This window comes from Methylobacterium oryzihabitans (assembly GCF_004004555.2).
In the GTDB taxonomy this organism is placed as follows: domain Bacteria; phylum Pseudomonadota; class Alphaproteobacteria; order Rhizobiales; family Beijerinckiaceae; genus Methylobacterium; species Methylobacterium oryzihabitans.
Map to the genome: position 1 here is coordinate 110,180 of NZ_SACP01000012.1, position 55,050 is coordinate 165,229.

General features: G+C 70.7%; 53 protein-coding genes (2 of these 53 only partly in view). 37 read left to right on the forward strand and 16 right to left on the reverse strand.

The window, feature by feature from the left end:
* The 17 genes from EOE48_RS13935 to EOE48_RS30250 form a co-directional block, all read left to right on the forward strand.
* A protein-coding gene (locus EOE48_RS13935; RefSeq protein WP_127730070.1) for a phage terminase small subunit P27 family crosses the window boundary here: on the forward strand, positions 1-410 show its 3' portion. The gene continues 49 nt to the left of window position 1, outside the view; only the last 410 of its 459 coding nucleotides appear in the window; its start codon lies beyond the left edge, outside the window; it ends in the stop codon at positions 408-410.
* Positions 394-2,283 carry a terminase large subunit gene (locus EOE48_RS13940; protein WP_127730072.1) on the forward strand — a complete coding sequence of 630 codons (1,890 nt, stop codon included), beginning with the start codon at positions 394-396 and terminating at the stop codon, positions 2,281-2,283. Before EOE48_RS13935 ends, EOE48_RS13940 begins: the two co-directional genes overlap by 17 nt.
* Complete coding sequence (locus EOE48_RS13945) at positions 2,280-3,578, forward strand: phage portal protein (protein ID WP_127730074.1); 1,299 nt, start codon at positions 2,280-2,282, stop codon at positions 3,576-3,578. The genes EOE48_RS13940 and EOE48_RS13945 overlap by 4 nt, the downstream gene beginning before the upstream one ends.
* Positions 3,550-4,269, forward strand: a complete 720-nt coding sequence (locus tag EOE48_RS13950; protein ID WP_127730076.1) for a head maturation protease, ClpP-related — start codon at positions 3,550-3,552, stop codon at positions 4,267-4,269. Before EOE48_RS13945 ends, EOE48_RS13950 begins: the two co-directional genes overlap by 29 nt.
* A gap of 67 nt (positions 4,270-4,336) precedes the next feature.
* A complete protein-coding gene (locus EOE48_RS13955) occupies positions 4,337-5,590 on the forward strand; it encodes a phage major capsid protein (RefSeq protein WP_127730078.1) in 1,254 nt (417 codons plus the stop codon).
* Positions 5,591-5,653: 63 nt separating this feature from the next.
* Positions 5,654-5,926, forward strand: coding sequence for a hypothetical protein (locus EOE48_RS13960; protein ID WP_127730080.1), 273 nt, complete (start codon positions 5,654-5,656; stop codon positions 5,924-5,926).
* Positions 5,926-6,522, forward strand: coding sequence for a head-tail connector protein (locus EOE48_RS13965; RefSeq protein WP_127730082.1), 597 nt, complete (start codon positions 5,926-5,928; stop codon positions 6,520-6,522). Before EOE48_RS13960 ends, EOE48_RS13965 begins: the two co-directional genes overlap by 1 nt.
* A gap of 33 nt (positions 6,523-6,555) precedes the next feature.
* Positions 6,556-6,936 (forward strand): hypothetical protein, encoded by a 381-nt coding sequence (locus EOE48_RS13970; protein WP_127730084.1) that lies wholly within the window; start codon positions 6,556-6,558, stop codon positions 6,934-6,936.
* On the forward strand, positions 6,936-7,283 hold the full coding sequence (locus EOE48_RS13975) for a hypothetical protein (protein ID WP_127730086.1): 348 nt from the start codon (positions 6,936-6,938) through the stop codon (positions 7,281-7,283). The genes EOE48_RS13970 and EOE48_RS13975 overlap by 1 nt, the downstream gene beginning before the upstream one ends.
* A gap of 19 nt (positions 7,284-7,302) precedes the next feature.
* Positions 7,303-8,091, forward strand: a complete 789-nt coding sequence (locus EOE48_RS13980) for a hypothetical protein (protein ID WP_127730088.1) — start codon at positions 7,303-7,305, stop codon at positions 8,089-8,091.
* Between the two features lie 39 nt (positions 8,092-8,130).
* Positions 8,131-9,630 carry an SGNH/GDSL hydrolase family protein gene (locus tag EOE48_RS13985; RefSeq protein ID WP_127730090.1) on the forward strand — a complete coding sequence of 500 codons (1,500 nt, stop codon included), beginning with the start codon at positions 8,131-8,133 and terminating at the stop codon, positions 9,628-9,630.
* A 52-nt stretch (positions 9,631-9,682) separates the two neighbouring features.
* Positions 9,683-10,006 carry a head-tail adaptor protein gene (locus EOE48_RS13990; RefSeq protein ID WP_127730092.1) on the forward strand — a complete coding sequence of 108 codons (324 nt, stop codon included), beginning with the start codon at positions 9,683-9,685 and terminating at the stop codon, positions 10,004-10,006.
* Positions 10,006-10,569, forward strand: a complete 564-nt coding sequence (locus EOE48_RS13995) for an HK97 gp10 family phage protein (RefSeq protein WP_127730094.1) — start codon at positions 10,006-10,008, stop codon at positions 10,567-10,569. Before EOE48_RS13990 ends, EOE48_RS13995 begins: the two co-directional genes overlap by 1 nt.
* Positions 10,566-11,006, forward strand: coding sequence for a DUF3168 domain-containing protein (locus EOE48_RS14000; RefSeq protein ID WP_127730096.1), 441 nt, complete (start codon positions 10,566-10,568; stop codon positions 11,004-11,006). Before EOE48_RS13995 ends, EOE48_RS14000 begins: the two co-directional genes overlap by 4 nt.
* Positions 11,003-11,452: a phage tail protein gene (locus EOE48_RS14005; protein ID WP_127730098.1), complete on the forward strand. Its 450-nt coding sequence runs from the start codon at positions 11,003-11,005 to the stop codon at positions 11,450-11,452. Before EOE48_RS14000 ends, EOE48_RS14005 begins: the two co-directional genes overlap by 4 nt.
* On the forward strand, positions 11,449-11,850 hold the full coding sequence (locus EOE48_RS14010) for a gene transfer agent family protein (RefSeq protein ID WP_127730100.1): 402 nt from the start codon (positions 11,449-11,451) through the stop codon (positions 11,848-11,850). Before EOE48_RS14005 ends, EOE48_RS14010 begins: the two co-directional genes overlap by 4 nt.
* A 29-nt stretch (positions 11,851-11,879) precedes the next feature.
* The gene (locus EOE48_RS30250) at positions 11,880-12,008 is read left to right on the forward strand and encodes a hypothetical protein (protein ID WP_281292767.1); all 129 of its coding nucleotides are present in this window, start codon (positions 11,880-11,882) and stop codon (positions 12,006-12,008) included.
* A gap of 17 nt (positions 12,009-12,025) precedes the next feature.
* Here EOE48_RS30250 and EOE48_RS14015 read toward each other — a convergent pair whose 3' ends face one another.
* Together EOE48_RS14015 and EOE48_RS14020 are read right to left on the reverse strand one after the other, a co-directional pair.
* A complete protein-coding gene (locus EOE48_RS14015; protein WP_127730102.1) occupies positions 12,026-12,346 on the reverse strand; it encodes a BrnA antitoxin family protein in 321 nt (106 codons plus the stop codon).
* Positions 12,333-12,608, reverse strand: coding sequence for a BrnT family toxin (locus EOE48_RS14020; protein ID WP_127730104.1), 276 nt, complete (start codon positions 12,606-12,608; stop codon positions 12,333-12,335). The genes EOE48_RS14015 and EOE48_RS14020 overlap by 14 nt, the downstream gene beginning before the upstream one ends.
* A gap of 96 nt (positions 12,609-12,704) precedes the next feature.
* On the opposite strand from EOE48_RS14020, the gene EOE48_RS14025 reads away from it, so the two are divergent.
* Both EOE48_RS14025 and EOE48_RS14030 read left to right on the forward strand, forming a co-directional pair.
* Positions 12,705-14,882: a hypothetical protein gene (locus EOE48_RS14025; RefSeq protein WP_127730106.1), complete on the forward strand. Its 2,178-nt coding sequence runs from the start codon at positions 12,705-12,707 to the stop codon at positions 14,880-14,882.
* Between the two features lie 2 nt (positions 14,883-14,884).
* Complete coding sequence (locus EOE48_RS14030) at positions 14,885-15,517, forward strand: DUF2460 domain-containing protein (RefSeq protein ID WP_187371417.1); 633 nt, start codon at positions 14,885-14,887, stop codon at positions 15,515-15,517.
* Positions 15,518-15,761: 244 nt separating this feature from the next.
* Here EOE48_RS14030 and EOE48_RS14035 read toward each other — a convergent pair whose 3' ends face one another.
* Entirely contained in the window at positions 15,762-17,309 is a 1,548-nt protein-coding gene (locus EOE48_RS14035) for a YecA family protein (protein ID WP_127730110.1), read from the reverse strand.
* Positions 17,310-17,822: 513 nt separating this feature from the next.
* On the opposite strand from EOE48_RS14035, the gene EOE48_RS14040 reads away from it, so the two are divergent.
* The 7 genes from EOE48_RS14040 to EOE48_RS14070 all read left to right on the forward strand — a co-directional run bounded on the left by EOE48_RS14040 (position 17,823) and on the right by EOE48_RS14070 (position 25,111).
* Complete coding sequence (locus EOE48_RS14040) at positions 17,823-18,707, forward strand: DUF2163 domain-containing protein (RefSeq protein WP_127730112.1); 885 nt, start codon at positions 17,823-17,825, stop codon at positions 18,705-18,707.
* Positions 18,688-19,152 (forward strand): DUF6950 family protein, encoded by a 465-nt coding sequence (locus EOE48_RS14045; protein ID WP_127730114.1) that lies wholly within the window; start codon positions 18,688-18,690, stop codon positions 19,150-19,152. The genes EOE48_RS14040 and EOE48_RS14045 overlap by 20 nt, the downstream gene beginning before the upstream one ends.
* On the forward strand, positions 19,149-23,063 hold the full coding sequence (locus tag EOE48_RS14050) for a baseplate multidomain protein megatron (RefSeq protein WP_127730116.1): 3,915 nt from the start codon (positions 19,149-19,151) through the stop codon (positions 23,061-23,063). Before EOE48_RS14045 ends, EOE48_RS14050 begins: the two co-directional genes overlap by 4 nt.
* 9 nt (positions 23,064-23,072) lie before the next feature.
* On the forward strand, positions 23,073-23,828 hold the full coding sequence (locus EOE48_RS14055) for a DUF2793 domain-containing protein (RefSeq protein ID WP_127730118.1): 756 nt from the start codon (positions 23,073-23,075) through the stop codon (positions 23,826-23,828).
* Positions 23,829-23,901: 73 nt separating this feature from the next.
* On the forward strand, positions 23,902-24,432 hold the full coding sequence (locus tag EOE48_RS14060; RefSeq protein ID WP_127730120.1) for a glycoside hydrolase family 108 protein: 531 nt from the start codon (positions 23,902-23,904) through the stop codon (positions 24,430-24,432).
* Positions 24,433-24,482: 50 nt separating this feature from the next.
* Positions 24,483-24,674, forward strand: coding sequence for a hypothetical protein (locus EOE48_RS14065; protein ID WP_127730122.1), 192 nt, complete (start codon positions 24,483-24,485; stop codon positions 24,672-24,674).
* A gap of 56 nt (positions 24,675-24,730) precedes the next feature.
* Complete coding sequence (locus EOE48_RS14070; RefSeq protein ID WP_127730124.1) at positions 24,731-25,111, forward strand: hypothetical protein; 381 nt, start codon at positions 24,731-24,733, stop codon at positions 25,109-25,111.
* Between the two features lie 483 nt (positions 25,112-25,594).
* Here EOE48_RS14070 and EOE48_RS14075 read toward each other — a convergent pair whose 3' ends face one another.
* The 5 genes from EOE48_RS14075 to EOE48_RS14095 all read right to left on the reverse strand — a co-directional run bounded on the left by EOE48_RS14075 (position 25,595) and on the right by EOE48_RS14095 (position 29,656).
* On the reverse strand, positions 25,595-25,780 hold the full coding sequence (locus EOE48_RS14075) for a DUF3606 domain-containing protein (protein ID WP_127730126.1): 186 nt from the start codon (positions 25,778-25,780) through the stop codon (positions 25,595-25,597).
* Positions 25,781-25,847: 67 nt separating this feature from the next.
* Complete coding sequence (locus EOE48_RS14080) at positions 25,848-26,486, reverse strand: class I SAM-dependent DNA methyltransferase (RefSeq protein WP_127730128.1); 639 nt, start codon at positions 26,484-26,486, stop codon at positions 25,848-25,850.
* Positions 26,483-27,256 (reverse strand): PIG-L deacetylase family protein, encoded by a 774-nt coding sequence (locus EOE48_RS14085; RefSeq protein WP_127730130.1) that lies wholly within the window; start codon positions 27,254-27,256, stop codon positions 26,483-26,485. The genes EOE48_RS14080 and EOE48_RS14085 overlap by 4 nt, the downstream gene beginning before the upstream one ends.
* Positions 27,253-28,410 (reverse strand): acyl-CoA dehydrogenase family protein, encoded by a 1,158-nt coding sequence (locus EOE48_RS14090; protein WP_127730132.1) that lies wholly within the window; start codon positions 28,408-28,410, stop codon positions 27,253-27,255. The genes EOE48_RS14085 and EOE48_RS14090 overlap by 4 nt, the downstream gene beginning before the upstream one ends.
* Positions 28,403-29,656: a glycosyltransferase family 2 protein gene (locus EOE48_RS14095; RefSeq protein ID WP_246154367.1), complete on the reverse strand. Its 1,254-nt coding sequence runs from the start codon at positions 29,654-29,656 to the stop codon at positions 28,403-28,405. The genes EOE48_RS14090 and EOE48_RS14095 overlap by 8 nt, the downstream gene beginning before the upstream one ends.
* A gap of 238 nt (positions 29,657-29,894) precedes the next feature.
* Here EOE48_RS14095 and EOE48_RS14100 point away from each other — a divergent pair, with 238 nt between their 5' ends.
* The 3 genes from EOE48_RS14100 to EOE48_RS14110 all read left to right on the forward strand — a co-directional run bounded on the left by EOE48_RS14100 (position 29,895) and on the right by EOE48_RS14110 (position 35,609).
* Positions 29,895-30,995 carry a spore photoproduct lyase family protein gene (locus EOE48_RS14100; protein ID WP_127730134.1) on the forward strand — a complete coding sequence of 367 codons (1,101 nt, stop codon included), beginning with the start codon at positions 29,895-29,897 and terminating at the stop codon, positions 30,993-30,995.
* A 220-nt stretch (positions 30,996-31,215) separates the two neighbouring features.
* Positions 31,216-32,199: a phosphoribosylaminoimidazolesuccinocarboxamide synthase gene (locus tag EOE48_RS14105; RefSeq protein WP_127730136.1), complete on the forward strand. Its 984-nt coding sequence runs from the start codon at positions 31,216-31,218 to the stop codon at positions 32,197-32,199.
* Positions 32,200-32,969: 770 nt separating this feature from the next.
* Positions 32,970-35,609, forward strand: coding sequence for a family 16 glycosylhydrolase (locus EOE48_RS14110; RefSeq protein WP_127730138.1), 2,640 nt, complete (start codon positions 32,970-32,972; stop codon positions 35,607-35,609).
* 129 nt (positions 35,610-35,738) lie between these two features.
* Here the strand turns inward: EOE48_RS14110 and EOE48_RS14115 are convergent, their stop codons facing one another.
* From EOE48_RS14115 to EOE48_RS14125, 3 genes are all read right to left on the reverse strand, one after another.
* Positions 35,739-37,535, reverse strand: a complete 1,797-nt coding sequence (locus tag EOE48_RS14115; RefSeq protein WP_127730140.1) for a hypothetical protein — start codon at positions 37,533-37,535, stop codon at positions 35,739-35,741.
* A gap of 17 nt (positions 37,536-37,552) precedes the next feature.
* A complete protein-coding gene (flgK, locus tag EOE48_RS14120) occupies positions 37,553-39,418 on the reverse strand; it encodes a flagellar hook-associated protein FlgK (RefSeq protein WP_127730142.1) in 1,866 nt (621 codons plus the stop codon).
* A gap of 70 nt (positions 39,419-39,488) precedes the next feature.
* Complete coding sequence (locus EOE48_RS14125; RefSeq protein WP_127730144.1) at positions 39,489-40,877, reverse strand: flagellar hook protein FlgE; 1,389 nt, start codon at positions 40,875-40,877, stop codon at positions 39,489-39,491.
* Between the two features lie 227 nt (positions 40,878-41,104).
* On the opposite strand from EOE48_RS14125, the gene EOE48_RS14130 reads away from it, so the two are divergent.
* The gene (locus tag EOE48_RS14130; RefSeq protein WP_127730146.1) at positions 41,105-41,572 is read left to right on the forward strand and encodes a BLUF domain-containing protein; all 468 of its coding nucleotides are present in this window, start codon (positions 41,105-41,107) and stop codon (positions 41,570-41,572) included.
* A 192-nt stretch (positions 41,573-41,764) separates the two neighbouring features.
* Positions 41,765-42,217 (forward strand): response regulator, encoded by a 453-nt coding sequence (locus tag EOE48_RS14135; protein WP_127730148.1) that lies wholly within the window; start codon positions 41,765-41,767, stop codon positions 42,215-42,217.
* A gap of 563 nt (positions 42,218-42,780) precedes the next feature.
* Here EOE48_RS14135 and EOE48_RS14140 read toward each other — a convergent pair.
* On the reverse strand, positions 42,781-45,099 hold the full coding sequence (locus EOE48_RS14140; RefSeq protein ID WP_127730150.1) for a transglycosylase SLT domain-containing protein: 2,319 nt from the start codon (positions 45,097-45,099) through the stop codon (positions 42,781-42,783).
* Positions 45,100-45,313: 214 nt separating this feature from the next.
* On the opposite strand from EOE48_RS14140, the gene dapA reads away from it, so the two are divergent.
* Together dapA and smpB are read left to right on the forward strand one after the other, a co-directional pair.
* Positions 45,314-46,216 carry a 4-hydroxy-tetrahydrodipicolinate synthase gene (dapA, locus tag EOE48_RS14145; protein WP_127730152.1) on the forward strand — a complete coding sequence of 301 codons (903 nt, stop codon included), beginning with the start codon at positions 45,314-45,316 and terminating at the stop codon, positions 46,214-46,216.
* 58 nt (positions 46,217-46,274) lie between these two features.
* Positions 46,275-46,748, forward strand: a complete 474-nt coding sequence (gene smpB / locus EOE48_RS14150) for an SsrA-binding protein SmpB (RefSeq protein WP_127730154.1) — start codon at positions 46,275-46,277, stop codon at positions 46,746-46,748.
* 61 nt (positions 46,749-46,809) lie between these two features.
* On the opposite strand, the gene EOE48_RS14155 is transcribed toward smpB, so the two are convergent.
* The 3 genes from EOE48_RS14155 to EOE48_RS14165 all read right to left on the reverse strand — a co-directional run bounded on the left by EOE48_RS14155 (position 46,810) and on the right by EOE48_RS14165 (position 50,297).
* Positions 46,810-47,346, reverse strand: coding sequence for a methyltransferase domain-containing protein (locus tag EOE48_RS14155; RefSeq protein ID WP_127730156.1), 537 nt, complete (start codon positions 47,344-47,346; stop codon positions 46,810-46,812).
* Between the two features lie 307 nt (positions 47,347-47,653).
* Positions 47,654-48,949 carry a protoporphyrinogen/coproporphyrinogen oxidase gene (locus EOE48_RS14160; protein WP_127730158.1) on the reverse strand — a complete coding sequence of 432 codons (1,296 nt, stop codon included), beginning with the start codon at positions 48,947-48,949 and terminating at the stop codon, positions 47,654-47,656.
* A 253-nt stretch (positions 48,950-49,202) separates the two neighbouring features.
* Positions 49,203-50,297: a DUF707 domain-containing protein gene (locus EOE48_RS14165; RefSeq protein ID WP_127730160.1), complete on the reverse strand. Its 1,095-nt coding sequence runs from the start codon at positions 50,295-50,297 to the stop codon at positions 49,203-49,205.
* Positions 50,298-50,588: 291 nt separating this feature from the next.
* Between EOE48_RS14165 and EOE48_RS14170 the strand changes: the two genes are divergently transcribed.
* The 4 genes from EOE48_RS14170 to EOE48_RS14185 are packed head-to-tail and all read left to right on the forward strand — an operon-like array spanning position 50,589 to position 54,575.
* On the forward strand, positions 50,589-51,272 hold the full coding sequence (locus EOE48_RS14170) for a D-sedoheptulose-7-phosphate isomerase (RefSeq protein ID WP_210249571.1): 684 nt from the start codon (positions 50,589-50,591) through the stop codon (positions 51,270-51,272).
* 12 nt (positions 51,273-51,284) lie between these two features.
* On the forward strand, positions 51,285-52,268 hold the full coding sequence (locus EOE48_RS14175; protein WP_127730162.1) for an NAD-dependent epimerase/dehydratase family protein: 984 nt from the start codon (positions 51,285-51,287) through the stop codon (positions 52,266-52,268).
* Positions 52,268-53,578, forward strand: a complete 1,311-nt coding sequence (locus EOE48_RS14180; RefSeq protein WP_127730164.1) for an HAD-IIIA family hydrolase — start codon at positions 52,268-52,270, stop codon at positions 53,576-53,578. The genes EOE48_RS14175 and EOE48_RS14180 overlap by 1 nt, the downstream gene beginning before the upstream one ends.
* A 10-nt stretch (positions 53,579-53,588) precedes the next feature.
* On the forward strand, positions 53,589-54,575 hold the full coding sequence (locus EOE48_RS14185; protein WP_127730166.1) for a GHMP family kinase ATP-binding protein: 987 nt from the start codon (positions 53,589-53,591) through the stop codon (positions 54,573-54,575).
* A gap of 47 nt (positions 54,576-54,622) precedes the next feature.
* Here EOE48_RS14185 and EOE48_RS14190 read toward each other — a convergent pair whose 3' ends face one another.
* Positions 54,623-55,050, reverse strand: partial view of an SDR family oxidoreductase gene (locus EOE48_RS14190; protein ID WP_127730168.1) — the 3' portion only. It continues 355 nt past the right edge of the window; only the last 428 of its 783 coding nucleotides appear in the window; the start codon falls outside the window, past its right edge; the stop codon is at positions 54,623-54,625.

Below are 55,050 nucleotides of genomic sequence, written 5' to 3' on the forward strand. Positions count from 1 at the left end.
ATCCCGGGCGCCGGCCGCTGCCGGCGATCGAGGAGCTGGCCAAGGTCGCCGGCGAGCCGGAGATGCCGCCGGGCTTCGACGCCGAGCACGCCGCCGAGTGGACCGTGCTCGCCGACGACCTGCGGGCGGCCTCCACCCTGTCGCGCGAGATCGGCGCGGTGATGGAGATCTACGTCCGCAACCTCGTGCGCATGCGCAAGGCCGAGCGGCTGGTGGTGGAGCGCGGGCCGATCGTCGAGGCGCCGCGCACCGGCGCCCTGATGCAGAACCCCGCCCTCGCCGTCGCCAACCGGGCCGCCGAGGCGGTGGCGAAGATGGCGGCCGAGATGGGCCTGTCGCCCTCGTCCCGCGGCCGGGTGAGCAAGGTCGATCCCGGCGAGGTCGATCCGGCCGATGCGTTCTTCAACTGAGGCGCGCTGGCTGCGCGCCCGCGTCCCGGCCGAGGCCGACCCGGTCACCGCCTGGGCGCAGGCGGTGGTCGCCGGCGAGGTGGTGGCCGGGCCGCATGTCCGCAACGCCTGCCGGCGCCACCTCCACGACCTGGAGGACGGACCGGGCCGCGGCCTGACCTGGGATCTCGCCGCGGCCCGGCGCGCGATCGAGTTCTGCCCCGTCGTCTGCCGGCTCAACGGCGGCCAGTTCGAGGGCCGGCCCTTCACGCTCCAGCCGAGCCAGGCGTTCAAGACCGGCTCGCTGTTCGGCTGGAAGCGGGCCGACGGCACCCGCCGGTTCCGCCGCGCCTACATCGAGGAGGGCAAGGGCAACGGCAAGTCGCCGTGGGCCGCCGCCACCGGGCTCTACGGCATGGTCGCGGATGGCGAGGCCCGGGCCGAGATCTACGCCGCCGCCTCGAAGAAGGATCAGGCCTTCGTCCTGTTCCGCGACGCGGTCGCGATGGTCGACCTGTCGCCCGCCCTCGCCCGCCGGCTGGTGAAGTCCGGCAAGCAGCCGGTCTGGAACCTCGCCGACCCGCGCAGCCACTCGTTCTTCCGGCCGATCAGCTCGGAGGACGGCCAGTCCGGCCCGCGCCCGAGCTTCGCGCTCTGCGACGAGGTGCACGAGCACCGCGACGGCCGGGTGCTGGAGATGCTGGAGCGCGGCTTCAAGTTCCGGCGCCAGCCGCTGCTGGTGATGATCACCAACGCCGGCACCGACCGTAACTCGGTGTGCTGGGGCGAGCACCAGCACGCCGTGCGCGTCGCTGCCGGCACCCGCGACCCGGACCACGCCTTCACCTATGTCGGCGAGGTCCTCGACGACACCACGTTCTCGTTCGTCTGCGCCCTCGATCCCGACGACGATCCGCTGACCGATCCGGGCTGCTGGGCGAAGGCCAACCCGCTGCTCGGGGTGACCATCACGCGCGACTACCTCGCCGGCGTGGTCGACCAGGCCCGGCAGATCCCGGGCAAGCTCAACGGCATCCTGCGACTGCATTTCTGCGTCTGGACCGACGCCGAGACGGCGTGGATGGGCCGGCAGGCGCTGGAGGCGGTGCTCGCCGAGTTCGACCCGGTCGCGGAGCATGGCGGCAAGGACGCCCATGGCGGGCTCGATCTCGCGGCGGTCCAGGACCTGACCGCCGCGGCCTTCGTGGTCGAGACCGGCCGCGTCGCGGTCGCGCGCGAGGACGGTTCCGTTGCGCTCATGCCGACTTTCGATGCGTGGGTCGAGGCGTGGACGCCCGGCGACACCCTGAGCGCCCGGGCGCTGCGCGACAAGGCACCGTACGAGACCTGGGTGCGGGACGGCTGGCTGCAGGCGCCGCCGGGCAAGCTGATCCGCAACGACTTCGTGGTGGCCCGGCTCGCCGCGCTCAACGCGACGTTCCGGCTCCGGCAGATCGCCTATGACCGGCACACCTTCCGCCGCTTCGAGGAGGATTGCGCCTCGTTCGGCCTGGACCTCGCCTTCGTCGAGCATCCGCAGGGCGGCAAGCGGCGGGCGCGGCCGACCGAGGAGCAGGTCGAGGCGGCGCGGCGCGCGGGGGTCGAGGCGCCGCAGGGCCTGTGGATGCCGGGATCGATCCGGGCGCTGGAGACGCTGATCCTGGAGCGGCGGATCCGGATCCGGCGCTCGCCGGTGCTGATCTCGGCCGCGATGAGCGCGGTGCTGTCGCACGACCCCTTCGACAACGCCTGGTTCGAGAAGCGCAAGGCGACCAACCGCATCGACGCGATCGTCGCCCTGGCGATGGCGGTGGGCGCCGCGGTCGATGCGCCGCCCCCGGTCGAGACCAGCATCAGCGTCGGCTTCGTCGACCTGTGGGAGGAGGACGCGTGAGGTTCTGGCGCCGCTCGGCGAGGGCGGCCGACAGGCCGCGCGTCGAACCCACGGTCGAGGCCTCGACCACCTTCCTGTCCTCCGACGCCGAGGCGTGGAACGACGCCCTGCCGGGTGGCCTCGGCGCCAGCGTGTCGCCGGCCACCGCCATGCGCCACGCCGCGGTCTATCGCTGCGTCAGCATCCTGGCCTTCGCCTCGGCGATGCTGCCGCTCAAGACCTACCGCGAGCTGCCGGGCGGCGACCGCGAGCCGAGTTCCGACCATCCGGCGGCCGACCTGCTGCGGGTGCGGCCCAATCCGCGCCTGAGCCGCACGATGTGGCTGCGCACCACGGTCGCCCAGATGCTGCTGCAGGGCAACGCGGTGAGCTGGATCGAGCGCAAGGGCTCGGGCGACCCGGTGGCCCTGTGGCCAATCCCGTTCGAGCGCGTGGCCATCGACCTCGCCGGTGAGCGCCTGCGCTACCGCCTCGGCCTCGACGACGGCACCGGCATCGTGGTCGACCAGGACGACGTGCTGCACATCCCCGGCTCGCCGCAATGGACGGGCGTGAAGGCGCTGTCGCCGATCCAGGCGATGGCGGCGGCGGTCGGGCTCGGCATCGAGGCGGATCGCTTCGCGCAATCCTACTTCGAGAACGACGCCGCGCCGACCGGGTACATCACCTATCCGGACAAGTATTCCGGCGACAAGGACGAGCTGCGCAAGTTCTGGGTCCGCACCTTCGGCAAGGGCAACCGCGGCAAGGGCCCGGCGGTGCTCGACCAGAGCGGCAAGTACGAGCGCATCCCGATCTCGGCGCAGGACGCGCAACTGCTCGACACCCGTCGGTTCCAGATCGAGGACATCGCCCGGATCTTCGGCGTGCCGCGGTTCCTGATGGGCATGGACGAGACCAGCTGGGGCTCGGGCATCGAGGCGCTCGGCATCGGCTTCGTCACCTACACCCTGGATCCGCACCTGTGCGCGATCGAGGACGAGGTCAACCACAAGCTCTACGGCCGCGGCCGACCCTCGCGGCCGGGCCCGAACCCCACCCGCTACCTCGGCGAGTTCGACCGCGACGTGCTGGTGCGCGGCAACATCGAGAGCCGGTTCAAGGCCTACGGCACGGCGCTCGGCGGCTCGGCCGGCCCGGGCTTCATGACGCCCAACGAGGTGCGCCGGCGCCAGAACCTCCCGGCCCGGCCGGACGGCGACGGCCTGTCGGGCTGGGTCGCCAAGGCCGCCGGCCCGACCGATCCGCAACAGGACCCGACCCGCGATGCGCCACCTGCTGACCCTGCTCAATAGCAACCGCGGCCGGGGCACCGGCACCCGCATCGTCCGGGCCGAGGACGGGTCGGAGACGGCGACCGTCTACGTCTACGGCGCGATCGGCGAGCATTACGGGGTCGATCCGCAGCAATTCGTGCGCGATCTCCAGGGCGTCACCGCCGCGACCCTGCACCTGCGCATCAACTCGCCCGGCGGCGACGTCTTCGGTGCCCGCGCGATGAAGACCGCCCTGGAGCAGCACGGGGCCACGGTGGTGGCGCACATCGATGGGCTCGCCGCCTCGGCCGCGTCGTTCCTGATGCTGGCGGCCTCCGAGATCGAGATCGCCGCCGGCGCCTTCGTGATGATCCACGAGCCGTGGAGCTTCGCGCTCGGCACCGCCGACGACCTGCGCGCCTCGGCCGATCTCCTCGACAAGGTCGGGCTGGCGATCGCCGCCGACTACGTCCGCCGCACCGGCGAGGGCGAGGCCGAGATCCTGGCGCTGATGAAGGCCGAGACCTGGTTCGATGCCGACGAGGCGGTGGCGATCGGCCTCGCCACCCGCAAGGCCGAGGCGCCGGCGGTCGAGAACGCCTTCGACCTCGGGGCGTTCCGGAACCCGCCCCGGGCCCTGACCAACCCGCCGCCCAAGCCGTTCGAGGCCGCGGCGGCCGACCATTCCCGCTACGCCGCGCGCCTGCGCCTCTACGAGCGCGCCGCCTGATCCCGCCACCCTCGTTCGTCCCCCATCCGCCGCCCGCCGAGGCGGCTTTTTCGTTGGAGCACCCACGATGACCGCGTCCGTCCAGGCCCTTCGCGAGGAGCGCGCCGCCAAGGCCCGCGAGGCCCGCAACCTCCTCGACACCAAGACCGGCAAGGACTGGACCGACGACGTCCGCAACCAGGTCGACGCCATCTACGCCGAGATCGACCGCCTCGACGAGCAGCTCGCCCGGTTCGACCGGGTGCTCAAGATCGAGGATTCCCTGGAGCAGCGCGGGCGTGGGCTCCACGCCCAGAACGGCCTGTCGATCGACGAGAACGCCGCCACGATCCAGGCCGAGAAGGCGATCTTCTCCGCCTGGGCCCGCGGCGGCGTCGAGGCGCTGACCGACGACCAGCGCGCCCATGTCCGCGCCCGCCGCCAGGAGGCCGAGCGCATCTATGGCCAGCAGTCGGTCGGCACCGGCTCGCAGGGCGGCTTCCTCGTGCCGCGGGACTTCTCCGCGACCCTGCTGGAGCGCGTGGCGGCCTTCGGCGGCATGCGCGCCGTCGCCAGCGTGATCCAGACCGACGGCGGCGCCTCGATCGACTATCCCACCGTCGACGAGACCGCGTCGGAGGGCGAGCTGGTCGGCGAGAGCGTCCAGGCGAGCGGCGGCGACATCGCCTTCGGCACCACCAGCATCGACGCCTACAAGTACAGCTCCAAGATCGTCGTCATCCCGATCGAGCTGCTCCAGGACTCGCGCATCGACATCGAGCCCTACGTCACGGCGGCGCTCGCCAACCGCATCGCCCGCGTCACCAACCGCCACTTCACGGTCGGGTCCGGCGTGAGCCAGCCGCGCGGCATCGTGGTCGCGGCCGGCGCCGGCAAGGTCGCGCCCGCCGGCCAGACGACGTCGATCGGCTACGACGACTTCGTCGACATGGAGCACGCGATCGACCCGGCCTACCGCAGCAACGGCGGCTGGATGTTCCACGACCAGACCCTCAAGGCGGTCAAGAAGCTCAAGGATAGCCAGGGCCGGCCGCTGTGGCGCCCGGGCGTCACCGGCGGCGACCCGGCCGACATCCTGAACTACGGCTTCACGATCAACCAGCACATGCCGGTGCTGGCGGCCGGCGCCAAGGCGGTGCTGTTCGGCGACTTCAAGAAGTACCTCATCCGCGACGCCATGGCGGTGACGCTCTTCCGCTTCGCCGACAGCCGCTACATGGAGAAGGGTCAGGTCGGCTTCCTGGCGTGGTCGCGCCACGACGGCGACCTCATCGACGCCTCGAACGAAGCGGTGAAGTCCTTCCAGACCGCCGCGGCGTGATGGAGCGGCCGGGCGCCCGACCGGCGTCCGGCCCCCGCAATCCGGCAACCGGGGCCGACCACCATGTTCATCCGCATGCTCACCAGCCTCGCCGGTGATGCGTTCTCCTACGATCACGGCGAGACGGTCGCGGTCGACAACGCGATCGGCCGGGCCTGGATCGCGGCCGGGATCGCCGAGGCGGCGCCGGCGACGGCGGCGGCCGAGAAGGCGGCCAGGGATCTGCGCGGCCAGGTCGAGGACCTGACGGCGCGGCTGGCCGACGCCGAGGCCGACCGCGACGCCCTGCGCGAGCAGGTCGCCGCGCTCGCCGCCCAGCTCGCCCCGGCGGCGTGATGCTGTCCTACCGCCGGGTGACGGCGCCGGCCGGCTCCGTGCTGTCGGCCGCCGAGCTGCGCCGGCATCTGCGCCTCGACGAGGCCGACGCGGATCCGGCCGAACTCGCGGCGGCGATCGCCGGCGCCGAGGAGCACCTCGACGGCTACGACGGCGAGCTGCGCCACGCGCTCCTCGAGCAGGACTGGGAGGCGGTCGCCCCTGGGCCCGGGCCGTGCGGCCTCGGCGAGGCCCGCGGCTTCCTGATCGACCTCGCGCCGATCGCCGACGTCGTGTCGGTCGAGTTCCTGTCGGGCGGCGCCTACCAGCCGCTCGGCGCCTGGCGCGAGCTGTACCCGTTCCGCCGACGCTGCGTCGCCCTGCTGCCGGCCGCCGGCGGCGCCTGGCCCGTGGCGGATCCGGACCCGGCCGCGTGGCGCATCCGGTTCCGCGCCGGCTACCCCGACGCCGCCGCCGTGCCCGGGCCGATCCGCGCGGCGCTGCTGCTCGTCGCCGGCGACCTGTTCGACAACCGCGGCGCCCGGCAGCCCGCGAGCCTCGCCGACAACCCCACCCTCGAGCGCCTGCTCGCCCGCTTCCGCCCCTCCGAGGCGTGAGGCCATCCCGGAGCCTGCCATGAGGAGCCAGCCATGAGCGGTCCGATCACCACCGCCCCGCGCGTGAGCGACAACGGGGACGGCACCCACACGCCGCTCACGGCGCGCGACCTCGCGGTCTACACCCTGCTGGCCGCCGCCAGCGCCACCGGCTCCGGCGTCGCCGGCATCCGCGGCGGCCAGTACGTCTACGCGATCGACGGCACCTTCGGCGGCCGCACCGCGACGCTCCAGACCCGCGCCCTCGACGGCGTCGCCTGGAAGGACGTCAGGAACCCCGACGGCACCAGCCTCGCCGCCACCGCCGAGACGATGCTGACGCTGCTGGTCGGCCAGAACGCCGAGCTGCGGGTGGCGATCACCGGCTCGGGCGCGGCGGCGTCGCTCAACGCCACCCTGGCCGGGGTCGCGTGATGGCGGACCTGCCCCTCGTCCCCGGACAGCGGGTCACCCGCACGGCCCTCGGGCCGGGCGTCGCCGCGATCCCCGCCGGCAGCACCGCGCCGATCGCGATCACCGGGCTCGGCGACGGCGAGACGGTGGCCGGCGTGACGCCCGCGGCCCGGTTCGCGGAGGCCGGCAGCAGCATCGTGCCGCGCTGGGGTGTCCCGGCCGGCACCTACCCGATCACCGTCACCACCAGCCTCGGGCGCCCGCTCGCCCTGGTGGTGACCGTGGTCGGGGCTCCCGCGGGAGGCGCCGGCGGCGGCGCCCTCGACTTCTCCGACCCCGCCAACAGCGGACACATCCCCGGCCTCTGAGCCTCCGGAGCACCCCGACATGCTGACCCGCGTTTCCGTGGCCCTGGCCGCCGCGCTCTCCCTGCTCGCCCTCTCGCCGGCGAGCGCGGCCGACAACTACCAGGTCAAGGACGGCAACGGCACCGTCATGACCATCAAGTCGAAGGACGTCGGCAGCGGCGTGCAGTCGCCGCAATTCGTGCCCTCGGACGCGAGCGGCAACGTCCTCACCGGGACCGCCGGCGCGCCCTCGACCGGCGCCCTGACCGTCCAGGGTCTCGCCGGCGGCACGCCGCAGCCGGCCGACACGGTGGTGCGCGCCACCGCCACCTCGCGCTCAACCGTCATCCCGGTCGCCGGCGTCTCGGCCGCGGTCTCGGCCGGCGGCACCGGCCACGCGGTCGGCGACGTGCTCACCCAGACCGGCGGCACCTGCACGGTGCAGCCGCGCTGGACGGTCGCCACCGTGGCGAGCGGCGCCGTCGCCACCGTCACCCTCAATGCCGCCGGCTCCTGCACCGTGCTCGCCACCGCGCCGGTCGCCACCACGTCGAGCGGGTCGGGCACCGGCGCGACGCTGACCCCGGCCTACGCCTCGATCCCGACCCAGGTCATGGCGGCCAATCCCGGCCGGCGCGGGTTCCAGATCCAGCCGCAGGGGTTGCCGGCCTACCTGTCGGGCCTCGCCACCGCGAGCGCCGACCAGGCCAGCCTCAAGCTGCCGGCCGACGCGCTCTACGAGAGCCTACCCCAGCACGTCGGCACCGGCGCGATCAGCGTCGTGGGCACCGCCGGCCTGCCGCTGCCGGTCTACGCCCGGGAATACTGACCCGGCCCGCTCCCCCGTTCCTCGCGCTCCGGGCCTCCCATGACGATCCTTCGCCGCGCGCTCGCCCTGTGGCTGGCGCTCACCCTCGCGCTCGCCTCCGGCGGCCCGGCCGCCGCCCGGATGCTGTTCGAGCCCAACGGCACCGGCCAGCTCCTCGCCCTGCCGATCGCCACCACCCTCGGCGCCCCGATCCCCGCCCCCAACGGCCTCGGCGTCGGGATGGGGCATTCGCAGATCGCCAACCAGTCGGCCGTCACCGGCACCGACGCCAACACCGCCCCGACCAAACCCTTCAACGGCGGCACCACCGCCCGCTCGGTCATGGAGCAGCTCGCCCGGGTCTCGGGCCAGCGCCTGTTCACCAGCGTGCGGCTGAACTACGGGCTCGGCAACGACACCAGCGCGGCCAGCAATTCCGGCCCGGGCCTGCTCGCCCGCCTGCCCGGCGCGCTCGCCGCCGCCCGCACCCTCGGCGCCGGCTTCTGCTACGTCGACATCGTCGGCAACAACCTCAACCGCACCCGCCAGGCCCCGGGCGTCGACGGCACCACGCGCTTCTCGGCCGCCAACACCCGCGCCGACCTCCAGCAGGTCGGCGCGGCCTGCCGGGCGCAGGGGATGATCGTCATCCTGCTCAACCTGCACCCGGTCGGCGGCGCGACCGTGCCGGGCAGCGGGTTCACCGGGGCGACGCTCCAGCTCGCCCGCGAGACCCGGGCCGCGGTGGCGAGCCTGCACAACCCGGGCCGGGGTTGGTACGTCGTCGATCCCTACGCCGTGCCGGGCCTGCTCGGCGACGAGGCCGCCGGCACGATCGCGGCCGGGATGTCGCCCGACGACCTGCACTACAACGGCCGCGCCGCCGCGATGGTGGCGGCGAGCGCCTGGGCGCAGCTGTCGGCGCAGGGCGCCGCGCCGCCGCGCGCCGCCGTGGTGCTGCCGGGCGCCACCGCCCTGCCGGGGGCGCTCAACACCCCCGACATGGCCGACGCCAACGCGGACGGCTACGCCGACGGCTGGCTGGCGCCGACGGTCCCGTCCGGCATGACGCTCGTCCCGTCGATCCACACCGACCCGGAGACCGGGCTGCGCTCCCAGCAGATGACGCTCTCGGGCACGCCGGGCGCGGACGCGGCGATGCTGTTGCGGCGCAACCTCGCCCCGCCGGGCGTCGTGGCGGGCGGGCGTCTGTCGGGGCTGTGCGAGGTCCAGGTGACGGCAGGCTCCACCGGGCTCGGCGGCGTCGCCTACACCCTGCGCCAGGCCTACGCCTACGGCGCGGGCAACACGGCCGGCAGCTTCCTGCCGGTCGCCGGCCAGTCGACGACCGCGGGAGACCGCGACCTCGGCGACGGCGTCCGGCGGGTGCTGATGTCCGAGGCGTTCGTGGTGCCGCCGGTCGAGAACGACGCCGACGCGCTCACCGCAGTCACGTCGCTGAGCGAGCAGGTGATCCTCTCCCTCAAGGCCGGGGTGCCGGTGAGCGCCACCGTGCGGGTCGGGCGCTGCGACGCCCGCTGGAACCGCGCCCTGCCATGAGCCCGCGGGCCGGCCCCGGCCCGCCCCGTCCTGCCCCGCGAAAGGCTGCCCCATGGATCCCGGCCAGTTCGACCGGCGCGTCACCGTGCGCCAGCGCCCCGGCGAGGGCCGCAGCCGCGGCGCCTATGCCGACGCCTTCACGGTCTGGGCCTGCTACCGCCCCGAGAGCGCCCGCGAGGCGGTCCAGGGCGGCCGGGCCCAGACCGTCGAGAGCGGCACGCTGGTCGTGCGCGACAGCGCCCGGATGCGCACCGTGTCGAGCGCCGACCGCGTCGTCCTCGGCGGCCGCGACTTCGCCATCGAGGGCGTCGGCCTGCCCGACCGCCGCACCGGCCTCGTCACCCTGAAGATCGCCACCACCCTCGGAGGGCAGTGATGATCGACCTCTCGCCGGGGCTCGGCGCCTACGACCAGGGCTCGGCCGCCCTCGACCTCGCCGGCCATGCCCGCGCCTTCGCCACCGGCCCGGGCGTCCTCTCGGGCCTGCGCCTGATCGACACCGTCACCGCGATGGTCGGGATCGAGCGCGTCACCGGCCAGCTCGCCGGCGCGGCGTTCAAGCTCGCGCTCAAGGGCGACCGGGCGAGCGAGGACGCCGCCGGCACCATGGTCGAGGCGATGCGCGCCCGGGTGCCGGTCGACTCGGGCCGGCTGCTCAACGGCATCGGCTGGCGCAAGGAGGGCAGCACCGTCATCGTCGAGGCGAGCGCGGTGCGCGGCGACGTGAACTATCCGCGCTACGTCGAGTTCGGCCACCATGCCGGCTCGGGCCATGCCGACGCGGCCTTCTTCGCCGGCCAGGACCACGCCGCCCTGCGCGGCCCGGCGGGCGCCGGCGCGAGCGAGGTGCGGCCAGCGCCGTTCTTCTGGGGCTCGGTGCGCGAGGGGCTGGCGCAGCTGCGCGGCGAGGCCGGCACCCTGCTCGGGGAGGACGCATGACCCCCGAGACTGCGCTCCTGCGCGTCGTCACCGACGCGCTGGTGGCCGATCCCGCCGTCGCGGCGCTCGTCGGCGACAAGGTGTTCGACGAGATCCCCAACGACCGTCGCGGCGGGGCCCCGCCCTACGTCTATGTCGGGCCGATCAACCGCCAGCGGCTCTACCTCGAGTGCGGCACCGCCTGGACGGTCCGGGTGCGGATCTACGCCGTCACCACCGCCTTCGGCCGCGAGCAGGGCTGGGAGGTGATCGAGGCCGTGGTCCAGGCCCTCGACGGCCGCGACGACCTCACGCTTCCGGCACCGTTCAGCCTGCAGAACCGCCTCGACGTCACCCAGGCCGGCGACGTCGTCGATCCCCTCGCCCCCAAGGCGATGTTCCTCGACCTCACCACCATTGTCGCCCGCGACACCCCGATGGAGGAGCCCCTCGGATGACCACCCCGACCCTGTTGCCCGGCAACCGCTTCCGGGCCTATCGCGGCGATGGCGCCACGCCGACCAACTGGGCGTTCCTCTGCCTGGGGACGTCGGTCACGCTGACGCTGACCAACGCGTTCGAGGACGCGACCGTCCCGGATTGCGACGAGCCGCTGAAGATCCCGGTGCGCAAGAGCGTGCTGTCCTCGACCTCGTGGGGCGGGCGCATCGCCGGGCAGGTCGACGCCACGCGGCTGGCCAAGCTGCGCGCCGACGCCGAGAGCCAGACGCCGGTCCTGTACCAGTTCCGGGTCGACCAGAGCGCCGCCAACGGCGGCGGCGCCTGGACCGGCACCGTGTTCGTCGAGAACCTGGAGATCGCCAAGACCAACAACGGCATCGTGGGCTTCACCTGCCAGTTCCGCGGCGACGGCGCGCTGGCCTGGGCGGACGCGGCGGCATGATCGCGGCGGACACCTCGCGCACGCGGGTGCGGGCGCCGTTCGGCGGGCGGGAGCGGTCGTTCCAGCTCCGGCTCGGCGAGATGGCCGAGCTGGAGCGGCTGTGCGGGGCCGGCATCGGCGAGATCATGGCGCGGCTCGCCACCCACCGGTTCACGGTCAACGACGTGTGGGAGACGATCCGGCTCGGGCTGGAAGGGGCGGGCACGACGCCGATCGAGGCGCAGGCGCTGGTGATGCGCTACCACCCGCCGGCCTGGCCGCTGGGCGAGTTCCTGGCGCTGGCGGCCGAGATCGTGACCGCCTCGGTGAGCGGGGTGCCGGCGGGAAAAGCCGGGACGGAGGGGAGCGACGCGCCCGCCCCGGCGACCTCTCCGTCTACGTCGCCGCCGGGGCGGTGATCGGGTTCACGCCGGGGGAGGTGCGGGGGATGACGCTGGCCGAGTGGCACGCCGCGGTCGAAGGGTTCGCCGAGGCCCACGCGCCGGCGCAGCCGGAGGCGAGCGAGGACGAGTTCCTGCGGGTGCTGTCGGAAGAGATCGCGGCGGGGCGGGCGTAGGGCGAGGATGACGGCCGTCAGGCCGCCCTGATCTTCCGCGCGGCCTCGGCGAGCGCGTCGTTCATCCGGGTCTGCCAGCCCGGCCCTGCGGACTTGAACGCCTCCAGGACCTCCGGATCGACCCGCAGGGAGATCGGCACCCGCTTCGCGTCGGCTTTCGGCCGGCCGCCGCGGCTGCGGAAGGCGGCGGCCAGTTCGGGCGGCAGGCCGTCCGGGCCGAGCCGGAGGCGCGACAGCTCCTCGTCGGTCAGCGGCGGGTTGTCGGAGACCTCGTCCCAGTCCTCCTGGGTGTAGGCCGGGTTCGGCACGTAGCCGGGGGCGTGTTCAGAGCGCGTCATAGGTGGCCCTTTCCTGGGGGTCGGCCCGGCGGACGCTGACGATGTCGGTCGCCTCCGAGCCGAGCGGAGAGACGATCACCACCACCACGGTCTCGCCGTACCACGTGCCGACGAGCTTGAACCGGGTCCGGCCGGTGCGGCTGGGCCGGGCCGGCAGGGCGGCGTAGCGGTCGAAATCGAACGCGTCCTCTAACTCGGCGAAGTCGAAGCCGTGCTTCGCCAGGTTCGCCCGCCGCTTGGGCTCGCCGTAGGTGAACTTCATGGTTTCGGTATATACGAAAACCGGGAAGCCGCCAACGGTTCCCGCGCGGTTTCCCGGCCTGTACCACGCTCCCGCCCATCCGGACCCGATCCCGCCATGGCCGACCCGCTGACCATCTCGTTCGCGGCCGACACCTCGCGGGCGCAGAGCGCGATCACCAATCTCGCCGCCTCGATCGTCGGCAACATGAGTTCGGCCGCCGTCTCGATGACCGGCATGGCCGCCAACATGAACTCGACCGGCGGCACCATGGCAGGGCTCGCCCAGACCGCCTCGCGCGCCGCCGCCGCCGTCGCCGGCGACGCCCGCAAGATCGCCGGCGCCACCGTCGCGGCCGCCGCCAAGGAGGGCGCCACCCTCCAGGGCATCGCCACCGCCTTCACCCTCACCGCCGCCACCTCGCAGACCGCCCAGGCCACGCTCCAGACCGGGCTGTCCACCACCACCGGCCTGGTGAACGGCCTGGCCAACCAGATCCCGGTGCTCAAGGCCGCCCTCGGCGGACTGATCGCCTTCACGGCGCTCACCACCGTGCTCCACCTCACCGCCGAGGCCGCCCGCTCGGCCGAGGAACGCCTGCAATCGATCCTCAAGCTCGCCGAACGCTCGCAGGCGGCGGGGGTCGGCACCACGGTGTTCCAGAGCCTGCTCGGCCAGGCCAAGGCCCTGCGCACCGAGGCCGCGACCCTGGAGGGCTACCTCACCAAGGCCCGCGCCGCCGCCACCGTGCGCCAGGGCGAGAACGGCGAGGACCACACCAGTTCCGGCCGCGGCAAGCTGGAGGCCCAGGTCAAGGCCGGCAACCTCGTCCAGGCCGACCTCGACGCCTTCACCGGCGCCGGCGACCAGGAGGCCCGCATCCGGGTCGTGCTCGACCTCATCGAGCGGTTGCAGGCCAGCCAGCGCAACCTCGCCGCCTACTCGATCGCCGACGGCTTCTTCGGCGAGGATTTCGAGAGCAAGCTGCGCAACGGCATCCAGATCGTCGGGGCGATGCGCCAGGCCCTCGACGGGCTCAAGAGCGGCGACGACGGCCGCATCATCAGCCCGGAGGAGTTCGCCCTCGCCCGGCAGATCAACGCCGAGCTGGAGAAATCCCGTCGCGTGCTCGCCGACGCGCTGGTGCCGCTGCAGAAGGACTTCGCCGACTACCAGAACCAGCAACTGCGCGCGATGACGGAGTTCGCCGCCAAGATCAACTATGCGGCGGCGGCCTTCGCCGGGCTGTACAAGTATGTCCAGGCGGTCGGCGACGCGATCACGGCGCTCGGCAACGCCGAGGTGTTCCAGCGGATCTACGACGTCGCCAAGGCGATGGGGCTCGGGGGCATGAACGGCGTGGTCGAGATCACGCCCGAGGACCGCGAGCGCGACCGGCGCGCCGCCGCCGGCGCCGACGTGCCGCTGCCGCAGATCGACGTGCCCAGGGACCGCTCGAAACCGCTGCCTGCCAAGCCGGAGACGGCGAAGTCAGGCGGCGCCGAGGCGGGCGGGTCCGACCCGGTGCAGACCTTCATCAACCAGTTGCAGAAGGCGGCGGCGGCGCTGAAGGCCGAGGCCGAGGCGTTCAAGGCCAGCAACGCCGAGAAGCTGATCGCGATCAACCTCGCCAAGGCGCAGGAGGTGGCGAGCCAGAACGGCGCCACGCTGACCGACGCGCAGACCGAGGCGATCCGCCAGGCGTCGCAGGCGGCGTCCGAGTACAAGGACAAGCTGCTCAACCTGGAGCAGGCCGAGCGGCAGGCGGCGGAGGCGGCGCGATACTTCGGCGACGCCGCCGCCACCGCGCTCGGCGACGCGATCCTCGACGGCAAGTCTTTGTCGGACATCCTGTCGGGCCTGAGCCGGCAGCTCTCGCGCTCGGCGTTGCAGGCGCTGGCCACCGGCCAGGGGCCGCTCGCCGGGCTGCTCGGCACCGCGCCGGCGGCGAGCGAGGGCGCCAACGCGGTCGGGGGCGGGGCGAGCGTGCTCAACGACCTGTTCAAGAGCGCCTTCGGCGGGTTCCGGGCCGGGGGCGGCCCGGTGCAAGCGGGCCGGGCCTACACGGTCGGCGAGATCGGCCGCGAGCTGTTCGTGCCCGATCGCGACGGCAGCATCGTGCCGGTGCGCCCGGCCGCTTCGGGCGGTGGTTCCGCGGGAGCCTCGGCCGCGCCGGCGCCGGTGGTGGTGCAGATGCGGGTCGAGAGCCCGGATGTGGGCGGCTTCCTGCGCTCGGAAGCCCAGGTCACCGCCGCCCTCGCCCGCGCCGTGCAGCGCGGCACCAGGAGCCTGTGAGCATGCCGGCCTTCCACGAGGTGCGCTTCCCCCTGCGTCTGTCCTACGGCTCGCGCGGCGGGCCCGAGCGGCGCACCGAGATCGTCACGCTCGGCTCGGGCGACGAGGAGCGCAACAGCCTGTGGCGCCACTCGCGCCGGTCGTACAATGTCGGGCCGGCTTTGCGATCGGCCGCGGACGTGGCGGCGCTGATCGCGTTCTTCGAGGAGCGGCGCGGGCCGCTGCACGGGTTTCGCTGGTGCGACACCTTCGATCACGCCTCCGCCGCGGCGGGGGCGGAGATCGGCCCGGGCGACCAGTTGATCGGCACCGGCGACGGCGGCACGGTCGCGTTCCCGCTCGCCAAGACCTACGGCGCGGCCTTCGCGCCGTACCGGCGGCCGATCGTGAAGCCGGTGGCCGGGACGGTGCGGGTGGCGGTGGCGGGGGTGGAACTGGCCGCCTCGGCCTTCGCGGTCGATGCGGCGACCGGGCTGGTGACCTTGCAGGCGCCGCCGGCCGCGGGGGCCGCGGTGACGGCCGGGTTCCGGTTCGACGTGCCGGTGCGGTTCGCGACCGACCGGATCGAGGTGGATCATCAGGCGGTGCAGGCCGGGATGGTAGCGGACATCCCGGTCATCGAGTTGCGCCGGTAGGCTTTGGATTTAATGACTGGGCAGGGCGAGAATTAGAGCCCTTAACATAACCAGCTCTCGCCCGCGCTAACTGGTTGATTTTGCAGGGGCATAGGCGGCTTAGATAGGTGCACTTAGTCTCGGCCTGCCACCCAGAGGCGAATTTTACGGCCCCTACACAACTTGGCCGACCGAGGTGCCAATTTCGCTCCAATAAAGTAGTCGTTCCCTATTCAATAACTTCGGCTTGGGATTATAAAAAACGTTAATCCGAGTGGATGCCATGACATTTTTTGAATTTTATACCTGATCCGCATGGACAAGGATCGTTTCGGCCGACCTTGGAAATTCTATGTGTCCTCGCGCGACGACGTGATGGTTTGACAAATTCGGTGGTCTTCCCTTCATGACGTCGTAAAGTGTGCGTAGAAAAAAAATTAAATCCTTTATTTTTCTCCCTAAATTCCATTTCTCGTTCTCTTGACCAATCAGTACAATCAAGAAGAATAAAATCTTCGCCGATCGCAGTACTAATCTTAGGAGGCTCTATTCCAATGCCAATTATAGTATGTAAATCAGGCATGTGATTTTTTGCAGCTCCGCATGCTATTAATAAAATTTCCTGTCGTACAGTTCGCTCATCGATGCCATAATTATTATTTCTGAAGCCGGGTGGGACAAATATTTGCAGAAAAACATACCCTTTTCCTTTTTCATGGGATGGTATAAACCTCATATGTCGCATCAATTCTGTTGGATTATTAGGGAAATTAAGAATAGCTCCAAACATCAATTCTACTATTGACCTTCTTATAAAACGTGGCTCCTTTGCCATTTCGCGAATAGCAGACCGGCCTTCCAGTAAATCACTATTACCTAGCAAAACGCCCTTTAAAAAATTCTCGCATGTACGATTTATGAGATCGTCCCAAAAATATGATTGCTGATTAGCTTCTTTAGTTGCTTTATACTCAGGGCGTTTTTTTAGTGATTCCCAGGCGCCTTCGGCAACCATGAAGCTATTGATTTTTTCATCATAGGTCCCGATAAAATGTTTGTTTTGATCGTCGATATTAAGCCAATAATTTGCAAGCAAATCCTCCTCGCCGCAATATAGCAAATCTTCGTACTTGTTTATTGCCATAATCTTAGCATCTAAATAATTCGCAAAATCCTTTACTGTATCCAGCTCTCCCAGGATAATTGGCAACGTGTTGCTGTCCAAAATATGAACAGGTCTAGATTTTTCGAGATTGATTGTGAATGGGAATGGCACATCTATGTTTTTGTCACTGTAGCTAATTGCAAGACTACCGGAGATATTATTTTCTGAAAATTTCCTGCAGGCCTCTGCAGCACCGTGCGCCACAACTATTTTATGTATTATTGCATCTGAAATATCGAAAGTTACAGGAAAAAGTTTCTCTTTTTTTGCGTCTAGGAATAATTTTCGACCGCTGAGGAGATAGCGCTCTGCTCCATGAGCAGTTTTGATTTGACTTTCGATCGCTCTACGCTTCCACCTATCCCAACTAACGCGCGGATTATCGACCTCAGTCAGATCAGGGAGATATTTATATCTGTCAAAAAATATAAATACATGACGATCAAATACGGCGATTACGTCACAGAACTCATTACCATCATCCTTAAATGGATTTGCATAACTCCATAATCTCAAAAAAGATTTCAAGCATAGATTATAAAGCAAATGCTCAGTTGCAGTTACCCCTTTATTTTCTTGCTCGCTTGCCATCAATGAACCCACCAGTCTGTCAATTTTAAGATGTTTGCCACGGCTGCGAATTGCCACTCACAATCATTCAGAGTCAGCGCTGCAACATTATTTAGCTTTGCCGCAATCTTCGCAAGGTGCTACCGGCAATCGGGGGCAATTTTCACGGGCAATATCTATATAATAAATTTGCTTTATCAATTAATATAATCTGCCAGTATCCGACATATTTATAGCACTATCAAACAAAATAATTCTAACTAAATTAGTTTTGGATCGCATTAAAATATTTTTTTGTGAAAATAAATTGAATTTGCGCTTGGACATGGCTGCCAATGCTTGAAAGAAGCTGGAAGTACCGTGTCAGACGGCAAAGGTAAGGGCTCTGTAAGGGGAGCCGTACTGATCGCTCACGCCCATGGTTGCTTCGGTGCATCCGCCGTCTGGCCGCAGATGGATAGGGAACCCATTAATCCAGTCATAAGCCTCGGCCTAGTCTATAGCTGGAAGTGGACCTTCCCAGGGACCGCGATGGGTCGGCCGTAGACACTGGACCTCCGCTCCGCTGGCCCACTCTCACCCCGGCCCCCTATGAAAACCCTGCCCCCCGGCCTCGCCGCGAGCCTCGCGAGCGGGGTCACGACGCTGTGCCAGTGCTGGATCATCACCCGCACGGACGGCCTGCGCCTCGGCTTCACCGACCATGACGAAGACCTCACCCTTGAGGGCGTCGTGTGCTCGGCCGGAACCGGCGCCACCGGCAGCGCCGTCGAGCAGGCCGCCGGCCTTTCGCCCGACAGCGCCGAGATCATGGGCGCCCTCACGGACGGGCGCCTCGCCGACAGCGAACTCGCCCGCGGCCTGTTCGACGGCGCCGCCGTCGCGGTCTGGCGCGTCGACTGGCAATCCCCCGAGAACCGCGTCCTGATCCTGTCGGGCCATCTCGGCGAGGTCGGCCGCGGGCGAACCGCCTTCACGGCGGAAGTCCGCGGCCTCGCCGACCGCCTCAACCAGCCCCGCGGCCGGCTCTATCAACGCTCCTGCGACGCCGCCTTCGGCGATGCCCGCTGCGGCCTCGACGCCACCGCCCCGGCCTATCGCGGCCTCGCCACCGTCGCCCGACCGCGCTCGCCCCGCGCCCTCCTCGCCGCCGGCCTCGACGGCTTCGCCCCGGACTGGTTCACCGCCGGGCGCCTCGTCTGGACCACCGGCGCCAATGCCGGCGCCGTCGCCGAGGTGCGCGCGCATGCAAGCGACCGCGCCGGGGTCGGGATCGAGCTGTGGCAGCCGATGCCCGCCCCGATCGCCGCCGGCGACGCCTTCACCGTCACCGCCGGTTGCGACAAGGCGTTCGGCTCGTGCCGGACGAAGTTCGCCAACGTCCTCAACTTCCGCGGCTGCCCGCACCTGCCGGGCAACGACTACGCCGCCGGCGCGACCTCGGGGAGCGGCAACGATGGCGGACGCCTCGGCTGAGATCACCCGCGTGGGCATCACGCGTGCCCGCATCGTCGCCGAGGCGCGGTCCTGGCTCGGCACGCCCTACCATCATCAGGCGTCGCTCCGCGGCGTCGGCTGCGACTGCCTCGGCCTGCTGCGGGGCGTCTACACCGCTCTTTACGGCGCCGAGCCCGAGGCCCCGCCGCCCTACTCGCCGAGCTGGGCCGAGGATCACGGCCAGGAGACGCTGCGGGATGCCGCCCGCCGCCATCTCGCCGAGATCGACCCCGACGCGGCCGAGGCCGGCGACGTGGTGCTGTTCCGCTGGCGCGCCGGCCTGCCGGCCAAGCACTGCGCCCTCCTCACCGGCCCGCGCCGGATGATCCACGCCTATGACGGCCACGCCGTGGTCGAGAGCTGGATGCCCGACGCCTGGATGCGTCGGCGCGCCTCCGCCTTCCGCTTTCCGGGGATCGCATGAGCACGCTCGTCCTGTCGTATGCCGGCAAGGCCGCCGGCACCGCGCTGGGCGGGCCGCTCGGCGGCTTGCTCGGCGGCGTCGCCGGCACCCTCGCCGGCGGGCTCCTCGACCGGGCGCTGTTCGGGTCGCGCCCCAAGCCGCAGATCAACACCGGCCCGCGGCTCACCGACCTCTACGTGACCGCCTCGACCGAAGGCGCGGCGGTCGCCCGCGTCTACGGCCGCACCCGCGTCGCCGGACAGATCCTGTGGGCGACGAAGCTCAAGGAGACGCAACACGTCGAGCGGGTGAAGACCTCGGGCGGCAAGGGGATGCCGACGCAGAAGACGTTCAACGTCACGTATTCGTATTCCGTCTCGGTCGCGGTCGCCCTGTGCGAGGGGCCGATCAGCGGGCTCGGCCAAGTCTATGCCGACGGCACGCCGCTGGTGCTCGCGCGGTATGTCCATCGCCTCTACCTCGGCGGCGAGGACCAGGGGCCGGATCCAAAGATCGAGGCGGTGGAGGGCGCCGGGCGGGCGCCGGCCTATCGCGGGCTGGCCTACCTCGTGTTCGAGGATCTGCCGCTCGCCGCCTTCGGCAACCGGGTGCCGGTCATCACCGCCGAAATCATCCGCCGCCCGCCCGCCGTCACCGGCACGCCGGTGCTCGAGGAGCTGATGACGGCGGTGACGCTGATCCCGGCGATGGGCGAGTTCGTCTATGCCACCGTGCCGGTCACCGCGAGTCCGGGGCTCGGCAGCCTGTCGGGCCAGAACACCGTCTCGGGCGGGATCGACCTCGCGCGGGCGCTCGACCAGTTGCAGGCCGAGGCGCCGCAGTGCCGGCACGTCTCGCTGGTGGTGGCCTGGCACGGCACCGACCTGCGGCTCGACGCCTGCCGCATCCTCCCGAAGGTCGAGCGGGCCGCCAAGGTGACCAGCCATCCCTGGCAGGCTGGCGGTCTGACGCGCGAGGGTGCGCCGGTGGTCAGCCTGCTGGCGGATGGCACGCCCGCGGTGGGTGGCGCGCCGGCCGACTGGTCGGTGGTGCAGGCGATCCACGAACTCAAGCGGCGCGGCTTCCTCGTCACGCTCTACCCGTTCGTGATGATGGACATTCCCGCCGGCAACGGCCTGCCCGATCCCTATGGCGGGGCGGAGCAGGCGGCGTTCCCGTGGCGCGGGCGGATCACCTGCCATCCGGCCCCCGGCCGGCCGGGCTCGCCCGACAAGACCGGCGCGGCGGCCGACGCGGTCGCGGCGTTCTTCGGCACCACCACGGGGGCGGACCTGGCGTGGACCGGCGCGACCGTGACCAGCGCCAAGCCCGCCGAGTGGAGCTTTTCCCGCTTCATCCTGACCTGCGCCCGCTTGGCGGAGGCCGCCGGGGGCGTGGACAGCTTCCTGATCGGGTCGGAGATGATCGGGCTGACCACCCTGCGCTCGGATTCCTCGACCTTCCCGGCGGTGGCGCGCCTGCGGGCGCTCGCCGCCGAGGCCCGTGCCATCCTCGGGCCGGGCACGGCGATCGGCTACGGCGCCGACTGGACCGAATACGCCAGCCATCGCCCGGCGGACGGCTCGGGCGACGTGTTCTTCCACCTCGATCCGCTGTGGGCCGATCCGGCGATCAACTTCGTCGGCATCGACAACTACATGCCGCTCGCCGACTGGCGCGACGGCTTCGACCATCTCGACGCCCGCGCCGGCACCGCCTCGACCTGCGACCCGGCCTATCTGCGGGCCAACGTGGCCGGGGGCGAGGGCTTCGACTGGTACTATGCGAGCCTTGCCGACCGCGATGCCCAGATCCGCACGCCGATCGCGGACACGGCGCATGGCGAGCACTGGGTGTTCCGGGTCAAGGATCTGCGCGGCTGGTGGAGCAACGCCCACCACGACCGCCCGGGCGGCGTGCGCGCCGCAACCCCGACCGCGTGGGTGCCGGGATCGAAGCCGGTCTGGTTCACCGAACTCGGCTGCCCGGCGGTGGACAAGGGCGCCAACCAGCCCAACGTCTTCGTCGATCCGAAGTCGTCGGAGTCGTTCCTGCCGTACTACTCGACCGGCCGGCAGGATCTGGCGGTGCAGCGCGCCGCCCTCGAAGCCGTGCTGGCCTACTGGCGCGATCCGGCGGTGAACCCGGCCGCGCCGGCCTATGGCGGGCGCATGGTGGCGGCCGAGCGGATCTATCTGTGGACCTGGGATGCCCGGCCCTACCCGGAGTTCCCGCTGCAACGCGGGGCGTGGGCGGACGCGGCGAACTACCATCTCGGCCACTGGCTCAACGGCCGGCTCGGCCTGCCGTCGCTGGCCGCGGTGGTGGCCGACCTGTGCGCCGGCTCGGGCGCGGCGGTGGACGTGTCGCGGCTGGTCGGGGTGGTGCAGGGCTACGCCATCACCGACGTGCAGGCCCTGCGCGACTCGCTCGCGCCCTTGCGCACCGCGTTCTTCTTCGACGGCGCGGAAAGCCAGGGACGGCTCGTGTTCGCGCCCCTCGCCGGGCCGGTCGCGGCCTCGTTCGGGCCGGACGAGCTGGTGGCGTCCGAGGGCGGGTCCGACCTGACGCGCACCCGGGGCGAGGAGACCGCGCTGCCGGGCGTGCTGGCGCTGAGCTACCTCGACCCGACCCGGGCCTACCAGACGGCCGCGGTCGAGGCCCGCCGGCTCGACGGGCGCGCGGCGTCGGTCTCGCGGGTCTCGCTGCCGCTGGCGCTCGATACCGGCGCGGCGCGCGGGCTGGCGCGGGCGCTGCTCTACCAGGCGGTGACGGAGCGCGAGAGCGTCGTCACGGTCCTGCCGCCCTCGGCGCTTGCCCTCGATCCCGGCGACGTGGTGGCGATCGGCGCCGAGGCGACCGAGTACCGCCTGACGCGGCTCGGGCACGAGCGCGGCCGGCCGGCGAGCGGCGTGCGGGTCGATGCCGGCGTGTTCGCGTACCGGGATGGCAACCCGGAGGCGCGCGAGCCGTCGCCGCCGGTCGTGGCCGGGGTCGGGCTGTTCGAGGTGCTCGACCTGCCGATGCTGCGCTCCGCGGCGATCCCGCACGCGCCCTACCTCGCCGCCTACACCGCGCCGTGGTCGCCGGTGGCGGTGCAACGCTCGGTCGGCGGCGGGGCGTTCGAGGACGACGCCACGCTCGGCGCCCGCTCGATCGTCGGGCGGCTGACCGCGCCGCTGCATCGCGGCCCGGCCGGGCGCTGGGACCGGGTCAACACGCTCCACGTCGAGGTGCCGGCCGGCGCCGAGCTGGCGGCGGCGACCGACCTCGCGGTGCTGGCCGGCGCCAACGTCGCGGCCCTGCGCCTGCCGTCCGGCGAGTGGGAGGTGCTGCAATGGGCGGGCGCGGTGCTGGCGGCGCCGGGCCGCTACCGCCTGTCGCGGCTCTTGCGCGGCCAGCTCGGGACGGAGGCGGTGATGGCCGACGTGATCCCGGCCGGGGCGGCGTTCGTGGTGCTGACCGATGCACTGGTGCAATCCGGCGCGCCGCTCGCCACCCGCACCCTGCCGCAGGTCGTGCGCTGGGGGCCCCTCGGCGAGCCGCCGGACGCCGCGTCGTGGCAGGCGGCACCGCTGACGGTGCGGGGCGTGGGATTGCGGCCCTACGCGCCGGCCCACGCCCGGGCGCGGCGGCTCGGCAACGGCGACCTCGCGCTGACCTGGATCCGCCGCACCCGCCTCGACGGCGACGCGTGGGAACAGGCCGAAGTGCCGCTCGCCGAGGAACGCGAAGCCTACGAGCTGGACGTGCTGGCCGGCGACGGGTCGGTGCTGCGCACCCTCGCGGCGAGCGAGCCGGCCGTCACCTACACCGCGGCGATGCAGGCGGCCGACGCCGGCGGGCCGGTCGCGGCCGTGTCGCTGGCGCTGTTCCAGCTCTCGACCACCTGGGGCCGCGGCGCGGCCCTGCGCACCACCCTGCATCTCTGAGGCGACCCGATGGACGCGACCCCGCTGCTCGCGCTGCCGCTGCTGGCGGCGGCGCAGGCGCAGAAGCACATCACCCACAACGAGGCGCTGGGCGCCCTCGACACGCTGGTCCAGCTCGCGGTGCGCGACAAGGACCGCACCGCGCCGCCGGCCGACCCGGCCGAGGGCGACCGCTACCTGATCGCCTCGGCGGCCCCGAGCGGCGCCTGGGCCGGCTGGGCCGGGCGGGTGGTGCGGTTCGAGGACGGCGCGTGGCGCTCGTTCGTGGCGCGGCCGGGCTGGCTGGCCTACGTCGCCGACGAGGCGGCGCTCTACGCCTATGACGGCGCGGCGTGGCGCCGGCCGGGCGTGGTGACGGTGGCGGCGCGCATCAACTTCGACGCCTACCTGTCGGCCGACGCCTGGACGCGGGTGCCGTTCAACGAGGCGGCATCGAACGACCAGGGCGCGTTCGACGCCGGCGCCAACAGCATCACCGTGCCGCTGGCGGGCGCCTACGCGGTGCAGGCCGGGCTGACCTACCGGCGCAACGGCACGAGCGCACCGAGCGCGCTGGAACTGCGGTTCGAGCGCAACGGCGCGGCGGCCGGGGCGGGCCGGGCGGCGGCGACCGGCACGCTGGTGAGCGAGGTGACGGCGTTGGGGCTGTCGGCGGTGCTGGTGCTGGCGGCCGGCGACGTCGTGACGGTGGCGGCGCGGTTCACCGGCGCAGACGGCTATCTCGCCGCGGCCGACTCGGGGTGGGGCCTCCACCGCCTGCCCTGAGCCGCCGACCCTCTCTCTGATCGTCCACCGCCCGCCCTCACCGGCGGGCTTTTTCGTGCCCGGAGACATCACCATGGCCGCAGAGACATTCGGGCGGGCGCTCGCGCTCGTCCTGCGCCACGAGGGCGGCTACGTCGACCATCCGAAGGATCCCGGCGGGGCGACCAATCTCGGCGTGACGATCGGCACCCTCGGCGACTGGCTCGGCCGGCCGGCGACGAAGGCCGAGGTGAAGGCGCTGACGCCGGCAGGCGTCGGGCCGATCTACCGGGCCCGGTACTGGAACGCGGTGCGCGGCGACGAGCTGCCGGCGGGCCTGGACGTCGCCGTGTTCGACTTCGCGGTGAACTCGGGCCCGGCGCGGGCGATCATGGCGCTCCAGCGCGCCGCCGGGGTCGCCGACGATGGCCGGCTCGGCCCCATCAGCCTGAAGGCGATCCACGCGCGAGCGAGCGCCGACCTCGTGCAGCTCGTCTGCGCCGACCGCCTCGCCTTCCTGCGCCGCCTCTCGACCTGGCCGAGCTTCGGCCGCGGCTGGGCGCGCCGCGTCGCCGGCGTGCGCGCCGAGGCCCTGCGCCAGACCCGGCTGGCCCCCGCCGCCTGATCCCGCTCCCGCGCGCCGGCGGCCTCCGGCGCATCCCCCGAGGTGTTTCGATGCGCAAGATCCTCACCCCCGGCGTCGTGGCCGGGCTGCTCGCGGCGGGCGCGGTCGCGGCCGGCCTCGCCGGTCGCCCGGCCCTGGCGGCGTTCCTGTCCGATCCGGACACCGCGGCCCACGTCGTGACCGCGGCCGGCGCGATTGGCGCCCTGGTGGCCGGCGCCCTCCAGGGCGTGCGGGCCGAGTAAGGCCCCTCCCCCCGGCGGCCACCCGGCCGCCGGTTCCTCTCACGCGAGGTCCCGCGATGCTCGACGCGCTCATCCACCACGGCAAGACGGCGGCGGCGGCGATCGGCGTGGTCGGGTCGCTCGGGGCGGCCTACCTCGCGAGCGGCCTGCCGGTGCCGGCGACGCAGGCATTCGTGCGCGCCGAGGTGGCTGGTGTTGCCGGCAAGATCGACGGGCTGACGCTGGCGCAGCTGGAACTGCAGCGGCGCACGCTGGTGCACACCCGGGCCCGGCTGCGGGCGGAGCTGACCGCGAGCGGGGCGCTGCGGGCGCGGGCGGATGCGGTGCATCGGCTGGCGCTCGACCGGCGCGCGGCCGAGATCGGCGACGAACTGGCCGAGCTGGAGCGCGAGGACGAGGGCCTGCGCCTGCGCATCGATCGGCTGCGCGCAGGTTGAGGACCGTCACCGCCGACTCCGATCCTCCGTCGGCCTCATCACCGCCCGCATGGGAGGCGATCGCCAGCCTGTGTCGAAGGGGGTTTCGGCGACACGGGCGTTAGACATTTCGCGAAATTCTCCAACGATCTCGTCGAAAGCTAGACATGCCCCAAGCCGTCATGTCGTTGTCTTAGACGGTTTGAAACCTGCCTCTGACTCCGTTAGTCGTGGTTCGAATCCACGTCCCCCAGCCACTTCTCCCCCGGGCACGCGCCGACCTGCAGCGACCGGGCCACGTTGTCCTCGCTATACGAGCCGGATCGGAGTGTCGGGTTCGCCGACGCACGCGCATCGCGAACCGGCGAGCACAGACTCGGCCTGGGACGTGACCGCGCCGGGCGAGGTCGTCCGACGCCCTTCCGGCCGGCGTTGGACGCCCGTTCGACACGACGTCCGGAGGTCGAAGGGGATGAGAAACCTGCCCCCGATGCGGTCCGGCACTCAGCCGCGCAGCGACACGCCGAGATGGGCGGCGACCGTCGAGGCCCGCGGCCCGATCTGTCGCACCGCCTGACGCAGTTGCTCGTCGGTGATGCCGAGCCGTTCGCTCCAATGGGCGCGACTCTTGTCGCAGTAGATGTCGATGGTCTGGATCGCGCGATGCGGCGAAGACGGTCCGGACGCCATGGGAAGGCTCGCCTGCTGAAGAAGAGAAGGGATTTGCCGGGGCCCGCGTGGAGCATCGGCACCTTCGTCAACGTGGCTGCGGCGGATTCGTTGCCGGCGGATCGGCGCGGTCCGCCGGGGCGGGCCGCCGGCGCAGGAGGTCGAGCCGGTAGGCGTCGGCGCGGGTCGCGACGACCGGCTCCAGGATGTCCCGGGCCTCCGCGATGAACAGGTCGGCCGCCTCGTCGCCGCCGAGCGGGTAGTCGGTCTCGCCGGTCCAGTGGACCAGCACGACGTCACCGCCGGGCGCGAGGCTCGCCCGCACCCGCCCGGCGAGCCGGGCGACGTCGGCGCGATCGAGGTAGTAGATCACCTCCGACAGCAGGATCAGGTCGAACCGGTCCTCCGGCCACTCATCCGGGATGCGGGTGCGGGCGAAGCGGATGTGAGGCTGGTCGGCGCAGCGCCTCCGCGCCTGGGCCAGGGCGGCCTCGGCCACGTCGAGGCCGAGCAGCGCGTCGCAGCGCCGGCCGAGGGCGGCGGTCAGCACGCCGATCGAGCAGCCGACCTCCAGGGCCGTGGCGTAGCGCGCGCGCGGCAGCGCCGCGAGCGTCGCGGCATACTTGTCGCGCTCGTAGGCGCTGGTGGCGAAGTCCCACGGGTCCGGGTCGGCGGCGTAGCGGGCGTCGAAATAGTCCGGCGGCAGCGAGGCGGGGTGGCGGCTCATGGCTCGACCTCTGGATCAACCTCTGACTCGACCTCCGGATCGACCTCGACGAAGATCTCGAACGGCTGCGCGAAGCGCGCGATCATCGCCGGCTCCAGCCGGAAGCCGCCGGGATCGTCGGCGATGAGGCCGGTGGTCTGCGAGCGGTGGGCCGCGACCGCCGCCCGCTTGGCCGGGAGGTGCGCCGCGATGGCGAGGCGGGCGCCCCGCGGTGCCGGCCCGACCTCGGTCCCGGGCGGCAGCGCCCAGCCCCAGACCGGATAGGCGTGGAGGCGCACCGGGCCGAGGCGGGCGCGGGCGAGCCGGGCGAGCGCGGCGCTGGCCTCGTGGTCGCAATGCGGGTCGTGCGCCCAGGTGACGAACAGGGCGGTGGCGCCGCTCTCGCGCGCCGCCGCCGCGATGGCGTCGGCCGCCGCCTCGGCCGCGGGGCCGGCGCTCGGCACGAAGCGGTCGGGCAGGCGCAGGAAGCGGACATGGACGGCATCGAGCCCGAGTGCCCGGGCGGCCGCGAGGGTCTCAGCCTCGCGCAGGTCGCGCAGCCGCTCGGGCGGGTGGCTCGGCGAGTTCGGGTGCGAGCCGACGCCGTCGCTCACCACCACCAGCCGCACGGACAGGCCGCGGGCGCAGGCCTCGGCGATCAGCCCGCCGCAGCCGAGGCTCTCGTCGTCGGGATGCGGCGCGACCACGACGAGGCCGCCCGGGCCGACGAGGTCGCGCAGGTCGCGCACGGGCAGCGCCTCCGCGGCGGCGAGGAACGCGTCGGCCCTCAACGCGCCGCCTCCGGTTCGGTCCGCCACAGGTCGCCGATCGTGGCGTCCGCTGCCAGGATCTCGGCCGCCGCGCCGGTCAGCGCCCGGTCGGGGGCCGGCTGGCGCAGATAGGTGGCGAGGTCGCGCGACAGGCGCTCCAGCGGGTGCTCGCGCAGGAAGCCCTGGAGCCCGACCGAGCGCTGGGCGAGCTGCAGTACGTCGAGCCCGGCCCGCTCGACGGCGAGGCGGGCGAGGTTGACGTAGGCGACGATCCGCTCCGGGGGCAGCGCCTCCCCGGCGACGACGCGGGCGGCCTGCGCCACCCACAGCCGGGCGCCCTCCAGCGCGATCGCGCCCTCGCCGAGCCGGGCGAGCTGGTGCGGGTCGGCGCCCCGCCCGGTGCCGGCGAGGTGCCCGCGCCACGCCTCGGCCACCGCCTCGATGCCGCCGAGCTGCACCGCCGCGAAGCGCCACGCGCCGCCGGAGAAGTGCGGCTGGCGGTGGTAGTCGTCCGGCCCGCCGAGCACCGCGTCGGCCATCACCGTCAGGCCGGTGAAGTCGAGGCGGCCGGTGGCCGAGGCGCGCATCCCGTGGGCGCGCCACGCCGACAGGTCGGCCCGCGTGCCGGCCTCAAGCGGCACCACCAGCATCAGCGGCGCCGCCTCGCCGGGGCGGCGGGCGGTGACGAGGGCGCGGGTGACGAAGCCCGCCCCCGACGCGAAGGTCTTCTCGCCGCTCAGCGCGAGAATCGGGCCGGTGCCGGCCAGGACCAGCCCGCCCTCGGACGGCTCGGTGTTCCAGACCCCGAACAGGTGGCCGGCGCGGGCGTCGGCGAACAGGCGCCGGCGCTGGGCCGGCGTGCCGTAGCGGGCGACGAGCTGGAGCGCGTTGACGTGCCCCTCGTAGAGCCGTCCGAGGGCGAGGCTGCCGGCGCCGACGAGGCGCAGCACCGCGGCGAGATCCTGCGCCCCCTTCTCCTCGCCGAGCCCGGCGCCGCCCTCGTCGCATGGGACCGGGGCCGCGAGCAGGCCGAGCGCGGCGAGATCGGCCACGTCCTCGGCCGGGAAGCCGCCATCGCGGTCCTGCGCACCGGCCCGGCGGGCGGCGCCGGCGGAGACGGACCGGGCGGCGCGCACGGCCGCCGGCTCGTCGGGAGACGGCCCGGGCTCAGACATGGCCGGCCGGCTCCGCCGCGCGGGTCGCCTCCGGGGCCCGGGCCGGGACGAGGCCGACGGCGAGGGCCTCGGGCGTCGGCTCCGGGCTGCGAGACCGGGCGGCGGCGAACCGGTCGCGCAGGCGCTCGACCTCTCCCAGCAGGCGCAGGACCGCGCGCGCGGTCCGGATCGCGCCCGGCAGGGCGGGGGGCGACAGCGGCCGGGGGGCGAGCAGCGGGCTTGCCGCCTCGACCGCCGCGATCACCGCGCCGGCCGTACCGAGCTGGGCGATCTCCCGGGCCGCCCCGGCCCGCAGGCCGAGCCACGGCGCCCAGGCCGGCACGCGGCCGATCCGGCCGGCGGCGTGCCACCGCCGCAGCCGGCGCCGGACCGCGAGGCGCAGCAGCGCCCGCCATGGCGGCTCCAGGCGCGGGTCGCAGGGGCTGGCGGGATCCTCGCAGCGCCGCCGCATCGTCTCGGCGGCGCCCCCCGGCGCCCGGCCGTCGAGGCGGCCGGAAGTGACGACGGTGATCTCCGGGGCGTGGCGCAGCCGGGCGTCGCGGGCGAGCAGCGCGGCGACGAAGGCCCGGTCCTCGCCCACCGGCAGCGCCGGCAGGCCGCCGGCGGCCCGGTAGGCGTCGAGGCGCACCGCGAGGGTCGCGCCGGAAGCGGTGGCGTGGTTCGGCCAGGGATCGTGCGGCAGCGGGTCGAGGCGGGCGGCGAGTTCGTCGAGCAGCACCTCGTAGGCGCCCTCCAGCCGGCCGCGGGCGTGCAGGCGCGCGGGCAGGCGCGCCGCCTCGTCCGGGTTGAGGGCGATCCGGCCGGCGACCGCGTCGGCTCCGGCGTCGATCGCCGCGAGGTTGAGGGCGACCCAGTCCGGCGGGACCCGGCTGTCGGCGTCGGTGGTGAGGATCACGCCGTCCGCGCCCCCGCCCTCCTCCAGCCAGGACGCGGCCGCCTCCATCGCCTCGCGCCGGGCCCATCCGGCATGGGCGCCGGCGAAGTCCTGCGCGACGACGCGGACCGCCAGCCCCGGGACGTCGGCCCGGGCCGCCACCACGGCGGCGGTCGCGTCGGTGCAGTTGTTGAGGAACAGGACGAGGCCGAGCGTCCGGCCGCCGAGGCCGTCCTGCCGGGCGAGGGCGTCGAGGCAGGCGCCGATGCGCTGCGCCTCGTTGCGGACCGGAATCGCCACCACCGCCCGGAACGGGCGCGCCATCATCGGCGCACCGTATCGCGGAGCCGGGACCATCGGGACAGATTTCACGCGAGACTCCGGCTGGCCGCGCGCGACCGGCCGCGACCTCCGACCAACATAGGACAGCATTCCGGCTTTCCCCGGGGCTGCGACATTTCTCCCGAAACGCTCGTCCATCGGTGGAAATGGTGCAGTGCAGGAGCGATCATCGACCGTGATCTGGCGCTGTTCGCTCGCTCCCCGGCCGATCCCGGTCGGAGATTGGACCGCACCGGGATCATCCGCCGGTGCCCCGCGTTGCGCCCGGATGACCGCCCTCCTCGCCGAGCCCGCCGCCGACGCCCCGCCGAAGCCGAAGCTGTGGCGGCCGCGCCGCGTTCTCGTCACCCCCGCGGCGCTGGAGTGGGAGCACGGCCGGGCGATGGCGGCGCGGGCCGAGGCGCTCGGCATCGAGACCGTGCGGCTGAAGGCCAACCGCCTCGCCGGCCTGTCGGGTCCCGACCCGCGCCGGGCCTATGTCGAGGCCAAGTCGACCCTCGCGGTGGTGGTGGCGCCCCCGGCCAAGCGACGACTCCAGCCGATCCCGCCGAGCGCCGACTGGCGCCTCGACCTCGCCGAGGGCTGCCCGGCCCATTGCCAGTACTGCTACCTCGCCGGCAGCCTCGCCGGGCCGCCGGTGACCCGGGCCTACGCCAACCTGCCGGAGATCCTCGACGGGCTCGGCACTTATCTCGGCACCGGGGCCGTGACCTCGCGCTCCGACGCGCGGCGGCACGAGGGCACCACCTTCGAGGCGTCGTGCTACACCGACCCGCTCGCGATCGAGCACCTGACCGGCTCGCTCGCCGCGGCGATCCGGCATGTCGGCCGCCTGGAGGCTGAGGCGCAGTTGCGCTTCACCACCAAGTTCGATGCGGTCGGCCCGCTCCTCGACCTGCCGCATCGCCGCCGCACCCGGATCCGGATCTCGGTCAACGCCGCGCCGCTGGTGCGCTTCGAGGGCGGCACCGCGGCGCTGCCGGCCCGCTTCGCCGCGGCGCGGCGCATGGCGCGGGCCGGCTACCGGGTCGGGCTCACCGTCGCGCCGATCATGCCGGTGGAGGGCTGGGAGGCGGCCTACGCGGCCCTGCTCGACGGGGCGGCCGCGGCGCTCGGCGACCTGCCGGAGGCCGACCTCACGGTCGAGCTCATCACCCACCGCTTCACCCCGGGCTCCAAGGAGGTGCTGACCGGCTGGTATCCTGGCTCGGACCTGGAGATGGACGAGGCGGCGCGGGCGCGAAAGCGCACCAAGTTCGGCTCGCTCAAATACGTCTACGCGCCGGAGACGATGCGGGCGATGCGGGCGTTCTTCGAGTGCGAGATCGCCCGCCGACTGCCCGCGGCCCGCATCCTCTACTGGACCTGAGGTCAAGGGCCATCGCTTCACCGCTACGGCCCTTGTTCGTTGCCTGGCCTCAGGCGCCGGCAGTCACGTCCGTGACCTTGGCTTTCGCTTCGCCCTGCGGGCGACGGCAGGGCCATCGCCGAAGCGGTCGCCCTGCCGTCGCCCCTGGGCGCCGGCCGCGCGATCCGCTACCACCCGGGCCGCGGCCCGCCCGTCACGGCCGCCCGACGGAGCGACACGGATGGATACGGCAACCCTCGCGCCCCACGCCCATCAGGTCCTGCGGGAGGCGACGCTGCCGGAACTGCCCGGCCATTACCGCGGCAAGGTGCGCGACAATTACGACCTGCCGGACGGGCGCCGCATCCTCATCAGCAGCGACCGGATCAGCGCCTTCGACCGGGCCCTGGCGGCGATCCCGTTCAAGGGCCGGGTGCTGACCCAGACCGCCCGGTACTGGTTTCAGGCCACCGCCGACCTCTGTCCCAACCACGTCCTCGCCTATCCCGACCCCAACGTCGTGGTCGGGCGCCGGCTCGACATCCTGCCGGTCGAGATCGTGGTGCGGGGCTACCTCGCCGGCACCACCGCGACCTCGATCCTGACCCGCTACAGGGCGGGCGAGCGCGAGATGTACGGCCACCGCCTCGCCGACGGGCTGCGCCCGAACGAGCGCCTGCCGCAGGCGATCATCACGCCGACCACCAAGGCGGCGGACGGGGCCCACGACGAGCCCCTGACCGAGACGGCGATCCTGGAGGGCGGCCTGCTGACGCCGGAGCAATGGCGCACCGTGTCCGAGGCGGCGCTGGCGCTGTTCGCCCGCGGCCAGGAGCTATCGGCGGCGCGCGGGCTGATCCTCGCCGACACCAAGTACGAGTTCGGCACCGACGCCGAGGGCCGCGTCGTGCTCGCCGACGAGATCCACACGCCCGACAGCAGCCGCTACTGGTTCGCCGCGAGCTATCCCGAGCGTTTCGCCGCCGGCGCGAACCCGGAGAGCTTCGACAAGGACTTCGTGCGCAACTGGGTCGTGGCGCGCTGCGACCCCTACCGCGACCCGGTTCCGGAGATTCCGGCCGACGTGGTGCTGGAGACCGCCGCGGTCTACATCCGCGCCTTCGAGACCATCACCGGCGAAACCTTCGCGCTGCCCGACCCGGCCGAGGATCCGCTGGAGCGGATCCGCCGGAACCTGTCGGCGTATCTGGCGGGCGGGCGCTGAGGCGCGGACGGCGCCCGGCTCGCGGAGGGCGTGCGAATCACCGGTCGGGCCGGCACCTTCGCCGAGGCCGGCCGCGACGAATCTGCGCCCCGCCCCCCGTGAGAGCGGCCGCGGCGTGCGTCCGACGCCGCCGCGGAGCGATCGGCCCTCGTCCCGCGCGACAACACAGAGACCAGTCCGCGCCAGTACGGTCAGGGCCCCGGCCGTCGGCGCAAGCGTTTCGCCCGCCGCCGTTTCGGAGTTCTCGCCGATCATGCATCCGGACGGGCTGGAACCGGCTCCCGATTGCGATCCCGCATAACACTCACGGCAATCGATGTCAGGGCCGCCCGAAAATTTTAATCATCGATGACTTCGCGAATTTCTGTAATTTCATGAAAGTTAACATTCGATAGGTTGTGCGGCACCGGTTGTTGTGCAGTGCAAAACAGCTTGTTCGGCGCGGCCGAGCTCGACATTGCCGAACGAACCTAGTTATCAGCGTCATTCTACTTTCCCTTTGGGTAGTATTTTACTCAAATCGCGAGATTCATACAGTATTTTAAGAAAGCAATAGGAAAGTTTTTCTGAATGGCGCCGACAGACTGTTGCGGTTCCGTCACAGACAGGCCGTAAAATTCCCATTATTTCGGGATCATAAGAAACGCGGGCACGGAGGATGCGCAGGCATCCGCGATGCCATCACCGACACCGCAGACTACTCGCGACAACGCTGCGCAAAGAAGGCGGTTGCGGGAAGCCGATCGATCCACCTGGGGGTTTACCGTTCCATGGCCTTGCCGACTTCCGCCAAACCGACAAAGACATTCTCGGCCGTCACCGCCACCGACACCGTCACGGGCACCGCCGGTGCCGACCGCCTCGTCTCGGTGGGATCGATCACGACCGGCGGCGCGACCCTGATCGGGGGTGCCGGGGACGACACCTACAGCGTCAACTCGATCCGCGACAAGATCGTCGAGAAGTCGAACGAGGGCGTCGACACGGTCCAGGCGTTCGGCAGCTACCGGCTTCCCGACAACGTCGAGAACCTGATCCTGCGCGGCAGCAACGGTCTCAGCGGACGCGGCAACGGCCTGGCCAACATCATCACGGGCAATGCCGGCGACAACCTGATCGACGGCGGCGGCGGCGGCGACGAGATCACCGGCGGCGGCGGCAACGACCTGTTCCGCGTCCATGCCGGCGACACGATCACCGACTTCAGCGGCGGCCTTGGCCTGAGCGATTTCGTCGACCTCCAGGACTACGCGCAGTTCTCCTCGTTCGCCGACGTCCGGCTGGCGATGACCCAGGAGAACGGCAACACCATCCTGACCCTCGGCGACGGGCAGACCGTCACGTTCCTGGGCGTGCGCAAGAGCGACTTCGTCGCCGACGACTTCCTGGTCAACAAGCCGACCACGAACTACCAGCTGACCTTCGCCGACGAGTTCAACGCGCTGAACCTCTACACGGGAGACAACAGCCCGGGGACCTGGGAGCCGAACTATCCCCGCGACGGTCTGGCCGGCCACACGGTGGTCAATCACGACGAGGTCCAGTACTATACCGATCCCACCGACCCCGGCAGCAGCGGCACCACCCCGCTCGGTCTGAACCCGTTCTCGATCGATTCCGGCGTGCTGACGATCGAGGCGAACCGGGTCGACCCCGCGACCTCGTCCAAGATCTACGGCTACGACTACACGTCGGGGATGCTGTCGAGCTATCCGACCTTCGCTCAGACCTTCGGCTACTTCGAGATGCGGGCCAAGCTCCCGGCGGGCAAGGGTCTGCACCCGGCCTTCTGGCTGCTTCCTCTCGACGAATCCTGGCCGCCCGAGCTCGACGTGATGGAGCAGCGCGGCGTCGATCCCTACCAGACGACCGGAACCGCGCATTCCTTCGCCGACGGGACGCACACCGCCACCAGCGGCACGTTCGATGTCGGCGACACCACGGCCGCCTTCCACACCTACGGCGTCGACTGGAAGGCCGACTACATCACCTGGTACGTCGACGGCGAGGCGGTACGGCAGGTCGCGACGCCGTCCGACATGAACAAGCCGATGTACATGATCGCCAACCTCGCGGTCGGCGGTCCCTGGGCCGGACAGCCGACCGCGACCACGCCGTTCCCGGCCGAGATGCAGATCGACTACATCCGCGCCTACGCGAACGAAGACACGGTCGAGAAGGGTCCCGTGACCAAGGTCGGCACCGCGGCCGACGGGACCCTGTTTGGAACCAACGGCGGCGATTCGCTGGCGGCGGGCATCGGCAACCACTCGATCTACGGCGGCGCCGGCAACGACGTCCTCCAGGACGGCTCCGACACCGCCGCACTGATGGGGCAGACCGGCAACGACACCTACATCGTCGACAATGCCGCCACCACGATCCGGGAACTGTCGAACGAAGGCGTCGACAGCGTCGTCACGAGCCTCTCGGCCTTCACGCTTCCGACCTACTTCGAGAACCTGTCCTACAGCGGACGGAGCGCCTTCACCGGCACCGGCAACAACGCCAACAACGTCATCCGCGGCGGCAACGGCGGCAACACGCTCAGCGGCCAGGGCGGCGACGACCTCATCGTCGGCGGCGACATGGCCGACACCATCCAGGGCGGCACCGGCAACGATTCGATCGATGGCGGCAGCGGCAACGACTCCATCCGGGGCGGCACCGGCGACGATTCGATCTTCGGCGGCAACGGCAACGACCTGATCCAGGGCGAGGAAGGCAACGACACGATCAACGGCGGCTACGGCAACGACACGATCCGGGGCGGCGCCGGTGCCAACCTGCTGCTCGGCGGCCTCGGCTCCGGAGCCGACACCTTCGGCGGCGACCTCGTGGTCGGGACCGACACCATCGACGGCGGCTGGAGTGCGGCCGACCTCTACCTGATCACCGGGACCGCCTCGGACACCGTCTCGGTCGACCTCCAGGCCGGCACGGTGACGGGCGGCTACCGGTCCGGCTCGCGCCTCACCGGGATCGAGAACCTCCAGCTCTGGACGTCGTCGACGGCGACCCGGCTGACCGGCAACGCCGCCGACAACATCCTCACCAGCGGCGACGCCGCCGACCTCCTGCTCGGCGGGGGCGGCAGGGACACCCTGCGGGCGGGGGCGGGAGCCGACACCCTCGACGGCGGAGCCGGCGCGGACACGCTGTACGGCGGAACGGGGGCGGACGTGTTCGTGCTCCGGCGCGGCGAGGCCCAGGGCGACCTGCTGGCGGACTTCTCGGTCCGCGACGGCGACAAGATCCAGCTCGTCGGCTACGGCAGCGGCGCCACGTTCCAGGCCAGCGCCAACGACCTGTCGACCTGGGTCGTGCGGACCGGCGACGGCTCGTTCAGCGAGTCGGTGAGCTTCGCCGGCAACCAGTGGAACATCGGCGCCAACGTCCAGTTCGCCTGATGGCCCTGAGCCGGGCGGGCCGCCATCGGACCCGCCCGGCCCGCGGAACACGCCCGCGCCGCGAGCGCGGGCTGCGGCTCGTCTCGATCGGCCGCCGGCGAAGCGGCGTCCGCCTGGCTGCGCGATCCCCTACAGGTAGTTCGCCAGGGTCAGCTTCGCGAGCGTCGAGGTGGTCTGGTAGCTCGCCTGCAACTGCGTCTGCAGCGTCATGAGCTTGGTCGCGACCTCCTCCATGCTGGCCGACTCCACGCCGTCGACGGCGTTCTGGAGGATCGACTTGGTCGCGGCGTTGTCGGCCTTCCGGGTCGTCACGGCGCTGGCGGCGAGGCCGAACTCGGTCGCGATCCCCTCCAGGGTCTGCGCGGTGCCGGACGGCTTGACCTGATCCTGGATCCGGGTGGCGTAGGCCTGGAAGCGGGAATCGTCGGTCGTCGCGCCGGCGAAGCTCACGCTCGCCACCACGGCGATGCCGGCCAGCGCGCTGCGCAGGGCGGATTCGTTGGCCTGCGCGCCGATCCCGACCGTCTGGCCCGCCGAGATCTGCACGGTCGTGGTGGTGCGCGGGTCGGTCGAGGTGTCGTCGCCCTTGTACCAGATCACCGTGCGGCCGCCCGGATCGGCGGCGAAGCCGGTCGCGTTGCCGGCGGCATCGGTCGCGACCCGCCGGGGGCTCAGGCCCGCCGTGCTCGATCCGGCGAAGAAGTCGTCCGCCGCCCGGGTCGCGGAACTCGCCGCGAGGTCGGTGGTCGCGGCGGCGTCGAGGGCGGTGCCGAGCGCCGCCTTGAGGTTGCGGGCGGTCTCGGCGGCGTCCGCGCCGATGACGAAGCTGTTGGCCCCGCCCGCCTTGACGGCGGCGGTCAGGGTCAGGGTCCGGGTGGTGCCGTCGCGCATCCCGAGGGTGATCCTCACGCTGTCGCCCGCCACCGGCTGGCCGGCCACCGTGACCGCGGCGGAGGCGGCCGAGCCCCCCGACAGGGCGGCCGACACCCCCGGCGGCGTCCCGCTCTGCGCGCCGGTCACGGTGGCGCCGCCGAGCGCCGCCGCGAGGTTGGCGGCGCTCTCCGCGGCATTCGCCCCGATGCGGAAGCTCCCGGCCGCGGCCTTCGGGTCGCTGCTCGCCGTCAGGTCGACGAAGCTCTGGCTGCCGTCCGGATTCTCGACCGTGACCCGCACCCGGTCGCCGTCCCGCGGCTGGGCGGCGAAGGCGAGCGACGCGGCGGCGGGGCTGCCGGGGGCGAGCGTGACGGCGAGGGCGCCCGGATTGGTGCTCGTCGCCGCCTCGATGGTGAAGCCGAAATTCGCTCGCACGCCGGGATCGAGGCTCTCCGACAGGCCGATCGCGGTGCCCGACCCGGTCAGGGCGAGCCGTCCGGTCGAGGGCGAGCCGGTGCCGAGGTCGGCCGCCTGCCGCTCCCTGATGAGGGTGCCGATGCCGGCGAGGCCCGCGGCCTCGTCGCCGTTGAGGATGATCCCGGCCTCCTCGACGGGCGGGGTCGTGGTCGCGCGACCGGAGAACAGGTAGCTGCCCGACACGTTCTGCGACAGGGCGTCGAGGGCGGTGGCGAACCGGTTGGTCGCCAGGGTCTTGAGGTTGGCCCGGGCGCTGCCCTCCGACCCCGAGCGGTTGACGTCGAGCTCGCTCCAGGTCGCGGTGGCGAGCTTCTGGACCTGCGCGATGCTGGCGGTGGCGAGCGACAGCCGGGTGTCGGCGGCGGTGATGCCGGCGGCGTAGCCGTCGAGGGCGCTGATCTGCGCGCGGGCGTCGAGGCTCGTCGTGCGGCCGGCGCCGAGGCCGGCATAGGTCTCCGAGATCCGCCCGGTGGCGAGCTGGCGCGACAGCCCGTCGAGCTGGCCCTTCATGTCGAGCAGGCGGCTGGTGTTGAGGTCCCGGGTGTAGGTCCCGGCCGCGAAGGGGCGGATCGTCATCGGGGGTCTCCGCCGGATCAGATTCTCAGGAGGGTGTCGAGCATGTCGCGCGCCGCGGTCAGCACGCGCGCATTGGCGCTGTAGGCGGTCTGGAGCTGGATCAGGTTCGCCATCTCCTCGTCGATGCTGACCCCCGAATCGGCGCTGAAGCGGCTGCGGGCGGTCGACAGGGCGATGCTCTGGCCCTGGTCGAGCTGGTCGGCCTGCTCGGCGGCGGCGCCCTGGAAGTCGATGATGCCCTGGGCTAAGCCCTGCACCGAGGTCGTGTAGGGCGCGCTCACCCCGCCGAGGCCGCTCGCCGCCGAGAACGTGCGGGCGGCGCCGGTCAGGGCGTCGAGGAGCGCCTTCGGCCGGGTGCCGTCGCCCGGCAGCGTGCCGGCGGCGGTGACGATGAGGCCGGCGCTGTCGGCGGCGAGCGCCGGGTTGAGGACGAGGCGCTGGGCGAGGCCGGTGAGGTGCGGTCCGCCCTCGAACGAGCCGGTATAGACCGTGTCGCCGTAGCCGGAATCGACGAACACCGCGAGCTGGGTGCCGGCGGTGCGCACGTCCCCGGCCCGGGTCGGCACGGTGATCGAGGCGTCGATGCCGGTGAGCGCGGTTGCGCCGGTGGCGAGGATCCGCACGCCGCCCCCCGTCGTCGCCGAGACGCGGTAGCCGTCGCCGAGCGCCGCGCCGATCCGTGCCGCGGTGGTCGCCGGCCCGCCCGAGATGTCGACCGTCAGGACGGTGGCGGTCGGGTCGTTGGTCTGGGCCGCGCTCACCCCGGCGGCGTTGCCGGTGGTCGGCACGAGGACGATGGTGTGGGCCGCCCCCGAGGCGCTGCGGGTCGCGAGCGTCACCGCGTTGCCGGCCTGGAGGCCGGTGAGGTCGATGTCGAACCCGCTGGCGGTGCCCTCGCTCGCCGGCGTCCCGGCGACGGCGCGGTCGCTGAGCGCCCGCGACAGGCCGGCGGCGAGGTCGTCGAGCTGGCGCTGCGCCTGGACCAGGGTGTCGTCGCGCAGGGCGAGCCCGGCAGCGATCGAGCCCGAGCGGACCGTCCCGGTCGCCACGAGGTCGATCCGCGCGCCGCTTGGCATCACCGCGACGATCGTGCCGACGCCGCGGGTGGCGGGATCGTCGGTGTAGGTCGCGCCGGGATCGAGCCGTCCGCGCCCGTCGAAGCCGAGGCTCGCCGCCGCGCCGTGATCGACGAGGGTGATGCCCGAGCCGGTGGTGACGGTGACCGAGCCGTCCGCCTGCAGGCTGGTCTGCAGGTCCATGTACCGGGACAGCTCGCCGAGCGCCTGATCGCGCTGGTCGGCGAGTTCGGCGCCGCTGGCGGCGGAGCGGTCGCTGCCGTTGAGCCCGATGATCTTCGTGTTGAGCCCGGCGATCCGCGACAGCAGGCTGCTGGCGGCGGCGACGTCGGTGTCGAGCTGGCTCTCGGTGCCGCTGCGCAGGGTCTGCACCCCGTCCGAGATCGTCGCGAGGGCGCCCGCGAGGCTGCGGGCGCCGGCGAGCACCGTCGCACGCGCGCCGGTCGAGGACGGATCGCCGGCGAGCGTCTGGAGCGACTGCGTGAAGGCGTTGAGCACGCCGTCGAGGGCCGAGGCGCTGCCGGGCGTGCCGTAGAGCGCGCTGAGGCTCGCCTGGGTCGTCGCCATGAGCCCGGTATAGGCGGCGCCGGACGTTTCGAGGCGCAGCTGCCGCTGCGCGGTCTCGTCGAAGATCCGCGTCACCGTGCCGGTCGTCACCCCGGCATTGCCGTCGGTCGAGACCGTCGAGAGCCGGCGCCTGACGTAGCCGTCGCTGCCGGCATTGGCGACGTTCTGCGACACGATGCCGATCGCGGCCTGGGTGACCCTCAGGCCGGCGGTCGCGGTGTTGAGCGCGTTGATCGACATGGGGCGGACCGGGGAGGCGGAAGCGGAGTCGACGGGATCGGGGTTGACGGAACGCTAACGATCCCGCCGATCAGCGGATGATGTTGATGATGTCCGACATCATCTGCTGGGCCGTCGACATGACGCGGGTGTTGGCCGAGTAGGCCTGCTGGGTGACGATCAGCTTCGAGAACTCCTCCGAGGTGTCGGTGTTCGAGGCCTCGACGTTGCTGCCGACGATCGACGACCCGTTGAGGCCGTTGACCGGAGCGCCCGATTCGATCGTCTGGATGTAGTTGCCGCCCGAGGTCGCCTTGAGGCCGTTGTCGGCGGCGAACTGGACCACGCCGACCCGGGCGAGCGCGATGTTGTTGCCGTTCGAGTACGCCCCCATGATCCGGCCGTCCCCGGTGACCGAGAGGCTGTTGAGGGTGCCGGCGGCGTAGCCGTCCTGCTGCACCGTGCTGGTCGCCACCGTGCCGCTGGAATCGGCGTACTGGGTCAGGCTGCCGGGGCCGGTCCGCAGGGTGAGCGAGCCGAGCGAGACGCCGTCCACGGTCACGTCGGGCAGGGTGAGCGACGACCCGCTCGGGGAGGCGAGCTGCCCGCCGGCATTGAAGGTGAAGGCGGTGCCGACGTTGCGCCAGGCCGCCCCGCTGGCGGTGGCGCCGTTGGTGGTGGCGTAGAACAGGTTCCAGGTGTCGGGCGTGCCGGTGGCGGCGTTGGCCTGCGCCACCTTGGCCCAGCGCAGGTCGAGGTTCACCGGCGAGCCCGCCGGGTTGTAGGCGGTCAGCGAGCCGCCGGCGACGCTCGACGACACGAAGGTGCTGGTGTCGGTCGCCGCGACGTTCAGCGTGCCGGTGCCGCCGCCGCTCAGCACCCGCACGTCGCCGCCCGGCAGGGCACCGAGGATCGTCGCCGCCGAGGCGGCGTCGCCGGTCCCGGTCCGCGGCGTCGCCGGCAGGTTGGCCGCGTAGGTGAGCGAGGTGGTCGGGCGCGCGGGAATCGGCTTCGTCGGGATCGACAGCACCCCGGTGCCGGTGCTCTGCCCGGTCAGCGGGTCGAGGCTCTGGCCGACGAGGTAGGCGCCGGCGCCGTTCACGAGGCGGCCGGCCGCATCGACCGAGAAGTCGCCCCGGCGGGTGTAGAGGTCGGAGGTCGAGAAGGTCGTCAGGTTGGCGCTGTCGCTGGTCTTGGTCTTGACGACGAAGAAGCCCTCGCCGTTGAGCGCCATGTTGGTCGGGACGCCGCTGCTGGTGATGGTGCCCTGCGTCGTGTTGGTGAGCTGCGACGAGGCCGACACCGAGCCGCTGGTCTGATAGCGCGGGACCTGCTCGGTCAGCATGTCCTCGAACGCGGTGTCGATGCGCTTGAACCCGGTGGTCTGCGAATTGGCGATGTTGCCCGAGATGTTGTCGAGGGCGAAGGACTGCGCCTTCAGGCCCGAGACGGCACTCTGCAACGCACTGAAAATATCCATCCGTCCGGCTCCGGCCCGCAGGGCACCGGGGCTGCCGGCGCAACCCCCGTGCCAGGGCCAAGTCCTTGATTCCGCGGCGTCATGCCCGGAACGCCCGGCAGGAACGGCCCGGCGCGCGGGAACCGTGCGGCAGAAAGTGCCGGGTGGTCGCGCAAGCTTGCGGGATCGCGTTTACGGCCTGTTGAGCCACTCGGGCCTATCACCCTGGGACGTGTCGGAGAGGGCTCATGCGAGCGAAGCGGACCAGCCTCATCCATCTGATCTACTTCTCGCGCTCGCAGCTCTCTGCCGATGCGCAGGCGCGGATGCGCGAGCTCGGCGAGATCGCCCGTCAGGCCCAGAAGAAGAACGAGTTCGCGGTCATCACGAGCTTCCTCATCATGGAGCAGGGCCACTTCCTCCAGATCCTGGAAGGCGAGCGGACCTCGGTGCAGGAGACCTTCGCGCGCATCAGCGGCGACGGCCGGCACCGCGAGGTGCAGATCGTCGAGTGGCGCGAGATCGCCAAGCGCGAATTCGTCACCTCCTTCGCCACCGCCGTGCGCACCCCGGCCAACGAGGCGCTGTTCCAGAAGGCCAACCTGACGCCGATGCTCCAGCGCGGCACCCCGAAGGCGGCGAGCATCTACGGCCTCGCCCAGGCCCTCCACACCGAGAGCATGTCGAAGCAGGGCATCGAGCACCTGTTCGTCTAAGCATCATTCGCCAAAATGGTCACCGTTTTGGCGGAGAGAATGATGCAGGAACAAGAATCCAGGCAGAGTTGCCCTGCGCAACTCTGCTGAGTGGCGCCGCCGGCGGTCGCCGGCACGCCGACGCCGTACCCTCCCGCGGCCGCGGGGGCGTGACCCGCCTCCCGGCCCGAGGCCGACACCCGACGAGCCCCCATGAGCGAGCCTCCTCCGATCATCATCGTGGACGACCAGGTCAAGCTGGTGCGTCTCGTCACGGAGCTGATGAACCGCCTCGGCTTCCCCGACGTGGTCGGCGTGACCGACGGTCCCCAGGCGCTCGAGACGATGCGCGAGCGTCGCTTCGGCCTCGTGATCTCCGACCTCGACATGGAGCCGATGGACGGCATCCAGCTCCTGCGCGAGATCCGGGCCGACGACGGCCTGATGAACACGCCGTTCATCCTCACCGAGACCTCGTTCAGCTTCGAGGACATCAACATGGCCCACCTCGCCGGGGCCGACGCCTTCATCCTCAAGCCGTTCGACCTCGCGCTGCTGAAGACCAAGCTGAAGCAGGTGCTCAACGGCCGGCCGCGCAAGCGCGAGATGCCGGTGACCCCGGTCTCCAGCCTGTCGGTCGACTTCCCGATGCTGGGCAAGTTCTGAGAGCCTGTTTGAGCGATGGTCAATCGTATTGACCGCGCGAAGCTCCCCTTTCCCGGACGACTGAAGCGATAGCGGAAGGAGATCCGGGATCCAGACGTCAGATGTGCCGCGAAGCGGCTCCGTGTGCCGGCACTATCGCTGCATACGGACGCTTCGCGACTTCTTGCGCTGGATCCCGGATCTCCTTCCACTGCGTTCCAGTCGTCCGGGAAATGGGAGCTTTTTCTTTAGATCGAGAGTCAAACAGGCTCTGAAGGACGGGCCGCCGGCGCGGCGCGATCTGCGGCGGCGACCGCCCGACCGGTCGGCGCGTGCGAGGATGCGTCCCACGATTTCCGATCGATCGCTCGACGATCCCTGCGGGATCGCGGCGCTTGCCGTGCCATCGCCGGCGCGATGCGGGAACGGCCTCGCTCAGGCTCCGCTCAGGCGCCCGATCGTGCCGGGGCCGTGCCCCTCCCCTAGAGGGCTTCACGATCGCGTTGCAATCGCGAAGCTCTCCAGGTCTCTGATTTTGCCGCATTTTCTACGACGAACCGGTATCCACTTCGTCGGAAAATGCTTTAGCGCGCTCCCCGCCTCAGGTCGTCGCCGATCAGCAGCGCGCTCTTGCCGTCGAGCCGGTGGCGGTAGACCTGGAGGTTCTCGGTCACCCGCTGGACGTAGTTGCGGGTCTCGGTGAACGGGATCCGCTCGACCCAGTCGACCGGGTCGACGGCCGGGTCGCGCGGGTCGCCGTAGGCGTCGATCCACTTCTTCACGTTGCCGCCGCCGGCATTGTAGGAGGCGAAGGCGAGGATGTAGGAGCCGCGCCAATCCTCCATCAGTTCGCCGAGATGGGCCTGACCGAGGCGGGCGTTGTAGGTCGGGTCGCTGGTGAGGCGGTCCTGGTCGAAGGCGGTGCTGACCCGGCGCGCCGTGCGCTGGGCGGTGGCCGGCATCATCTGCATCAGCCCGCGCGCGCCGACGCTCGACATCGCCCGGGGATCGAACTGGCTCTCCTGCCGGGCGATGGCGAACACCATCGCGCGCTCGACCTGCGGCACCGCCGAGAACGCCTCGTAGGTCGGGATGCCGATGACCGGATAGGCGTGCTGGTCGAGCGGCAGGCCGCGCTGCACCGCGACCTTGCCGATCGCCACCAGGGCGCGGGGATCGTTGACGGCCACCGCGACGTCGCCGAGCGCGTTCAGCTCGGCCGGGTCGTCGAGGCGCTGGGCGAGGTCGATCGACAGGGGCAGCGCCAGTTCCTTGAGGCCGGCGGCGGCGAGGAAGCGCAGGGCCTTGATCGGCGCCCGCGCCTCGAAAGCGGCGCGGGCCTCGCCCTCGAGGCTGCCGGCCTGTCGCAGCGGCAGCGTCGCCTGCCCGAGCCGCGCCCGGGCGAGCTGGCCGTAATAGGCGATCGGCTGCGCGGCGGCGCGCTCGTAGAAGCCCTTCGCCTCCGTCGCCTGTCCGAGGGCGTCGGCGGCCCGGCCCTGCCAGTAGGCGGCGCGGGCGACCGAGATCGGCGTCTCGGCCACCGCCGCGGCGGCGGCGAAGTGGCGGGCGGCGGTCTCGGGCTCGCGCAGGAAGCGCAGGGCGATCCAGCCGGCGTGGAACTCGGCCTCGATGCGCTTCTCGGTCACCCGGGCGCTGTGCCCGGCCACCACCGCGTAGGCGGTGCGGGGATCGCCGAGATCGATCAGCTTGCGGGCGACGATGCGGCGCTCGGTCCACCATTCCTCGGGATCGACCAGCACCTCGGGGTTGCGCGGGGCGGCGAGCAGCGCCGCGGCGGCCTCGGTGTATCTCTCGGAGCGGCGCAGGTACTGGGCGCGGGAGAACAGGAACGACGAATCGTTGCGCAGCGACGGCGGCACCGCGTCGAGGGCGGCGCCGGCATTCGACGCCTTGGCCTCGACGGCGCGGCGCGCCCGCACCAGGGTGCCGTAGGCCCGGCCCGCATAGGTCGCGGCGCGGCCGGCGGTCTCCCAATCCTCCTTCATCAGCGCCCGCTCCATGCGGGCGCGGTGCTCGACCTCGCCGATCACGCCCGGGAAGGCGTCGAGCACCCTGAGTTCGAGGCTGCGGCCGAAGGCGTCGTCACGCCACGTCTCGCGCACCAGCGCGGCGGCGTCCTCGTCGAGACCGTCGGCCTTGAAGGCGAGGGCGAGGGCGAAGCGGCCCGGCGGGCTCGACGGCCGGCGGGTGGCGAAGAACGCCCGCACCACGGCCGGGGCCTTGCGCTGGCTGAGCAGGGCCGCCTCGGCCCGGCGCCGCAGCAGGCCGGTCGCCGGCCAGTCCGGCGTGTCGCGCAGGAAGCCGGTGATGCGCTCGAAGCCGATTCCGGCCCCGAAGCGGATCGCCACCCAGTCGAGCAGCGCCCGCGCCGCTGGGTCGGACAGGCCGTCGCGGATCCGGTCGCCCTCGTCGACCTTGCCCCGGCGATACGCCTCGACGGCGCTGCGCAGGGCCGGGATGTCGAGATCGACGGCGAGCGACGGGCGGCCGGGATCGGGCACCGCCGGGACCGGGGCCGACGGCGTGACCGCGGCGTCGGGGACCGGGAACGCGATCGGCGCGTCGGGATCGGCGGAGGCGTAGGCCGAGACGCCGGCCGGGAGCTTGCGGGCGCTGCCCTCGTCGGCACCGACGCCGCCGCGCAGGCCGGCCTCGTCGTCCTCCGCCCCCGTCTTCGGGGAGACGGCGACGGCCTCGTCGGCGACCGCGGCTGCCGCGGTGCCGCCCGTGGCGGCCGGTCGGGCGAGCCCCGGCACCGCCGCGGCCGGGGTGGTCCCGGTGCCGAGGGGTCCGGCGGCGAGAACCGGCAGGCCGCCGAGCGCGCTGCCGGAGGCGAGGAGGGCCAGAACCGCGAGGCGGCGCCGACGGAGCCTAGGCTGCATGGTCCTGCTTCCCTCTTCGCTGGTTGCCTGGATGGCCCGACGCCCATGGTGGAAGCGCCGCGTTAAGAAGCCATTAGCCTTGTGCGTTCGGCGTTTGCGCGCCGCCCGCGGACGCCCTATGTGTCCTCAGCCGTACGGCCGAGTCCGACGCGGCGAGGCCGCCGGGCCGCGATTCCCGAGCGCGACGGCCCGGACCGGGTTGAGGAACGCCAGCATGACGTCGACGCAGATCTCGCAGCGCCTGAGGGGCTCGCTCACCGCCCTGGTGACGCCGTTCCGCGACGGGGCCTTCGACGAGAAAGCCTTCCGCGCCTTCGTGGGCTGGCAGATCGAGAACGGCACCCACGGCCTCGTCCCGGTCGGCACCACCGGCGAGAGCCCGACCCTGAGCCATGGCGAGCACGACCGGGTGGTCGAGGCCTGCATCGACGAGGCCGCCGGCCGGGTGCCGGTGGTGGCCGGCGCCGGCTCCAACTCGACGGCGGAGGCGGTCGAGCGGGCCCGTCATGCGGAGAAGGCCGGGGCGGACGCGGTCCTCATCGTCACGCCGTACTACAACAAGCCGACGCAGGAAGGGCTGTACCGGCACTTCAAGGCGGTGAACGACGCCATCGGGATTCCGATCCTGATCTACAACATTCCGGGCCGTTCGGTGATCGACATGAGCGTCGACACCATGAAGCGGCTCTACGAGCTGCCGAACATCGCCGGGGTGAAGGACGCCACCGCCAACGTCGCCCGGGTCAGCCTGCAACGCCAAGCCATGGGCGAGGATTTCGTCCAACTTTCTGGCGAAGATGCGACGGCGCTCGGCTTCATGGCGCATGGCGGCCACGGCTGCATCTCGGTGTCGTCCAATGTGGCGCCGCGCCTGTGCGCCGACTTCCAGGAGGCCTGCCTCGCCGGCGACTACCGCACGGCGCTGGCGCTGCAGGATCGGCTGATGCCGCTCCACACCAACCTGTTCCTGGAAACCAACCCGGCGCCGCCCAAATACGCCCTCTCGCGCCTCGGCCTGATGAGCGAGGAGGCGCGCCTGCCGATGGTGCCGATCGGCGCCGCGACGCGCGAGGCGGTCGACTTCGCCCTCCGGCACGCCGGCCTGATCAACCACTGAGGGCGGTCCCCGCGCGAGCGGGTCCCCCGCTCGCGCCACGCCAACAGACACGGACCCGATGGCCCCCAAGCCCGACCCGAGCCGGCGCATCGTCGCCGACAACCGCAAGGCCCGCTTCAACTACGAGATCACCGACACGGTCGAGGCCGGCATCGCGCTCACCGGCACCGAGGTGAAGTCCCTGCGCGGCGGCAAGGCCACGATCGGCGAGGCCTATGCCGGGCCGTCGGGCGAGGAGTTCTTCCTCTTCAACGCCTACATCCCGGAATATCTCGAGGCCAACCGCTTCAACCACGAGACCAAGCGGCCGCGGCGCCTGCTGCTGCACAAGCGCCAGATCCAGAAGTTCATCGGCGCGACCCAGCGCGAGGGCTACACCGTCATCCCGCTGAAGATCTACTTCAACGACCGCGGCCGGGCGAAGGTCGAACTCGGCCTCGGCCGCGGCAAGAAGCTCCACGACAAGCGCGAGACCGCCAAGGAGCGCGACTGGCAGCGCGACAAGGCCCGCCTGATGCGGGACAAGGGGTAGGCGCCGCCGCGCCGGGCGGACGGGCCGCGCGATGAGCAGGCCGTCGCCGTTTCCCGCCGCCTCAACGTCGCGCGCGGCAATACAGATGGGCGTCGAGAGGTCGGGTCATCCGGTTGCGCGTGAGACCGCGCGAGACGAAATGCTCGACATCGTAGTCATAGGTCGCGAAGCCGTTGCGCTGCAGGGCGGCTTCCAGCTTCTCCCGGTACCAGCCGGATTTGTGTTCGTCCCCAGGCCAGCGCTGCCAGCCGTAGAGCGTGTTGAAACAATGCTCGATGGTGAAGGGGATCGGCCTGCCGGCGAAATGATCGACGACGTAGCCGCACCAGACGGGGATATCCGGCACGTCGAACAGGAACATCCCGGTCGGAGCGAGCATGCGGTGCGCGTTCGCCAGCGTCCGCTCGAACTGCTCGTTGGTGAGATGTTCCATCAGGCCAAGAGCGATGATCTCGTCGAGGGACCCGTCCGGGAGATCGATCTCCCAAGGGTTGCTGACGAGTTCGACACCCTCGAACGGATTGATGTCGTTGGCGATGTACCCGGGAGTCGGGCGGTGACCGCAGCCGAACTCCAGCTTCCTGCGTGTCAAGTCCATTGGTGCAACCTAGGGCTTACCATAGCATAATACAATCTAAAGTAGCAAGAACGCACAGGAGGCGGGCGAACCTCACGGCGATCCTCCTGTCGCGGCACGCGCTGAAGCCGTCGCGCCGGACGACGACCAGGAGGGTGCCGCGAGTTCCCCGAGCGCGCCTGTCCTTCTGCGACCAGCGGATCCATCTCCGCCCGGGATACAACCAGCAGCATCGCGCTTCCGGGTTTGAAAGCCTTACAGGTGGAGGCTTCACGGCGGCAATAGAGACCGCAAGATAGCAACTCGCATGGCAGGATATCCAGCAGCTCTAATGAGCGCAGTTCAAACTCCGCGCCAGGGAAAGTGTCCGCTCGACAACCGCATCTGTATTCAGGTACTCGAACTCCGCAAAGCGCCCTACCGATTTGATACCGATTCCTTCCAGATATGCCAAGATCTTATCGACATTCCTGCGATGATCCAAGTCGTAGATCACGTATGCGTAACGCTCCCGCCGGATCGCGGTGTCGACCACATCGACGCGGTCGATGAAGCCGACTTTCTCCAAGTCCGCGATCGTTCGCTCGATGACCTCACATTCACGAAGCGTGGACAGATAGCTGTTCGGCCTGAACGTGACCTCGGCCATCAGGGTACTGCCGCCATCCGGCAGCGAGTAACCCTCGCCCAGATGGTTGAGCTTCGACACGCGATGGAAAAGCACATCGCTGTCCGGAACGTACAAGGCGAAATGATCGCCGATCTTATCTTTTCGACACTGAATCACGACGATGTAGATGGAATTGTAGAGCAACCGTTGGAGCGCCTGAGCGACCTCGGCCGGAGGCGTCAGCAACTTGAACAATTCATGGATTGGGATGCTGCTGATGAGTTGCCTTGCCTGGAATTCCGCCGTGCCGGTCTCGATCGTCCATCCGTCAGCCAGCCTCGTCAGGCGGCGCACAGGGGATGAGGTCCGCACGTCCTGGCCCGCCGCCTCGGCGCGGGCCTTGTAGGCATCCACGAGCGTCTGAAATCCGCCTTTGGCCGGATAATGATAGTAGAGTTGATGTTGATATCCTTCCGTGACCGTACCGTTGGCCGATGCGATCACGTCATCCCGGGGCGGCTTCGGTATGCGCTCGACCATCTGCGTATCCATGCACGACGGATCGAATTTCCAGATTTTTTCATTGTACGGCTGCAGGTACAGACGAGTGATGCCCTCACCGAACGTACCCAGGAAAAAATGGAGCATGTTCGTGCCGGAGAAACGCTCGTACGGATTATGCAGGAATTCCTGAAGGCAGTAGTCGCGATCGGCCGGATCGAGTGCCGAAAGATCGTTCTCGAATGGGTACTTGACGTAGCGGCCCTTGAACACGATCTGATTGGACCGCTTGATCCTGTTTGTCTCGATCATCGTCGAATGGAGATCGAGTACCTCTTGATTCTTCGAGAAGATGACGTGAGGACCAATGTCGTAATCAATACCGTTGAGCCTGTAACTGCGACTCAGTCCGCCGACCCGATCCTGCGCTTCGATCACGATGCTGCGCCGATCGAGAAACGAGGCGAGAGATAAGCCAGCGATGCCACCTCCCAGGATAGCGCAATCATACATGAGACCTGACCAATCCTGAAAAAGGAGACGAGTGGCGTGTTCGGGGCGACCCTGTTCAGATTTGATTGCGGGCCGACATCGATCGGTACGGCATCCGGATCGATTTCCTCATCACCTGCCGGCAGCACCTCATCGTGCTGAGGGCATTCCTGAAGCTGTAACGCTCGCGATCCTGGCGCGGGCGGGTTCGCGGTGTGGCATCCGGGATTTCGCGCCTACGCCAAACCGGCCGTATGTCGAGAACCGGAGGCGCTTATCTCACATATCCATGCTCCACATGCCTTAGTTCCACCCCGTACGATCTCACCACCATGGCCTCGTCCCGGAGTGCGGCTTTCACATCGTAACTCGTTGCGACAGGTCGCGTATGACGAACCGGAACAGCGTCGATGACACCGATCCGGTTCTTGGGATCACCCAGGATAACGGGCCACACGGTGTCGAGCCCCCAGCCACTTTCGCCGAAGTGAAAGGTTCCGCTGCAACGGCGCAGGGCCGATCGCGCGAAGAACGGAGTCATGATCTCCACGAAATTCGTGAAGCGAACGATCTTGTCAGGTTGCTGACGGAGAATGGGATGGGCGATGAAGCTGTCATGAGACAGTGCCGGCTGGCCCAGCAGCAAGTTGTAGTCTGCGCAGAACTGGAATATCCTGTTCAGATCCAGCCAACTCGTAGCGATATCATCATCGGGAAAGGCGACATAATCATAGTCGAAAACAGGACTTCCTGGATAGAACAGCCTGTGCAAGCACTGTAGCTTGGTGCCCTTTCTCAGTAGCACACTGTATTCCGAAGGGGGACGCTGCGAATACGACGCTTCGTCTCCATACCATGCCAGGCACAGATCCCAGGATCGGCGAGCCGGATCGATGTCCTGTGGCCATTGCGTGTGCAGCGACTTGGCATTCGCGCTCAGGACGATGAGATTCTTCCTGCGCGCTGCGATCGGTTCGATCGTCTGCACTTCCTGCGCGGACGGGGCTCGCGCGTAGCGCTCGGTCTCGATCAGGTAGTGGGTTCTGTCGCGTCCGGTCTCGTCGATGCCGACAAGTACCAGTTTATGCGGTTGCGATCGCTGGTCCACAAGGAAGCGCAGGAGAGTGGCCCCTCCCTGGTCCAGAAAATGAACGATTCCCTCTTCGATACACCAGCGCACGACGCTGGGATTGCTGACGCCACCGATCGAGCCGTCTTCGTCCAGAAGGAGTTGAGGCGAGATGACGCGACCATCCGCTTGCGCGAAAATCCAGGCGTGATCGCACAACGGCCGATCGGCGGGTGGGCTCGCATCGGTCGCGCCGCGGCTGAAAGCGTCACGAGGTGCCGAGGAAGAGAGTGACAGCATGGGCGCGCATCCTGGAGTGGCGCGGCGGCGCCTCGTCTCGACGCGAAGATTGATCTCGGTTAAGGTTAAGTTTAAGTAAAAATGGATCGACCTGATCCACCACCATCGACACAATGCCTCGACCCTGGGTCAGGCATCGAATCGAGGGAAGCGACACCCGCGGGCCTGAGCGGGCGGCTTCGCTCCGGGCTCCGCCGGTGCCCCTTCTACCGGCGCCTTGGTAAAGAATCCTTAACCATAACATTCTCATGGTCGACCAGTCGCAATCCCAGGCCGACGGCGCGACATGGGGTGCCGAAGGCAGAACGGATGTCCGCTGTGCAAGACGGTCCTCATGAGCCCGCGACCGGTTTCGCCTCCTCCTACATCCTGAAGGTCGCGGCGTGCCTGGGCCGGATCGACGCCGCGGCGATCGATGCGGCGGTCGCGGCGATCCATCGGACCTGGGTCGGGGGCGGCGACATCATCGCGTTCGGCAACGGCGGAAGCGCGATCACCGCCCAGCACTTCATCACGGACTGGAACAAGGGGGTCTTCTCGGCCACCGGACGAAGCTTCCGGGGTCGCACGCTGATCGACAACCTCGGCGTCGTGACCGCGTGGTCGAACGACGTGTCGTACAGCGACGTCTTCAGCGAGCAGTTGCGCAATCTCGCCCGGCCGGCCGATCTGGTCGTCGCGATCTCGGGCAGCGGAAACTCCGAGAACGTCGTCCGCGCGGTGGCCTACGCCAACGCGATCGGGTGCACGACCATCGGCCTCTGCGGCTATTCCGGCGGCCGGCTCAAGGGCATGGTCCAGTACCCCGTCTGGGTGCCGATGGAGGACATGCAGGTGGTCGAGGACGTGCATGCCATGTTCGGCCACATCGTCATGCAGGCCCTGAGCCGCAGCGTCTCCGACGCGGGTGCGGCCCGGCACGCCCGCGCCGGCGGCGATCCGGTCGCCCTCAGGCGCACGGGAACCGGCGGGTAGGAACGGCCGGTCATGCGCCATCACGCCGTCACCGGAGGCGCCGGCTTCATCGCCTCCACGCTGATCGACCGGCTTCTGGCGGAGGGAGATCGCGTCCTCGCGCTCGACGACCTCTCCCGCGGTCGCCGGGCGCATGTCGACCGCTTCGCCGACCGGCCCGGCTTCCGGTTCGTGGCCGTCGATTGCGCCGACCTCCCCGCCTACCGGGCCGCCATGGTCCAGGCCCATGCGGCGCATCCCATCGACGAGGTCTGGCATCTCGCGGCGAACTCGGACATCCCCGCGGGCATCGCCGATCCGACGATCGATCTCGACGGAACCTTCCGGACGACCTTCAACACCGTCCTGATCCTGCGCGACCTCGCGATTCCGGCTCTGCGCTTCGCCTCCAGCTCGGCGATCTACGGCGACCTCGGCGAGGCGGCGATCCGCGAGGAGGCCGGCCCGCTCGAACCGATCTCGAACTATGGCGCGATGAAGCTCGCCTCGGAGGCGCAGATTCGGGCGGCCGTCGAGGCCTTCCTGCCGCGGGCCGACATCTTCCGCTTTCCGAACGTCGTCGGCGTGCCCGCGACCCACGGGGTCATGCTCGACTTCGTCCGCAAGCTGAAGGCGACCCCGGAGGAGCTCGACGTTCTCGGCGACGGCACGCAACGCAAGGCGTACCTGCACGTCGAGGAGCTGGTCGCGGCGATGCTGTTCATCCGCGACCGCGCGACCGCCCGCTACAACGTCTTCAACATCGGGCCGCGGGACGACGGCATCACGGTCTCGGAGATCGCCGGACTCGTGCGCGATCGGGTCGCCCCCGCGGCCGCGCTCCGCTTCGGAGAAAGCGCCCGCGGCTGGGTCGGGGACGTGCCGCGCTTCCGCTACGACACGAGCCGGCTCGCCGCACTCGGCTGGCTCCCGACCCTCGACTCGCGCGCCGCCATCCGCCGCGCCCTGGACGAGATCGTCCGCCAGGAGGCGGGATCCTCCCCGGATCGGCGCTGATGCAGGCCGTCATCCTCGCCGGCGGCAAGGGCACCCGGCTGGCCGCCCGGCTGAACGGACGCCCCAAGGCGCTCGTCGACGTCGACGGCGTTCCACTCCTCGAGCGGCAGCTCCTGAGCCTCGCGGCGCAGGGCGTGGACGAGGCGATCATCCTCGTCAACCACGCGGCCGATCAGATCGCAGCCTACTGCACCTCGCGCAACGCCTTCGGCCTGGCGCGGCTGCGGCTCGTGGACGATGGCGAACCCCGGGGCACCGCCGGCGCGACCCTGGCCTGCCTGCCCGACCTCCGGGACCGCGTCCTCGTCGTCTATGGCGACACGCTGTTCAACATCGATCTCGCCCGCTTCGTCGCCGCCCATGAGCGGAGCGGCGCGGACGCCACCCTGTTCCTGCATCCGAACGATCACCCCCACGATTCGGACCTCGTCGAGATCGACGACGCCGGCTGGATCACCGCCTTCCACCCCAAGCCGCACCCGCCCGGCGTCCCCCGCGCCAACCTCGTCAACGCCGCGTTCTACGTCATCGAGCGGCGCGCCCTCGAAGCGTGGCGGGACGCGACGACGCCCTGCGATTTCGGGCAGGACCTGTTCCCGGCGATGCTGGCGGCGGGGTCGCGCCTGTTCGGCTACAACAGCTTCGAATACATCAAGGACCTCGGCACGCCGGCTCGCCTCGACAAGGTCACCGATCATCTCCGCCGCGGCGTGGTGGCCCGGGCCAGCCTCGCCGTCCCGCAGCCCTGTGTCTTCCTCGACCGGGACGGCACGCTGAACGCCCTGCGCGACTACGTCCGCGGGCCCGGCGACCTCGTGATGCTGCCGGGAGCGGCCGCGGCGGTGCGGCGCCTCAACGAGGCCGGGCGGCGCGTCGCCGTCGTCACGAACCAGCCGGTCCTGGCCCGGGGCGAATGCACGCCGCAGGACATGCGCGCGATCCACGCCAAGCTCGACGGCGAACTCGCCGGGGCGGGAGCCTTCGTCGACCGCCTCTATCTCTGCCCCCATCATCCCGACGCCGGCTTCGCGGGCGAGGTTCCGGATCTCAAGATCGCCTGCGACTGCCGCAAGCCGAAGCCCGGGATGCTGCTGTCTGCCGCGCGCGATCTCAATGCGGACCTCGCTCGATCCTGGATGATCGGGGACAGCACGGCCGACATCGCCGCGGCGAAGGCCGCGGGGGTCTGGGCGATCCTCCTGCGTACCGGGGAGGGCGGCCGGGACGGGCGATGCGACGCGACGCCGGACGCCATCGCCGACGACCTCGCCGGGGCGGTGGAGCTGATCCTGTCCGCCTCCCGATCCTGAAGGCCCGACCATGATCATCAGCCGGACGCCCCTGCGCATGAGCTTCGTCGGCGGCGGCAGCGACATGCCGGACTTCTACCGCCGGCACGGTGGTGCCGTGCTCTCGACGGCGATCGACAAGTACATCCACGTCACCGTCAACCGGAAGTTCGACGGCGGCATCCGCGTCGCCTATTCCAGCACCGAAGAGGTCGATCGCGTCGCCGACATCCAGCACCGGCTGGTCCGCGCCGCGTTCGAGATGCTGGAACTCTCCGGGGGCGTGGAGATCACCACCATCGCCGACGTTCCTTCCCGCGGGACGGGACTGGGCTCCTCGAGTTCCTTCACTGTGGGCCTCCTGCACGCGATGTCGGCCTATCTCGGGCGCTACGTCTCGGCGGAGGAACTCGGCCGCAGGGCCTGCGAGATCGAGATCGACCGCTGCGGCGAACCGATCGGCAAGCAGGACCAGTACGCAGCCGCCTTCGGCGGTCTCAACCTGATCGAGTTCAAGGCCGACGACAGCGTGCTCGTCTCGCCCGTCATCATGCCGCCGGGCCTGCGGGAGACCCTGGAGCGGCGCATCCTCGTGTTCTACACCGGCATCACCCGCGGCGCCGCCAGCATCCTCAGGGAACAATCGGCCGCCATCGCGGGCGACCACGCGAAGCGGGCGGCCCTGGCCCGCATGGTGGACCTCGCCTACGGGCTCCGCGAGGAGCTCCAGTGCGGACGGCTGGATTCGTTCGGCGAGATCCTGGATGAGAACTGGCGGCTGAAGAAGACCCTCGCCAGCGGCGTCAGCACTCCGGAGATCGACACCTGGTACGCGGCGGCCAGGGCCGCCGGCGCCCTCGGCGGCAAGATCCTCGGCGCGGGCTCCGGCGGCTTCCTCGTCTTCTACGCGCCGGAAGACCGGCACCCGTCGGTGGAGCGGGCCCTTCCGGCCCTCCGGCGCGTGCAGACCCGCTTCGAGCCCCTGGGCAGCCGCATCATCTTCTACAATCCGCAATGACGGGCGGCCCGGACGTCTCCTCCCCGCGCCGTTGAGCCGTTGCCGGCTCAGATCGACCGGATCGCGCCGCCGTCGACCCGCACCATGCTGCCGGTGACGTAGGAGGCGCGCTCCGAGGCGAGGAAGCAGGCGACGTCGGCGAATTCCTGCACACGGCCGTAGCGCCTGGCCGGAATCGCCGTGCGGGCCGCCTCGGCGACCTCCTGCGGGGTCTTGCCCTGCTTCTTGGCGTTGGCGGCGTCGAGTTCGCCGGTGCGGTCGGTCTCGATGCGGCCGGGCAGGATCATGTTGACCGTGACCCCGTCCGCCGCGACCTCCGCCGACAGGGTCTTGGCCCAGCCGGCGATCGAGGCGCGCAGGGCGTTCGACATCACGAGATTGGGGATCGGCTGTTCGACGCCGCTCGACGCCACCACGACGATGCGGCCGAACCCGGCCTGACGCATCCCCGGCAGCACCAGACCGGCGAGGCGGA

What these genes read in the sequence shown, in the direction of transcription:
- EOE48_RS13940 (WP_127730072.1), top strand. Translation starts at nt 394, where the DNA reads ATGCGTTCTTCAACTGAGGCGCGCTGGCTGCGCGCCCGCGTCCCGGCC.
- EOE48_RS13950 (WP_127730076.1), top strand. Translation starts at nt 3,550, where the DNA reads ATGCGCCACCTGCTGACCCTGCTCAATAGCAACCGCGGCCGGGGCACC.
- EOE48_RS13955 (WP_127730078.1), top strand. Translation starts at nt 4,337, where the DNA reads ATGACCGCGTCCGTCCAGGCCCTTCGCGAGGAGCGCGCCGCCAAGGCC.
- EOE48_RS13960 (WP_127730080.1), top strand. Translation starts at nt 5,654, where the DNA reads ATGTTCATCCGCATGCTCACCAGCCTCGCCGGTGATGCGTTCTCCTAC.
- EOE48_RS13965 (WP_127730082.1), top strand. Translation starts at nt 5,926, where the DNA reads ATGCTGTCCTACCGCCGGGTGACGGCGCCGGCCGGCTCCGTGCTGTCG.
- EOE48_RS13970 (WP_127730084.1), top strand. Translation starts at nt 6,556, where the DNA reads ATGAGCGGTCCGATCACCACCGCCCCGCGCGTGAGCGACAACGGGGAC.
- EOE48_RS13975 (WP_127730086.1), top strand. Translation starts at nt 6,936, where the DNA reads ATGGCGGACCTGCCCCTCGTCCCCGGACAGCGGGTCACCCGCACGGCC.
- EOE48_RS13980 (WP_127730088.1), top strand. Translation starts at nt 7,303, where the DNA reads ATGCTGACCCGCGTTTCCGTGGCCCTGGCCGCCGCGCTCTCCCTGCTC.
- EOE48_RS13985 (WP_127730090.1), top strand. Translation starts at nt 8,131, where the DNA reads ATGACGATCCTTCGCCGCGCGCTCGCCCTGTGGCTGGCGCTCACCCTC.
- EOE48_RS13990 (WP_127730092.1), top strand. Translation starts at nt 9,683, where the DNA reads ATGGATCCCGGCCAGTTCGACCGGCGCGTCACCGTGCGCCAGCGCCCC.
- EOE48_RS13995 (WP_127730094.1), top strand. Translation starts at nt 10,006, where the DNA reads ATGATCGACCTCTCGCCGGGGCTCGGCGCCTACGACCAGGGCTCGGCC.
- EOE48_RS14000 (WP_127730096.1), top strand. Translation starts at nt 10,566, where the DNA reads ATGACCCCCGAGACTGCGCTCCTGCGCGTCGTCACCGACGCGCTGGTG.
- EOE48_RS14005 (WP_127730098.1), top strand. Translation starts at nt 11,003, where the DNA reads ATGACCACCCCGACCCTGTTGCCCGGCAACCGCTTCCGGGCCTATCGC.
- EOE48_RS14010 (WP_127730100.1), top strand. Translation starts at nt 11,449, where the DNA reads ATGATCGCGGCGGACACCTCGCGCACGCGGGTGCGGGCGCCGTTCGGC.
- EOE48_RS30250 (WP_281292767.1), top strand. Translation starts at nt 11,880, where the DNA reads ATGACGCTGGCCGAGTGGCACGCCGCGGTCGAAGGGTTCGCCGAGGCC.
- EOE48_RS14015 (WP_127730102.1), bottom strand. Translation starts at nt 12,346, where the DNA reads ATGACGCGCTCTGAACACGCCCCCGGCTACGTGCCGAACCCGGCCTAC.
- EOE48_RS14020 (WP_127730104.1), bottom strand. Translation starts at nt 12,608, where the DNA reads ATGAAGTTCACCTACGGCGAGCCCAAGCGGCGGGCGAACCTGGCGAAG.
- EOE48_RS14025 (WP_127730106.1), top strand. Translation starts at nt 12,705, where the DNA reads ATGGCCGACCCGCTGACCATCTCGTTCGCGGCCGACACCTCGCGGGCG.
- EOE48_RS14030 (WP_187371417.1), top strand. Translation starts at nt 14,885, where the DNA reads ATGCCGGCCTTCCACGAGGTGCGCTTCCCCCTGCGTCTGTCCTACGGC.
- EOE48_RS14040 (WP_127730112.1), top strand. Translation starts at nt 17,823, where the DNA reads ATGAAAACCCTGCCCCCCGGCCTCGCCGCGAGCCTCGCGAGCGGGGTC.
- EOE48_RS14045 (WP_127730114.1), top strand. Translation starts at nt 18,688, where the DNA reads ATGGCGGACGCCTCGGCTGAGATCACCCGCGTGGGCATCACGCGTGCC.
- EOE48_RS14050 (WP_127730116.1), top strand. Translation starts at nt 19,149, where the DNA reads ATGAGCACGCTCGTCCTGTCGTATGCCGGCAAGGCCGCCGGCACCGCG.
- EOE48_RS14055 (WP_127730118.1), top strand. Translation starts at nt 23,073, where the DNA reads ATGGACGCGACCCCGCTGCTCGCGCTGCCGCTGCTGGCGGCGGCGCAG.
- EOE48_RS14060 (WP_127730120.1), top strand. Translation starts at nt 23,902, where the DNA reads ATGGCCGCAGAGACATTCGGGCGGGCGCTCGCGCTCGTCCTGCGCCAC.
- EOE48_RS14065 (WP_127730122.1), top strand. Translation starts at nt 24,483, where the DNA reads ATGCGCAAGATCCTCACCCCCGGCGTCGTGGCCGGGCTGCTCGCGGCG.
- EOE48_RS14070 (WP_127730124.1), top strand. Translation starts at nt 24,731, where the DNA reads ATGCTCGACGCGCTCATCCACCACGGCAAGACGGCGGCGGCGGCGATC.
- EOE48_RS14075 (WP_127730126.1), bottom strand. Translation starts at nt 25,780, where the DNA reads ATGGCGTCCGGACCGTCTTCGCCGCATCGCGCGATCCAGACCATCGAC.
- EOE48_RS14080 (WP_127730128.1), bottom strand. Translation starts at nt 26,486, where the DNA reads ATGAGCCGCCACCCCGCCTCGCTGCCGCCGGACTATTTCGACGCCCGC.
- EOE48_RS14090 (WP_127730132.1), bottom strand. Translation starts at nt 28,410, where the DNA reads ATGTCTGAGCCCGGGCCGTCTCCCGACGAGCCGGCGGCCGTGCGCGCC.
- EOE48_RS14100 (WP_127730134.1), top strand. Translation starts at nt 29,895, where the DNA reads ATGACCGCCCTCCTCGCCGAGCCCGCCGCCGACGCCCCGCCGAAGCCG.
- EOE48_RS14105 (WP_127730136.1), top strand. Translation starts at nt 31,216, where the DNA reads ATGGATACGGCAACCCTCGCGCCCCACGCCCATCAGGTCCTGCGGGAG.
- EOE48_RS14110 (WP_127730138.1), top strand. Translation starts at nt 32,970, where the DNA reads ATGGCCTTGCCGACTTCCGCCAAACCGACAAAGACATTCTCGGCCGTC.
- EOE48_RS14115 (WP_127730140.1), bottom strand. Translation starts at nt 37,535, where the DNA reads ATGACGATCCGCCCCTTCGCGGCCGGGACCTACACCCGGGACCTCAAC.
- flgK (WP_127730142.1), bottom strand. Translation starts at nt 39,418, where the DNA reads ATGTCGATCAACGCGCTCAACACCGCGACCGCCGGCCTGAGGGTCACC.
- EOE48_RS14125 (WP_127730144.1), bottom strand. Translation starts at nt 40,877, where the DNA reads ATGGATATTTTCAGTGCGTTGCAGAGTGCCGTCTCGGGCCTGAAGGCG.
- EOE48_RS14130 (WP_127730146.1), top strand. Translation starts at nt 41,105, where the DNA reads ATGCGAGCGAAGCGGACCAGCCTCATCCATCTGATCTACTTCTCGCGC.
- EOE48_RS14135 (WP_127730148.1), top strand. Translation starts at nt 41,765, where the DNA reads ATGAGCGAGCCTCCTCCGATCATCATCGTGGACGACCAGGTCAAGCTG.
- EOE48_RS14140 (WP_127730150.1), bottom strand. Translation starts at nt 45,099, where the DNA reads ATGCAGCCTAGGCTCCGTCGGCGCCGCCTCGCGGTTCTGGCCCTCCTC.
- dapA (WP_127730152.1), top strand. Translation starts at nt 45,314, where the DNA reads ATGACGTCGACGCAGATCTCGCAGCGCCTGAGGGGCTCGCTCACCGCC.
- smpB (WP_127730154.1), top strand. Translation starts at nt 46,275, where the DNA reads ATGGCCCCCAAGCCCGACCCGAGCCGGCGCATCGTCGCCGACAACCGC.
- EOE48_RS14155 (WP_127730156.1), bottom strand. Translation starts at nt 47,346, where the DNA reads ATGGACTTGACACGCAGGAAGCTGGAGTTCGGCTGCGGTCACCGCCCG.
- EOE48_RS14160 (WP_127730158.1), bottom strand. Translation starts at nt 48,949, where the DNA reads ATGTATGATTGCGCTATCCTGGGAGGTGGCATCGCTGGCTTATCTCTC.
- EOE48_RS14165 (WP_127730160.1), bottom strand. Translation starts at nt 50,297, where the DNA reads ATGCTGTCACTCTCTTCCTCGGCACCTCGTGACGCTTTCAGCCGCGGC.
- EOE48_RS14175 (WP_127730162.1), top strand. Translation starts at nt 51,285, where the DNA reads ATGCGCCATCACGCCGTCACCGGAGGCGCCGGCTTCATCGCCTCCACG.
- EOE48_RS14180 (WP_127730164.1), top strand. Translation starts at nt 52,268, where the DNA reads ATGCAGGCCGTCATCCTCGCCGGCGGCAAGGGCACCCGGCTGGCCGCC.
- EOE48_RS14185 (WP_127730166.1), top strand. Translation starts at nt 53,589, where the DNA reads ATGATCATCAGCCGGACGCCCCTGCGCATGAGCTTCGTCGGCGGCGGC.